The organism is Castellaniella sp. (genome assembly GCF_004321985.1).
Classification (GTDB): domain Bacteria; phylum Pseudomonadota; class Gammaproteobacteria; order Burkholderiales; family Burkholderiaceae_B; genus Castellaniella.
In genome coordinates, this window is the sequence record NZ_SCQN01000007.1 from 1 (window position 1) to 53654 (window position 53654).

General features: G+C 62.6%; 54 protein-coding genes and 1 pseudogene. 17 read left to right on the forward strand and 38 right to left on the reverse strand.

The genetic code is table 11. From position 1 onward, the window contains the following. Nucleotides 1–129: pseudogene (locus EPN31_RS00895) on the reverse strand (electron transfer flavoprotein subunit beta/FixA family protein); the annotation flags it as partial. Nucleotides 130–210: 81 nt separating this feature from the next. Further along, the gene (locus EPN31_RS00900) at nt 211–1134 is read right to left on the reverse strand and encodes a histone deacetylase family protein (RefSeq protein WP_291768161.1); all 924 of its coding nucleotides are present in this window, start codon (nt 1132–1134) and stop codon (nt 211–213) included. A gap of 145 nt (nt 1135–1279) precedes the next feature. Between EPN31_RS00900 and mltB the strand changes: the two genes are divergently transcribed. Then, entirely contained in the window at nt 1280–2326 is a 1047-nt protein-coding gene (mltB, locus tag EPN31_RS00905; protein ID WP_367188285.1) for a lytic murein transglycosylase B, read from the forward strand. Here mltB and cysM read toward each other — a convergent pair. The 15 genes from cysM to gyrA all read right to left on the reverse strand — a co-directional run bounded on the left by cysM (nt 2299) and on the right by gyrA (nt 18568). Further along, nucleotides 2299–3210, reverse strand: a complete 912-nt coding sequence (gene cysM / locus EPN31_RS00910) for a cysteine synthase CysM (protein WP_291768270.1) — start codon at nt 3208–3210, stop codon at nt 2299–2301. The two genes, mltB and cysM, sit on opposite strands and share 28 nt — an antisense overlap. A 39-nt stretch (nt 3211–3249) precedes the next feature. Next, a complete protein-coding gene (locus tag EPN31_RS00915; protein WP_291768165.1) occupies nt 3250–3672 on the reverse strand; it encodes a DUF655 domain-containing protein in 423 nt (140 codons plus the stop codon). 110 nt (nt 3673–3782) lie between these two features. After that, a complete protein-coding gene (rfaD, locus tag EPN31_RS00920; protein ID WP_291768167.1) occupies nt 3783–4781 on the reverse strand; it encodes an ADP-glyceromanno-heptose 6-epimerase in 999 nt (332 codons plus the stop codon). Next, nucleotides 4778–5713, reverse strand: coding sequence for a D-glycero-beta-D-manno-heptose-7-phosphate kinase (gene rfaE1 / locus EPN31_RS00925; RefSeq protein WP_291768169.1), 936 nt, complete (start codon nt 5711–5713; stop codon nt 4778–4780). The genes rfaD and rfaE1 overlap by 4 nt, the downstream gene beginning before the upstream one ends. Continuing rightward, nucleotides 5710–6924 (reverse strand): lipopolysaccharide assembly protein LapB, encoded by a 1215-nt coding sequence (lapB, locus tag EPN31_RS00930; RefSeq protein WP_291768171.1) that lies wholly within the window; start codon nt 6922–6924, stop codon nt 5710–5712. The genes rfaE1 and lapB overlap by 4 nt, the downstream gene beginning before the upstream one ends. 13 nt (nt 6925–6937) lie before the next feature. Beyond that, a complete protein-coding gene (locus tag EPN31_RS00935) occupies nt 6938–7261 on the reverse strand; it encodes a lipopolysaccharide assembly LapA domain-containing protein (RefSeq protein ID WP_291768173.1) in 324 nt (107 codons plus the stop codon). A gap of 139 nt (nt 7262–7400) precedes the next feature. After that, a complete protein-coding gene (locus tag EPN31_RS00940) occupies nt 7401–7754 on the reverse strand; it encodes an integration host factor subunit beta (protein ID WP_291768271.1) in 354 nt (117 codons plus the stop codon). 8 nt (nt 7755–7762) lie between these two features. Continuing rightward, nucleotides 7763–9475 carry a 30S ribosomal protein S1 gene (rpsA, locus tag EPN31_RS00945; RefSeq protein WP_291768175.1) on the reverse strand — a complete coding sequence of 571 codons (1713 nt, stop codon included), beginning with the start codon at nt 9473–9475 and terminating at the stop codon, nt 7763–7765. 84 nt (nt 9476–9559) lie between these two features. After that, nucleotides 9560–10270: a (d)CMP kinase gene (cmk, locus tag EPN31_RS00950; protein ID WP_291768177.1), complete on the reverse strand. Its 711-nt coding sequence runs from the start codon at nt 10268–10270 to the stop codon at nt 9560–9562. Between the two features lie 32 nt (nt 10271–10302). Further along, a complete protein-coding gene (aroA, locus tag EPN31_RS00955) occupies nt 10303–11631 on the reverse strand; it encodes a 3-phosphoshikimate 1-carboxyvinyltransferase (protein WP_291768180.1) in 1329 nt (442 codons plus the stop codon). After that, nucleotides 11628–12521, reverse strand: coding sequence for a prephenate dehydrogenase/arogenate dehydrogenase family protein (locus EPN31_RS00960; RefSeq protein WP_291768182.1), 894 nt, complete (start codon nt 12519–12521; stop codon nt 11628–11630). The genes aroA and EPN31_RS00960 overlap by 4 nt, the downstream gene beginning before the upstream one ends. Beyond that, nucleotides 12518–13630 carry a histidinol-phosphate transaminase gene (gene hisC / locus EPN31_RS00965; RefSeq protein ID WP_291768183.1) on the reverse strand — a complete coding sequence of 371 codons (1113 nt, stop codon included), beginning with the start codon at nt 13628–13630 and terminating at the stop codon, nt 12518–12520. The genes EPN31_RS00960 and hisC overlap by 4 nt, the downstream gene beginning before the upstream one ends. A 10-nt stretch (nt 13631–13640) precedes the next feature. Then, nucleotides 13641–14729, reverse strand: coding sequence for a prephenate dehydratase (gene pheA / locus EPN31_RS00970; protein WP_291768185.1), 1089 nt, complete (start codon nt 14727–14729; stop codon nt 13641–13643). Continuing rightward, nucleotides 14722–15852, reverse strand: a complete 1131-nt coding sequence (serC, locus tag EPN31_RS00975; RefSeq protein WP_291768187.1) for a 3-phosphoserine/phosphohydroxythreonine transaminase — start codon at nt 15850–15852, stop codon at nt 14722–14724. Before serC ends, pheA begins: the two co-directional genes overlap by 8 nt. A 34-nt stretch (nt 15853–15886) precedes the next feature. Further along, the gene (gene gyrA / locus EPN31_RS00980; RefSeq protein WP_291768189.1) at nt 15887–18568 is read right to left on the reverse strand and encodes a DNA gyrase subunit A; all 2682 of its coding nucleotides are present in this window, start codon (nt 18566–18568) and stop codon (nt 15887–15889) included. Between the two features lie 392 nt (nt 18569–18960). Between gyrA and ompA the strand changes: the two genes are divergently transcribed. From ompA to EPN31_RS01015, 7 genes are all read left to right on the forward strand, one after another. Then, a complete protein-coding gene (gene ompA / locus EPN31_RS00985; protein ID WP_291768191.1) occupies nt 18961–19527 on the forward strand; it encodes an outer membrane protein OmpA in 567 nt (188 codons plus the stop codon). Nucleotides 19528–19620: 93 nt separating this feature from the next. Then, nucleotides 19621–20328, forward strand: coding sequence for a bifunctional 2-polyprenyl-6-hydroxyphenol methylase/3-demethylubiquinol 3-O-methyltransferase UbiG (gene ubiG, locus EPN31_RS00990; RefSeq protein WP_291768193.1), 708 nt, complete (start codon nt 19621–19623; stop codon nt 20326–20328). A gap of 3 nt (nt 20329–20331) precedes the next feature. Beyond that, nucleotides 20332–21039, forward strand: coding sequence for an HAD family hydrolase (locus tag EPN31_RS00995; RefSeq protein WP_291768196.1), 708 nt, complete (start codon nt 20332–20334; stop codon nt 21037–21039). A 14-nt stretch (nt 21040–21053) separates the two neighbouring features. Beyond that, nucleotides 21054–22043 carry a diaminopimelate dehydrogenase gene (locus EPN31_RS01000; protein ID WP_291768199.1) on the forward strand — a complete coding sequence of 330 codons (990 nt, stop codon included), beginning with the start codon at nt 21054–21056 and terminating at the stop codon, nt 22041–22043. A 71-nt stretch (nt 22044–22114) separates the two neighbouring features. After that, complete coding sequence (locus tag EPN31_RS01005) at nt 22115–23143, forward strand: ABC transporter ATP-binding protein (RefSeq protein WP_291768202.1); 1029 nt, start codon at nt 22115–22117, stop codon at nt 23141–23143. Nucleotides 23144–23223: 80 nt separating this feature from the next. Further along, nucleotides 23224–23787 carry a DUF924 family protein gene (locus EPN31_RS01010; RefSeq protein ID WP_291768205.1) on the forward strand — a complete coding sequence of 188 codons (564 nt, stop codon included), beginning with the start codon at nt 23224–23226 and terminating at the stop codon, nt 23785–23787. Between the two features lie 111 nt (nt 23788–23898). Beyond that, nucleotides 23899–24240 (forward strand): carboxymuconolactone decarboxylase family protein, encoded by a 342-nt coding sequence (locus tag EPN31_RS01015; protein WP_291768208.1) that lies wholly within the window; start codon nt 23899–23901, stop codon nt 24238–24240. Nucleotides 24241–24301: 61 nt separating this feature from the next. On the opposite strand, the gene ypfH is transcribed toward EPN31_RS01015, so the two are convergent. After that, nucleotides 24302–25030 carry an esterase gene (gene ypfH, locus EPN31_RS01020; RefSeq protein ID WP_291768211.1) on the reverse strand — a complete coding sequence of 243 codons (729 nt, stop codon included), beginning with the start codon at nt 25028–25030 and terminating at the stop codon, nt 24302–24304. Between the two features lie 56 nt (nt 25031–25086). Beyond that, nucleotides 25087–26031 carry a 2-dehydropantoate 2-reductase gene (locus EPN31_RS01025; protein WP_291768214.1) on the reverse strand — a complete coding sequence of 315 codons (945 nt, stop codon included), beginning with the start codon at nt 26029–26031 and terminating at the stop codon, nt 25087–25089. Between the two features lie 176 nt (nt 26032–26207). On the opposite strand from EPN31_RS01025, the gene EPN31_RS01030 reads away from it, so the two are divergent. Both EPN31_RS01030 and EPN31_RS01035 read left to right on the forward strand, forming a co-directional pair. Further along, nucleotides 26208–27041 (forward strand): TrmB family transcriptional regulator, encoded by an 834-nt coding sequence (locus EPN31_RS01030; RefSeq protein WP_291768217.1) that lies wholly within the window; start codon nt 26208–26210, stop codon nt 27039–27041. Nucleotides 27042–27083: 42 nt separating this feature from the next. Further along, nucleotides 27084–27734, forward strand: coding sequence for a hypothetical protein (locus EPN31_RS01035; RefSeq protein WP_291768219.1), 651 nt, complete (start codon nt 27084–27086; stop codon nt 27732–27734). Nucleotides 27735–27838: 104 nt separating this feature from the next. On the opposite strand, the gene EPN31_RS01040 is transcribed toward EPN31_RS01035, so the two are convergent. The 4 genes from EPN31_RS01040 to EPN31_RS01055 all read right to left on the reverse strand — a co-directional run bounded on the left by EPN31_RS01040 (nt 27839) and on the right by EPN31_RS01055 (nt 31873). Then, entirely contained in the window at nt 27839–28549 is a 711-nt protein-coding gene (locus EPN31_RS01040) for a TerC family protein (RefSeq protein WP_291768222.1), read from the reverse strand. A gap of 315 nt (nt 28550–28864) precedes the next feature. Further along, complete coding sequence (locus tag EPN31_RS01045) at nt 28865–30232, reverse strand: hypothetical protein (protein ID WP_291768223.1); 1368 nt, start codon at nt 30230–30232, stop codon at nt 28865–28867. A 213-nt stretch (nt 30233–30445) separates the two neighbouring features. After that, nucleotides 30446–31378, reverse strand: coding sequence for an SPFH domain-containing protein (locus EPN31_RS01050; protein WP_291768226.1), 933 nt, complete (start codon nt 31376–31378; stop codon nt 30446–30448). A 51-nt stretch (nt 31379–31429) separates the two neighbouring features. Continuing rightward, complete coding sequence (locus EPN31_RS01055; protein ID WP_291768228.1) at nt 31430–31873, reverse strand: NfeD family protein; 444 nt, start codon at nt 31871–31873, stop codon at nt 31430–31432. A 170-nt stretch (nt 31874–32043) separates the two neighbouring features. Between EPN31_RS01055 and EPN31_RS01060 the strand changes: the two genes are divergently transcribed. From EPN31_RS01060 to EPN31_RS01075, 4 genes are all read left to right on the forward strand, one after another. Beyond that, complete coding sequence (locus EPN31_RS01060; RefSeq protein ID WP_291768231.1) at nt 32044–32421, forward strand: YkvA family protein; 378 nt, start codon at nt 32044–32046, stop codon at nt 32419–32421. 196 nt (nt 32422–32617) lie between these two features. Continuing rightward, nucleotides 32618–34393: a monovalent cation:proton antiporter-2 (CPA2) family protein gene (locus EPN31_RS01065; protein WP_291768234.1), complete on the forward strand. Its 1776-nt coding sequence runs from the start codon at nt 32618–32620 to the stop codon at nt 34391–34393. A 114-nt stretch (nt 34394–34507) separates the two neighbouring features. Continuing rightward, on the forward strand, nt 34508–35779 hold the full coding sequence (locus tag EPN31_RS01070; RefSeq protein ID WP_291768236.1) for an MFS transporter: 1272 nt from the start codon (nt 34508–34510) through the stop codon (nt 35777–35779). Nucleotides 35780–35840: 61 nt separating this feature from the next. After that, the gene (locus tag EPN31_RS01075; protein ID WP_291768238.1) at nt 35841–36749 is read left to right on the forward strand and encodes a LysR family transcriptional regulator; all 909 of its coding nucleotides are present in this window, start codon (nt 35841–35843) and stop codon (nt 36747–36749) included. A gap of 85 nt (nt 36750–36834) precedes the next feature. Here the strand turns inward: EPN31_RS01075 and EPN31_RS01080 are convergent, their stop codons facing one another. The 13 genes from EPN31_RS01080 to copC all read right to left on the reverse strand — a co-directional run bounded on the left by EPN31_RS01080 (nt 36835) and on the right by copC (nt 49947). Further along, a complete protein-coding gene (locus tag EPN31_RS01080) occupies nt 36835–37767 on the reverse strand; it encodes a polysaccharide deacetylase family protein (protein ID WP_291768240.1) in 933 nt (310 codons plus the stop codon). A 36-nt stretch (nt 37768–37803) separates the two neighbouring features. After that, nucleotides 37804–38766 (reverse strand): asparaginase, encoded by a 963-nt coding sequence (locus EPN31_RS01085; protein ID WP_291768242.1) that lies wholly within the window; start codon nt 38764–38766, stop codon nt 37804–37806. Continuing rightward, nucleotides 38756–40093, reverse strand: coding sequence for an MmgE/PrpD family protein (locus EPN31_RS01090; RefSeq protein ID WP_291768244.1), 1338 nt, complete (start codon nt 40091–40093; stop codon nt 38756–38758). Before EPN31_RS01090 ends, EPN31_RS01085 begins: the two co-directional genes overlap by 11 nt. Nucleotides 40094–40141: 48 nt before the next feature. Then, a complete protein-coding gene (locus EPN31_RS01095; protein WP_291768245.1) occupies nt 40142–40849 on the reverse strand; it encodes an ABC transporter ATP-binding protein in 708 nt (235 codons plus the stop codon). Next, nucleotides 40850–41572 carry an ABC transporter ATP-binding protein gene (locus tag EPN31_RS01100; RefSeq protein WP_291768247.1) on the reverse strand — a complete coding sequence of 241 codons (723 nt, stop codon included), beginning with the start codon at nt 41570–41572 and terminating at the stop codon, nt 40850–40852. Next, on the reverse strand, nt 41569–42561 hold the full coding sequence (locus EPN31_RS01105; protein WP_291768249.1) for a branched-chain amino acid ABC transporter permease: 993 nt from the start codon (nt 42559–42561) through the stop codon (nt 41569–41571). Before EPN31_RS01105 ends, EPN31_RS01100 begins: the two co-directional genes overlap by 4 nt. Nucleotides 42562–42572: 11 nt before the next feature. Continuing rightward, a complete protein-coding gene (locus EPN31_RS01110; protein WP_291768251.1) occupies nt 42573–43454 on the reverse strand; it encodes a branched-chain amino acid ABC transporter permease in 882 nt (293 codons plus the stop codon). A gap of 137 nt (nt 43455–43591) precedes the next feature. Further along, nucleotides 43592–44851 (reverse strand): ABC transporter substrate-binding protein, encoded by a 1260-nt coding sequence (locus EPN31_RS01115; protein WP_291768253.1) that lies wholly within the window; start codon nt 44849–44851, stop codon nt 43592–43594. A 108-nt stretch (nt 44852–44959) separates the two neighbouring features. Continuing rightward, nucleotides 44960–45916 (reverse strand): ornithine cyclodeaminase family protein, encoded by a 957-nt coding sequence (locus EPN31_RS01120; RefSeq protein WP_291768254.1) that lies wholly within the window; start codon nt 45914–45916, stop codon nt 44960–44962. 68 nt (nt 45917–45984) lie between these two features. After that, nucleotides 45985–47466 carry a dihydropyrimidinase gene (gene hydA / locus EPN31_RS01125; RefSeq protein WP_291768255.1) on the reverse strand — a complete coding sequence of 494 codons (1482 nt, stop codon included), beginning with the start codon at nt 47464–47466 and terminating at the stop codon, nt 45985–45987. Nucleotides 47467–47487: 21 nt separating this feature from the next. Then, nucleotides 47488–48423 (reverse strand): N-carbamoyl-D-amino-acid hydrolase, encoded by a 936-nt coding sequence (locus EPN31_RS01130; RefSeq protein WP_291768257.1) that lies wholly within the window; start codon nt 48421–48423, stop codon nt 47488–47490. A 240-nt stretch (nt 48424–48663) separates the two neighbouring features. Continuing rightward, the gene (locus tag EPN31_RS01135) at nt 48664–49563 is read right to left on the reverse strand and encodes a CopD family protein (RefSeq protein WP_291768259.1); all 900 of its coding nucleotides are present in this window, start codon (nt 49561–49563) and stop codon (nt 48664–48666) included. A 9-nt stretch (nt 49564–49572) separates the two neighbouring features. Beyond that, nucleotides 49573–49947, reverse strand: coding sequence for a copper homeostasis periplasmic binding protein CopC (copC, locus tag EPN31_RS01140; protein WP_291768261.1), 375 nt, complete (start codon nt 49945–49947; stop codon nt 49573–49575). A gap of 118 nt (nt 49948–50065) precedes the next feature. Between copC and EPN31_RS01145 the strand changes: the two genes are divergently transcribed. Continuing rightward, nucleotides 50066–51685, forward strand: coding sequence for a phosphatidylserine/phosphatidylglycerophosphate/cardiolipin synthase family protein (locus tag EPN31_RS01145; RefSeq protein WP_291768262.1), 1620 nt, complete (start codon nt 50066–50068; stop codon nt 51683–51685). Nucleotides 51686–51760: 75 nt separating this feature from the next. Here the strand turns inward: EPN31_RS01145 and EPN31_RS01150 are convergent, their stop codons facing one another. Next, complete coding sequence (locus EPN31_RS01150; protein ID WP_291768263.1) at nt 51761–52243, reverse strand: YaiI/YqxD family protein; 483 nt, start codon at nt 52241–52243, stop codon at nt 51761–51763. A 3-nt stretch (nt 52244–52246) separates the two neighbouring features. Then, nucleotides 52247–52513 carry a hypothetical protein gene (locus tag EPN31_RS01155; protein WP_291768265.1) on the reverse strand — a complete coding sequence of 89 codons (267 nt, stop codon included), beginning with the start codon at nt 52511–52513 and terminating at the stop codon, nt 52247–52249. Between the two features lie 203 nt (nt 52514–52716). Between EPN31_RS01155 and EPN31_RS01160 the strand changes: the two genes are divergently transcribed. Both EPN31_RS01160 and EPN31_RS01165 read left to right on the forward strand, forming a co-directional pair. Continuing rightward, nucleotides 52717–52905, forward strand: coding sequence for a YqaE/Pmp3 family membrane protein (locus EPN31_RS01160; protein WP_291768267.1), 189 nt, complete (start codon nt 52717–52719; stop codon nt 52903–52905). A gap of 294 nt (nt 52906–53199) precedes the next feature. After that, a partial coding sequence (locus EPN31_RS01165) for a hypothetical protein (protein ID WP_291768268.1) occupies nt 53200–53654 on the forward strand: 455 nt, incomplete at its 3' end.

Sequence of the window (53654 nt, forward strand, 5' to 3'; positions counted from 1 at the left end):
GACAGCGATCTCGTCAAACGGATTCATGGACATCTTGACGTTGGCGGTGTCCACACCAGTGTGATCGGACTTGACGCGAACCTTGACGTTGAAGTCAACGACGCGCTTGACCGGTACCAGGACCTTCATCGGGTTTACTCCAGATTGGGAAGAAAAAAATTGACGCCTGAAAAGTTGAGGCATGGCGTGCCGATCGGTTCATGGGCACCCCTAGTAGCATCCTAACGCACGCACATGCGCCACCACGCTGCGCCCCAGTGCCGACATCGCATAGCCACCCTCGAGGAAGCTGACGATGCGCCCCTGGGCGTAGTCCTCGGCCAGTTCGACCAGACGGTCCGTGATCCAGGCATAGTCAGCCTCCACGAGCCTCAGATTGCCCATGTCGTCCTCCCGGTGTGCATCGAACCCGGCCGAAACCAGGATGAGCTCGGGGCGGAAGCGTCGCAGAGCGGGCAGCCACTGCTGACTGACGATCCCGCGAATCACGTCTCCCCCCGAATACGCCTCCACGGGTACGTTGATCATGTTGGGCCCCAGATCGGCGACGTGCAGATCGGGGAAAAACGGATGCTGATAAAAGCTGCACATCATGACACGGTCTTCGTGCAGGAAGGCTTCTTCGGTGCCATTCCCATGGTGTACATCGAAATCCACGATGGCCACCCGCGACACCCCATGATGATCCAGGGCATAGCGGGCAGCCACCGCAACGTTGTTGAAAAAACAGAAGCCTATCGCCTGAGCCGCCCGGGCATGATGCCCCGGCGGGCGGATGGCGCAAAACGCCGTGCGCGCCCGCCCTGACAGGATCTGGTCCAGCGCAGTCAGGCCCGCGCCAGCCGCAGCATATGCGGCTTGCAGCGTATCCGGATTCATGATGGTATCCGAATCGATCGGGAAATAGTCCTGGGTGGGGGCGTGCCGACACAAGTAATCCAGGTATTCCGGCGCATGCACGCGCAACAGGTCTTCGGAAGACGCCAACCGCGCCTCGCAAGGCACCAGATAATTCATCAGACCGCTGGCGACGAGCTGATCACTGATGGCATCCAGTCGCCGCGGCGATTCGGGGTGCCAGGTGCCCATCTCGTGCAGGCGGCATGACGGATGGGTAATATAGAGCGTCTCCATAAGGGCGATTATGTTCAGACCCACCCGTATTTTGCAAGTTGCCGTAACGTCGCTTTTTCTGTCCGGCTGCGCCGCCACGGGCGGGGGCCAGAGCGCCACATCTCAGAATCCGCTTCCGCCTTCAAGCAGCCCAATCTCGACGGGTATGAATACCGGGGCGAGTGAATCGGCACGGGGGGATTTCCTGCAGCCCGACGGCCAGCTCCTGCCCGAGCTGCAGCACTTCGCCCAGGAAACGGCACAGGCCCAGTCCATCCCCTTGGACGAAATCGTTGCCCTGCTGAGCTCCGCCCGCTACAACGCACAGGCCGTCCGGCTGATGACACCTCCGGCCACTCCGCAACGCCGGCTGCGCCGCGCCTGGACCAGCTATCGCAAGCGCCACGTGGATCCCGTGCGCATCCGTCGCGGCGTTACCTTCTGGCAGGACAACCGGATCAGCCTGGACGCGGCCAGCGCACGCACCGGAGTCCCTCCGTCCATCCTCGTGGCCATCGTGGGAATAGAGACGGTCTATGGCAGCTTCACCGGCAACCATCGGGTGCTGGACACGCTGACCACGCTGGGGTTCCGCTTTCCAGACCCGACCCGGCCCCAGCGCCAGCAGATGTTCCGCGATCAGCTCGTGGACCTGCTGGTGCTGAACCACGAGGGCAAGCTCAACGCCCGCACAGTCGAGGGTTCTTTTGCGGGCGCCATCGGGCTACCCCAGTTCATGCCGGGAAGCATCATGCGCTATGCGGTGAATGCGCAAGGCAACAGCGATGGCCAAATCGACCTGGAACACAGTCCCGCCGACGCGATTGCCTCGGTCGCGGCCTTCCTGCAGGCCCACGGCTGGGTGCGCGGCGTGCCTGTCTTCGCGCCAATCCGCTTGCCGGCGAACCCGGCGAGACTCGTGCAGGATGGCCTGCAGCCGCTGAGCAACTGGCCGACATTGCAGGCCGCCGGCGGACAGGCCCTGCCTGGTGCGGAAACCGTCTGGCAAAGCCAGCCGCTCGGAGTCATCGATCTTCAGGACGAAATCCTGGGGACCCACGATTACCGCACTGCGACGCCGAACTTCTTCGCCATCACACACTACAACCACAGCTACTTCTATGCGGCTTCCGTGGCCGACCTGGCACATGAAATCGCTGTCCGGGTCGGCTACGGAGACCCGAATCAGCCGAATACGCCGGTGGACAAGTAGCGGTCGCCGCGATCGCAGATGATGAAGACGATGGTCGCGTCGCGCACCGTGGCAGCAACCCGCAATGCGGCCACTGCGGCGCCCGCCGACGAGATCCCGGCGAAGATGCCTTCCTCGGCGGCCAATCTGCGGGCCATGGTTTCCGCCTGTTCCTGCGTGATGGGTTCGAACGCGTCCACCGCCGACGGATCATAGATGCTTGGCTGGTAGGCTTCCGGCCATTTGCGGATCCCCGGAATGTGGGCGCCGTCGGCCGGCTGCGCCCCGATCACGCGGATCGCGGGATTGCGCTCTCGCAGGAAGGCGCCGACCCCCATGATGGTACCAGTCGTTCCCATGGCGCTCACGAAATGAGTGACCCGTCCATCGGTCTGGGTCCAGATCTCCGGACCCGTGCCGTCATGGTGGGCACGCGGATTGTCCGGATTGGAGAACTGATCCAGCACCGTGCCGCGACCTTCGGCCTGCATGCGCAGCGCCAGATCCCGAGCGTATTCCATCCCGCCCTGATCCGCCGGTGTCAGGATCAGCTCTGCACCATAGGCTTTCATGGCCGCGCAGCGTTCCTGGGAGGAATTGTCTGGCATGAGCAGGATCATCCGGTAGCCGCGCACGGCCGCGAACATCGCCAGCGCGATACCGGTATTGCCGCTGGTGGCCTCGATGAGCGTATCGCCGGGCTTGATCGCACCCCGCAGCTCGGCCTGACGGACCATGCTCGCGGCCGTACGGTCTTTCACCGATCCGGCAGGATTGTTGCCTTCCAGCTTGGCCAGGATCGTATTGCCGCGAGCAGCACCGGAATCCCCCGGCAGGCGCTGCAGGCGCACCAGGGGAGTTGAACCAATGACGTCTTCGATGGTGGGGTATGTTTTCATGAGCAAAATCATACACCCGGATTCCGACCCGGCTGCGGCACCACCCTATCGGGTGCGCGGGCTCGCAGTGGCCGCAGGCCGGCCCGGCGGGGAAGCCGCGGCAGCCGTTGGCGAAGCAGCCCGCCGCGCCGATTCGCCTTGGCCCGAAACCCGCAACCCGCCACCATCGATGGTCAGCCCGGCGGACTGCAAGGTCTGGGCCCGCTTGGGACCAATGCCGCGTACCCGGTCCGACAGATCAGCAAACGACACATAACGCCCCCCGCGTTCCCGTTCCTGCAGAATGATCTGGGCCGTCTTGGGTCCGATACCGCGCACACCGCGCAGCTGATCCAGCGTGGCCGTGTTCAGGTCGACGGCGCCCGCCGCACCGGCCCAGGTCAGCGCCGCCAGGCCTGCGACCCGCAGGACGCGGGGCCAGCCCGAACGCCCGGGCAACGCAATCGTCGAAGAAAGGAAGGGGTTCATGAGCACACTCCTGTCAAGGGGAAAGGTGTGCCCATGATGCGGGTGAGTCGGCCCCGGCGGCCGATGCCGTGCCGGGATTTATCCCAGCGGGACAACCCGCACGGACGAATTCAGGACAGCCGGCCAGCCTCCAGCAGGCTGGTGGCATAGGCGGCCACGCCGGTCTGCACATCGCAAAACGGCGCGGTATAGCCGGCCGCACGCAACTGCGTCAGATCCGCCTGGGTGTGGCTCTGGTACCGACCCTTCAGGTCATCCGGAAACGGGACGTAACGCAAATGCTGCCCCGCCACCAGATGATCCAGCGACAACGCTGGCAGCCCCTCGCTCAGGCGCAAGGTGTTGACGACGGTCTGTGCTACGTCGTTGAAAGGCTGGGCCCGCCCGGTCCCGCAGTTGAAGATGCCTGAAATCCCGGGGTGATCCAGGAAGAACAGATTGACCTTCACCACGTCGTCGACGAATACGAAGTCACGCTGCTGACCGCCATCCGGGTACCCATCCCAGCCGCCAAACAGGCGAACGTTTTGCTCGCGGCGGTACTGATTCATGTTGTGGAAGGCCACCGACGCCATGCGGCCCTTGTGCTGCTCGCGCGGGCCGTAGACGTTGAAGTAGCGCAACCCCACGACCTGGGATTTCAAGCTGCTCATGCGACGGCGCAAGACCTGGTCGAACAACAGCTTGGAATAGCCATAGACGTTCAGCGGGGCCTCGAACCTGGGGTCTTCGACGTAATACGGACCCGCACCGTAGACGGCAGCGGACGAGGCGTACAGCAGGGGGACTTCCCGCGCCTGGCAATACTCCAGCAGTTCCAGTGTGACGCGGAAGTTGTTGTCCATCATGAACTGACCATTACGTTCCGTGGTGTCCGAGCAGGCGCCCTGGTGCAGGACAGCATCGGGCCGAGGCAATTCGCCCGACAGCACCCGGCGGCGGAATTCGTCCTTGTGCTGGTAGTCCGCAATACTCAGGTCCGCCAGATTGCGAAACTTGTCGCCGTCCGTCAGATCATCAACCGCCAGGATGTCGGTCACACCACGCGCGTTGAGCCCGCGGACCAGATTGCTGCCAATGAACCCTGCGGCACCCGTGACGACGATCATGATGACAATTCCTCTGCGGTAACGATGGATGTGCCCAGCTTGCCCACGACGATGCCGCCAGCCCGGTTGGCCCACTGCATGCACTCGAACCAGCCCAGGCCCGTCGCGCGCGTGACCGCCAATGTAGCAAGGACCGTATCCCCGGCGCCCGACACGTCGAAGACCTCGTGCGCCTGGGCATCGACATGCTGGCGGCCAGTCTCCAGATAAAGCGTCATGCCCTGCTCGGAGCGGGTGATCAGCAAGGCCTCCAGGCCGAGCTCCCGGCGCAGATTCTGGGCCCGGCGGGTCAGGTCGTCTTCGTCGGCCCAACGGCCCACGGCGTCCTGCATTTCACTGCGATTGGGCGTCACCAGCGCAGCGCCCTGATAGCGCTGGTAACGATGCCCCTTGGGGTCCACCAGCACCGGCACGCCCAGCGCCCGGGCCGCAGCGATCAGGCGCTCTACCCGGCCCAGCGCGCCCTTGGCGTAATCGGATAGCACCAGCAGGTCATGTTCCGCAAGGATGGCCTGCAGGGAAGCATCCAGCGCGTCCAGAGCCGCGTCACCCGGGCCCTGCTCGAAATCCACGCGCAGCAGCTGCTGCTGGCGGCCCAGCACACGCATCTTCAGCGTGGTGTCCATGCCGCCCGCGTCTTCGACCAGGCAATCGCGGATGCCGGCCTCACGCGCCAACAAACGGACTTTCGCGCCGGCCTCGTCTGCCCCCACGACCCCGAGCAGGCTTGCGTGGGCACCCAGCGCCACGATATTGCGTGCCACATTGGCAGCGCCCCCCAGGCGGTCTTCGCGACGGGCCACCCGTACAACCGGCACGGGCGCTTCCGGAGAAATACGATCGACTTCGCCAAACCAGTAGCGATCCAGCATGATGTCGCCCACGACCAGTATCCTGGCAGCCTGCACCGCCTGCAACGGATACGGTTTCATCGAATTTCCTCCAGCCGGCGGGGGCGATAGGTTTCCCAGGCATTGCAGCCCGGACACTGCCAGTAATAGCGGCGGGCCTCGAAGCCGCACTGGCTGCAGGCATAACGATCCAGCCGCTGGGAATGCTTGTGGATCATGCTGCGCAGCAGCCCCAGGTCGGCATCCGGAACCAGGGCGTCGCCGGTCGGCGCACCGTCCGCAGCGTGAGAGAGTTCGACTTCGAGCAGGCGGTCCAGCCCAAGCAGCGACGGATGCGCCCGCAGCGCATCACGCGCGAATGCCCAGGCCGGCTTGGAGCCGCTACTCGTTCGCAACGCCCGGAAGATCGCGTTGAACAGATCCAGCGTCGGAGTCTGCGCATAATGAGCCCGCAACAGCGCCAGACCCTCTTCGCCGCGTCCCAGCGCCTGATGACACTGCAGCAGGGCGTCGGCCACCAGACCCGCGTATTCCGGCGCAGTGGTCAGCACGTCTCGCAGATGCGCGCACTGCCCCTCGACATCACCCCGCAGCCCGCACCACTGGGCGCGCAACATCCTGACCCGCGTTTCGGACGCAGGCGAACCGCCATTTTGCCGAATCGCGTTCTCGGCGGCCTCGAGCGCCTGAGCGGCGCCGTCCGGATCTGCGGGCTGCGCGGCCAGGCAGACCAGTGCCCGCTCGCAGTGATAGTGCGCCAGCTGCGGGACGGGCTCATCGATGCGGCCCCGCAACTGCTGCACGGCTTCGATCGCACGGGGCCAGTCATGCTCCGACTCGTAGATCCGGATCAGTGCGCGCAAGGCATCCAGCGCATGCCGCGTATGCAAGACAGCCTGAAAGCCGTGTTCCGCGCGGTCCAGCAGGCCAGCCTTGAAAAAGTCCTGGGCGAGTTCGAGCTGCGCGTTTTCACGATCCGCCAGCGGCAGGTCTTCACGCTGCAGCAGGCTTTGATGGACGCGGATGGCCCGCTCGACCTCACCACGGCGCCGGAACAGGCTACCCAACGCAAAATGCAGCTCCGTCGTTTCAGGATCCAGCTTCGCCACCTCGATGAACGCGTCGATGGCGCGGTCAGGTTCCTCGTTGAGCAGGAAATTCAGGCCCTTGAAGTACGAATCGGGCAGATTGCGGCTCTCGGACAGCATCTGCCGGAAATCAAAACGCGCAGCCACCCACCCCAGGCCGAACAGCACGGGAACGATGATGAGCCACCAGGGTTCGAAATTCACACGGACCCGCGCATCACAGAGGAGCCAGCGGAGTCGCTGTCTCCGGAATCACGGGCTGAGGCACCACCCGCGCCTTCGGCAAGGCTTCCTGTGCCCGCGCCAGCTCGCGCCGCAGGCGGTTGATCTCACGCCGACGCTTGAGCATCGCGGTTGCCGCAACCAGCAGGCCGAAAGCCAGCCCGAGCACGAAAGCCACCAGCATCACGACGATGAGCGGCACTTGTTGGACAATGTGGCCGCCAAAGAAGCCCACGTCCACCGGTGCCGTGTTCTTCAGGGCAAAAAGCAGCACGATGATGAAAATCACCAGCCGCAATATCCAGACCAGGTAGCGCATTCTTCCAGCTCCGAGGGGGAACCCCGTCATTGTACGGTGAAAAATCTGCCCGTCCGCCCGCAAAAAGCGAACCGGCCCTTGCGGGCCGGCCGGTGTGACATCAGATTGCCTGGGTGGGCGGCTCACGCCCCGAGCCACGTTACTGATTTATCAGGCGACCCTGATAGAGATCGGCCACGGTGGCCGGCTCGTCATCGACGTCGCCGCCATCAGGGCCCTGATCCACGCGCTCGCGGAGTTCCTTGCCGGGCTTGAAGTGCGGCACCAGCTTGGCCGGTACGTGCACTCTTTCGCCCGATTTTGGATTGCGCCCTACCCTGGGCTGACGCCGCGAAAGGGAAAAGCTGCCAAAACCGCGAATCTCGATACGCTGCCCCTGGGCCAGGGCCTCGGACATCGCATCAAGCACGGTCTTGACCGCAAGATCCATGTCGCGAGCCGCCAACTGCGGATAGCGGTTCGCCAGGGCAGCGATCAGCTCGGACTTGGTCAGACCGGGCATCACTCGTCGCGCTGTTGGTCGAGCTTGGCCTTCAGCAGGGCGCCGAGATTGGTAGTCCCCGAAGAAGCGCTGGCTTCCGTCATGCGCTGGATGGTCTCGGCAGTCTCGGCGTTGTCACGCGCCTTGATCGAGAGCTGGATGGACCGCGCCTTCCGGTCGATGTTGACGATCATGGCTTCCACCGAATCGCCCGCATGCAGCACGGTACCAGCGTCTTCCACACGGCCTGCAGAGATTTCCGAAGCACGCAAGTAGCCGTCCACATCCACCGACAGGGTCACCACGGCGCCCTTGGGTTCGACGGACTTTACGGTACCAGACACAACGGCGCCCTTGTCGTAGGTCGCAACGAAGTTGTTGAACGGATCGCCTTCCATCTGTTTGATACCCAGCGAGATGCGTTCCTTTTCGGTATCGATGCCCAGCACCACGGCGTCGATCTCGTCGCCCTTCTTGAAGTTGCGCACGGCCTCTTCGCCGGATTCCGTCCAGGAAATGTCGGACAGGTGCACCAGACCGTCGATGCCGCCGGGCAGGCCGACGAACACGCCGAAGTCGGTGATGGATTTGATCGCGCCGTTGACCTTGTCGCCGCGCTTGAAGTTGGCAGCGAAGTCTTCCCAGGGGTTCGGACGGCACTGCTTCATGCCCAGCGAAATGCGGCGGCGGTCCTCGTCGATTTCCAGGACCATGACCTCGACTTCCTCGCCCAGGGTCACGACCTTGCGCGGATCGACGTTCTTGTTGGTCCAGTCCATTTCGGACACGTGCACCAGACCTTCGATGCCGGCTTCGACTTCGACGAACGCACCGTAGTCGGTCAGGTTCGTGACCTTGCCGAACAGGCGGGTGCCTTGCGGGTAACGACGACCCAGGCCGATCCAGGGATCTTCGCCCAGTTGCTTGACACCCAGCGACACGCGGCACTTTTCCTGGTCGAACTTGAGGACCTTGGCTTCGATGTCCTGGCCCACCTGGAGCACCTCGGACGGGTGGCGGACACGGCGCCAGGCCATGTCGGTGATGTGCAGCAGGCCGTCGATGCCGCCCAGGTCGATGAACGCACCGTAATCGGTGATGTTCTTGACCACGCCCTTGACGATGGCGCCTTCGTGCAGCGTCTCGAGCAGCTTTTCGCGTTCCTCACCCATGCTGGCCTCGAGCACGGCGCGACGCGACAACACAACGTTGTTGCGCTTGCGGTCGAGCTTGATGACCTTGAATTCCATGGTCTTGCCCTCGAAGGGCGTGGTGTCCTTGACCGGACGCAGGTCAACCAGCGAACCCGGCAGGAAGGCGCGGATGCCATTGGTCATGACCGTCAGGCCGCCCTTCACCTTGCCGGTGATGGTGCCGGTCACCAACTCGCCGGACTCGAGGGCCTGTTCGAGCTGCAGCCAAGCGGACAGGCGCTTGGCGCGGTCGCGCGACAGAATGGTGTCGCCATAGCCGTTTTCCAGAGAGTCGATGGCAACGGAAACGAAGTCGCCGGACTGGACTTCGAGGTCACCCTGGTCATTCAGGAATTCTTCCAGGGGAATGTAGGCTTCGGACTTGAGACCGGCATTGACGACGACGAAATTATGATCGACACGTACGACTTCGGCGGAGATGACCTCGCCGGAGCGCATGTTCTGATCCTTGATGCTTGCGGCAAACAGGTCGGCGAAGTTTTCGCCGCCGATTGCGGCTTCAGTGGAAAGGGTGGACATGAACGATTGATCCGTAACGCCCCAAGGGGCGATCATGACACGCCGGGACCATACCCGGCGGAGTGAACAAATCCCGCAAAAGAACTATCGGCCTGACCGATACCCCAACGCGGGCCCGCGTGCCGACCAGAGGTCGAGCACCCTGGCGACGGTCTCATCAATCCCGATCCGGGAAGAATCCACCGTCACGGCGTCATGCGCCGCTACAAGCGGTGCATGCACCCGATCCCGATCCCGTGCATCACGGGCGCGAAGATCGTCCAAAAGGTCGGATAGCTTAGCAGGAAAGCCTTTTCCGATCAACTGCTTATGACGCCGATGGGCACGGACTTCAACGTCCGCATCCAGAAAGATCTTGAGCGGCGCATCGGGGAACACCACCGTTCCCATGTCGCGGCCATCAGCCACCAGCCCGGGCGCCCGACGAAAGTCCCGCTGGCGCGCGAGCAGAGCGGCCCGCACGGCCGGCCAGGCTGCGACCCTGGAGGCAAGATTGCCGACCGCCTCGAGACGGATCCGATCCGTGACATCCTCGTTCCCCAGCCGGATCAGACCCGGCTCGAATCGCACATCCAGGGCTCGCGCCAGATCGGCTGCCTGGGCCTCATCCGAGCCATCGCCGCCCGCCCGGAGCACCGCTAGCGCAGTGAGCCGATACAGAGCGCCACTGTCGAGTGCGTGCCACCCCAGCGACTGGGCCACCCGCTGGGCAATCGTTCCCTTGCCGGAGGCCGTCGGTCCGTCGACCGTGATGACTGGAACCACCCCGCCTCCGCTCGCGAAATCCGCCGTCATGTTTTCCGTCCCCGATACCGCATGTCGTACGCTCAAGACCGTAGCAAGCGTTGGAAATCTGCAAAATAGTCCGGATAGGTCTTGCTCACGCACCCCGGGTCCAGAATCGTGACCGCCACGGGGCCGAACGCGGCCAGCGAAAAACACATGGCCATCCGGTGATCATCGTAGGTCTGGATCTCCGCCGCCCGCCACTGACCGTTCTGCACCGGATGCACCGTCAGGCTGTCGTCCGTGGCATCGACGCACGCACCCAGACGGCCCAGTTCCGCCTGCATGGCGGCAATGCGATCGGTTTCCTTCACGCGCCAGCTCGCAATGTTGCGCAAGCGGCAGGGTCCGTCTGCATACAGGGCCAGTACGGCTGCCGTCATGGCTGCATCCGGGATCAGGTTGAAATCCTGGTCGAACGCCCGCAACCGTCCGCCCTGCGCCACGCAGGGGCCCTCGACGACCAGGGCCTGGGACTCGCGCACGACCCGCGCACCCATGGCCTGCACGACGTCGGCAAAGGCAATGTCGCCCTGGATGCTGTCGCCGCCCACTCCCTGGATGCGCACCGGACCGCCCGCGATCGCGCCCAACCCCAGAAAATACGAGGCAGACGAGGCATCGCCCTCGACCGGAAACAGGCCGGGGCTGCGGTAGCGTGAATCCGCCGCCACGGTGAAGCGATCCCAGCCATCGTGTTGCACGACCACGCCGAAACGCGCCATCAGGGCCAGCGTGATCCCAATATAGGGCTTGGAGATCAGTGGCCCATCCAGCTCAATGACGATATCCCCGCCCGTACGCGCCGACGCCAGTGGAGCGGCCATCAGCAGCGCCGTGAGGAACTGGCTGGACACCGAACCGCGCACCCGCACCACCCGGCCACCAGCCAGATCGCCCGTGGTCAGATGCAGCGGCGGATAGCCCGCGCGCCCCTCGTAGGCGACGCCGCAACCCAGAGACCGTAGCGCATCCACCAGGTCACCAATAGGACGCTCGTGCATGCGCGGCACGCCCGACAGGCGATAGTCGCCGCCCATCACCGCCAGCGCCGCCGTCAGCGGGCGGAAGGCCGTTCCCGCATTGCCCAGAAACAGCTCCGCACGCGTTTGTGGCCAGCGCGACGACCCCGACATCAGGACCCGATGCGGCTCGGGCTGCTCGAGCGGCACCCCTAGCGTTCGCAGCGCCGCAATCATGACCCGCGTATCGTCGGAATCGAGCAGCCCCGTCAGCTCGGTGCGGCCGTCGGCCAGCGCCGCCAGCAGCAGCGCACGATTGGAAATACTCTTGGACCCCGGCAAAGTGACGGTACCCGACGCATGGGTGGCAGGCGCCAGCGTCAGGGGGGCGGACGATTCGGCAGTCATGACATGGTGTCCCGGCCGCCCCAAAACCTGCGCGCCAGGGCAGCCTGCTCCAGCAGGGCTTCCAGCCCGGCCGGGTCGGTATCGGCCTCCAGCGTCGCACGCAGCGTCTGCAGCACGCGATCGAAGTCGTCCAGTTCGCGGAGCACGGCCTCGCGGTTGGACAGGAAGATATCCCGCCAGACTTCGGCCGATCCCGCCGCGATCCGCGTGAAATCCCGGAAACCCGTGCCCGCCAGGCTAAGGCGCACATCGGCATCCGCCGCCTGGACGACCTGGGCCATATAGGCCGCCGCCAGGAAATGCGGAACATGACTGACCGAGGCCAGCGCCCGATCGTGTGCCGCCGGGTCCATGATCTGGACCCGTCCGCCACATGCCTCCCAGATGCGAATCAGCCGATGCAGGGCTGTACCGGGCGTTTCCTCAAAAGGGGTCAGCACGACCTTGCGCCCGTGATACAGCATGGGATCCGCCGCCTCGGGCCCGGTCATCTCGGACCCGGCAATCGGGTGTCCGGGGATGAACTGGCTGCATTGATCACCCAGCAGGTCACGTGCCATGCGCGCCACATCCGACTTGGTGCTGCCGGCATCCGTGATCAGGGTCTGCGGGCGCAGCAGCGGCGCGAGCGCCTGCAATGCCGCCGGCATCGCGCCCACCGGCGTCGCGAGCAGGATCAGGTCGGCCTGTTCAGCCGCCTGGTAAAAGTCGGCGATCTCATCGATCAGACCCAGATCCCGAGCGCGCTGCAGCGATGCGGGGCGGCGTCCGACCCCCAGCACCCGGCCGACCTGGCCCACCCGACGCAACGCTGCCGCGAAGGAACCTCCGATGAGCCCGATGCCGACCACAGCCAGCACCGGAACCAGGGGAGTCGGATGATCGTTCATTCCGCCAGGATGCCGGCCAGGGCCTGCAGGAGCCGTTCGTTCTCGGCCGGCAGACCGATCGTGACCCGCAAGTGATGCGGCAACCCGTCGCCAGCAACCGGGCGCACGATGATCCCGCGCCGCAGCAGCTGTTCATTCACGGCCGCCGCATCGCCCACCCGAACCAGCACGAAGTTGGTATGACTGGGCACATAATCCAGGCTCAGACGGGCGAAGCCGTCCTGAAGCTGCGCTCTGCCCCGCCGGTTCAACGCATGCGTCTGAGCCAGAAAATCGGTGTCCTTCAGTGCTACGCGGGCGGCAAGCTGAGCCAGCACCCCGACGTTGAAGGGCTGGCGGACCCGGTTGAGCAGGTCCGTGAGCGCCGGCTGGGCCAGCGCATAGCCCACGCGCAGCCCCGCCAGGCCATAGGCCTTGGAGAAAGTACGCGTCACGATCAAGTTCGGAAATTCGCGCACCCATCCGGCATAATCGGCACGTTCCGCCGGATCCAGATATTCGTCATAGGCCACATCCAGCAGCACCGTGACGCGGTCGTCGTACCGATCCCGGACCTGGCCCAGAAACGCATGAACGTCAGCCGCCGGCAGATGAGTGCCCGTCGGATTATTGGGATTGGCGATGAACACCAGGCGGGTATCGTCGGCAATCGCATCCAGCATGGCCGACAGGTCATGGCCGTAATCCCGGGCGGGAACCATGATGTGCCGTGCCCCGCGCGCCTGCGTGCTGAGCTGGTAGACCACGAAGGCGTGCTCCGCGTACACCGCCGACAAGCCAGCATCCAGCAGGGCCAGCGAAGCCAGCTCCAGCAGATCGTTCGAGCCATTGCCCAGGGTGATCCAGTTCATCGGGACATCCTGAAACGCCGCCAGATCAGCCTTCAGATCGAAGCCATTGGCATCCGGATACCGCCCCGGCAGATCGGCAGCCGCCTGCGCCAGGGCTTCGCGCACTCGCCTCGAACACCCCAGCGGGTTCTCATTGGAAGCCAGCTTGATGATGCTGGCCGGGTCCAGCCCATATTCACGGGCAAGCTCCTCGATGGGCTTGCCAGCCTGATAGGGTGCGATGGCCCGGATGTGGGCAGGGGCGGATGATTGCGGCATGAATGGTCTCTTACTGCCTGGGGTAGGATCCCAGCACCTTGAAGAAGGCAACCTGCTGGCGCAATTCGGCCAGCGCCTGGCTGACTGACGCATCTTCGCGATGGCCCAGCAGATCCACATAGAAATAGTATTCCCACTGCCCGGTGCGGGCCGGCCGGGACTCAAAGCGTGTCATGGACACACCATGCGCCGAGAGCGGCGCGAGCATCTCGTAAACCGCCCCGGCGCGATTGGGCACGGCCAGAATCAGGCTGGTCTTGTCGTAGCCGGTGGGTCCCGCATCCTGAGGCCCCACAGCTAGGAACCGGGTCTGATTCTGCGGGTCGTCCTGAATGCCGCTGGCCACGGCGCTCAGGCCCCAGGCGGCCGCAGCCGCATCGCCCGCGATCGCTGCACAAGCGGGATCTTCGGAGGCCAGGCGCGCTGCCTCCGCATTGCTGGCGACCGGAACCCGCTCCAGGCGCGGATGATTGCGACTCAACCATGCCTGGCATTGCGCCAACGCCTGCGGATGCCCCAGGACCCTTGAAACGTCCTCGAGCCCACCGGTACGCGTCAGCAGATTATGGTGAATGCGGATCGTGCGCTCGCCCAGTACCTTGAGGGACGAATTCAACAGCAGATCCAGACTCCGGTTGACAGCGCCCTCGGTGGAGTTCTCCACCGGCACCATGCCCACACCGGCCTGGCCGGCCTCGACAGCACGAAAGACCTCGTCAAAGGACTCACAGCGCAGGCCGTTGATCGCATGACCAAAGTGCTCGAACGCGGCCTGCTCCGAAAACGAACCCTGCGGACCCAGGAAGGCGACCGTCAGAACGCTTTCCAGGCCCCGGCAGGTGGAGATGATCTGGCCCCAGATCGCCGCCACCGCAGATTCCGGGATCGGCCCATAATTGGCCCGCTGCAGGCGGCGAACAATCGCCGCCTCGCGATCGGGTTTGAGGATCGGTCCCTCGGTATCGAGCCGCTTCTTGATGTCGCCGACCTGCAGAGCCGCCTGTGCCCGCTGGTTGAGCAGCGTCAGAATCTGCTCGTCGAGCGTATCGATGCGTTCGCGCAGTGGCGCAAGCTGCGATTGCAGCGCTTCTTCAGCCATGGCGCGCCTCGAAGTCACGCATGAAATCGACCAGGGCCAGCACGCCTTCCAGAGGCATGGCGTTGTAGAGCGACGCCCGCATGCCGCCCACCGACTTATGGCCTTTGAGCGCCAGCAGACCGGCGGCCTCGGACTCAGCCAGGAAGCTTGCATTCAGGGACTCGTCGCGCAGCAGGAACGGCACGTTCATGCGCGAACGCCGCGCCGGATCGACCCGGTTCTCGTAAATATCAGAGCTGTCGATGTACCCGTACAGCGTCTGCGATTTGCGCTGGCTGGCGGCTGCCATCGCCGCGACCCCGCCATGTGCCAGCAGCCACTTGAACACCAGCCCGGCCATATAAATGGCATACGTCGGCGGCGTGTTGAACATGGACTGGGCCTTGGCCACGCTGGCGTAATCGAACACTGACGGGCAATGCGGCATCGCGTGGCCCAGCAGATCCTTGCGCACGAAGGCCAGGGTCACGCCGGCCGGGCCGGCATTTTTCTGGGCGCCGCCATAGACCACACCCAGCTGCGAAAAGTCGACGGGGCGCGTGAGGATATTGGACGACATGTCGGCCACGACCGGCACGTCGGGAGCGCCCAGCGCCGCCATGTCCGGCATGACAGTCTGTTCGATCCCGCCAATGGTTTCATTGGCGCACAAATGCAGATAAGCCGCGTCCGGCCGGACATGCCAGCGGGACGTTTCCGGCAACCAGCACCAGGGACCATATGACCGCCCGTCGATCTCGGCCGGCGCCTCAGCGGTGGCGGCGACCGCAATGTCGCCATAGCGCTGGGCCTCGGTCCATGACTTCCTGGCCCAGTGGCCGCTGAGCACATAATCGGCACGCCCGGATCCCGTACGATCGATCAGGTTCAGCGGCACGATGGCGTTCTGCGCCGATCCCCCGCCCTGCATGAACAGGACCTCGAAATCATCCGGGACGGCAAGCAGCGACCGCAGATCGGCTTCGGCCTCGTCGCGAATGCGGCCGAACTGCTTGCTGCGATGGCTCATTTCCATCACGGAGGTGCCGCTGCCATGCCAGTCGCACATCTCGGCGGCAGCCTGTTGCAGGACTTCCAGCGGCAAGGTCGACGGACCGGCCGCAAAATTCCAGGGGCGATTCATGAAGGATCCCTGTCCTCGGTTAAGCGTTGCTCGGTTAAGCGTTGGTATCCGGTGAGCCCGGGTCATCGTTCGGAAGCGGCGTGCCCCCCGCCCCTGAATCGTCCGCATCCGACGGCGAACCGGCCGGTGCGTCCTCGACATCGTCGGCATCACTCTCGACCACGCGGCGTACGCCCGAGAGCAGGCTGTCCTCGTCCACGTTGATGAGCGTGACACCCTGGGTGGCGCGGCCCATCTCGCGGATCTCGGAGACCCGAGTCCGCACCAGCACGCCCGATGTGGTAATCAGCATGATCTCGTCCTGGGGCTGAACCAGCACGGCCCCCACGACTTTGCCATTGCGCGCCGTGGTCTGGATCGCAATCATGCCCTTGGTGCCGCGCCCGTGGCGTGTGTACTCCACGATCGACGTGCGCTTGCCGAAGCCGTTCTCGGTCGCCGTCAGCACGCTCTGGGACTCGTCTTCGGCAACCAGCAGCGCAATCACGGACTGGCCGTCTTCCAGCGACATCCCACGCACGCCGCGCGCCGCGCGGCCCATCGGGCGCACGTCATTTTCGTCGAAACGCACTGCCTTGCCAGCATCGGAAAACAGCATCACGTCGTGCTGCCCGTCGGTGAGTTCAGCGCCGATCAGGAAGTCGCCGTCGTCCAGCCCGACTGCGATGATGCCGGCCTTGCGGGGATTAGAGAAGTCCGACAGCGGCGTCTTCTTCACCGTGCCGCGCGAGGTTGCCATGAATATATAGTGATCATCGGTAAAGGCCTTCACCGACAGCACCACGGTAATCGTTTCGCCATCGACCAGCGGGAACATGTTGACGATGGGTCGGCCGCGCGAGTTGCGCGACCCCTGGGGCACTTCCCAGACCTTGAGCCAGTACACCCGACCACGGTCCGAGAAGCACAACAGGTAGTCATGCGTATTGGCAATGAACAGCTGGTCAATCCAGTCGTCTTCCTTGGTGGCGGTTGCCTGCTTGCCGCGCCCACCGCGCTTCTGCGCCCGGTATTCCGACAGCGGCTGACTCTTGATGTAGCCAGTGCGCGAGAGCGTCACCACCATGTCCATGGGAGTGATCAGATCTTCAGTTTCGAGCTCGGTCGCGTTGAATTCGATTTCCGAGCGGCGAGGGTCACGCGCAGGATCGGAAAATTCGGCCCGCACCGCCTGCAATTCCTCGCCAATGATCATCGTGATACGATCCGGCCGCGCCAGAATGTCCAGCAGGTCAGCGATCGTATCCATCACATCCCGGTATTCGCTGACGATCTTGTCCTGCTCCAGCCCGGTCAGGCGTTGCAGGCGCATGTTGAGGATTTCCTGGGCCTGGACTTCAGACAACCGGTAGTGCCCTTCCGCCTGTAGGCCGAAGCGCGGATCCAGCCCGTCAGGCCGGTAGGCCTCGCGTCCACCAGACGCTACATTGGCATCGGCGCGCGCCAGCATCTCGCGCACCAGGGAAGAATCCCAGTCCCGCGCCATCAGTTCGTCGCGCGCCACGGGCGGTGTGGGAGCTGCCTTGATGATGGCGATGAAGTCATCGATGTTGGCGAGCGCGACCGCCAGACCTTCGAGCACGTGGCCGCGTTCGCGTGCCTTGCGCAACTGGAAGATGGTGCGGCGGGTGACGACCTCGCGGCGATGCTGCAGGAAGTATTCCACCATCTGCTTCAGATTGAGCAGGCGCGGTTGGCCGTTGACCAGCGCCACCATGTTCATGCCGAAGGTTTCCTGCAACTGGGTGTTCTTGTACAGATTGTTCAGGACGACTTCCGGGACCTCGCCACGCTTGAGTTCGATGACCAGACGCATGCCGTCCTTGTCGGACTCGTCGCGGATGTCGGAGATGCCGTCGATCTTCTTTTCGTTGACCAGTTCGGCGATGCGTTCCTGCAGGGATTTCTTGTTCACCTGATAGGGAATGGCGTCGACCACGATGGACTCGCGGTTGCCGTGCGGCAGATCCTCGAAGTGGACCTTCGCACGCATCACCACGCGCCCGCGCCCGGTGCGATAACCTTCGCGCACGCCCGTCATGCCATAAATGATCCCGCCCGTCGGAAAATCAGGGGCCGGAATGCGCTCGATCAGATCGTCCACCGTGCAATCGGGGTGGCGCAAACAATACAGGCAGCCCTCCACGACCTCGGACAGGTTGTGCGGCGGGATGTTCGTCGCCATGCCCACCGCGATCCCCGCGCTACCGTTGACCAGCAGGTTGGGCAGCCGCGAGGGCAGCAACAAGGGTTCCTGTTCGCTGCCATCGTAATTAGGCCCGAAGTCGACGGTTTCCTGGTCGATGTCGGCCAGCAGCTCGTGAGCGATCTTCGCCAAGCGCACTTCGGTATAGCGCATCGCCGCCGCATTGTCGCCGTCCACCGAGCCGAAATTGCCCTGTCCGTCGACCAGCATGTAGCGCAGCGAGAAATCCTGTGCCATGCGCACGATGGTGTCGTACACCGCCGTATCCCCGTGCGGGTGATACTTACCAATCACGTCCCCGACGATACGCGCGGACTTCTTATAAGCGCGGTTCCAGTCGTTGTTCAGTTCATGCATCGCAAACAGCACTCGCCGGTGAACCGGTTTCAGCCCGTCACGCACATCCGGCAAGGCACGCCCCACGATCACGCTCATGGCGTAATCCAGGTAACTGCGCCGCATCTCATCTTCCAGAGAAATGGGCAGGGTTTCTTTCGCAAAGGAATCCATATGGCGTATCCGCAAACCTTCAGGCATGTGTCGAAGCAGCCGTCTGCTCTCTTATAAAAGAGACGCACGACCAGCCGATGATTCTATCATTCTGCCGCAGCGACCAGCCGCGCATCGGCCTCAGCGGCGGAAACCGGCATGGTTGGCCGGCCGTTGCAAAAATCCCACAGCCGGCCGCCTCATCCGCAGGAAATCGCGACAACTGCGTATGCCAATGGATTTGTACTTAACCGCCCGGGGGAAAATGCCTTAAGATTTCGCCTAACACGCATGAAACCCAGCACAACTCTGAGTTTTCGATCTGGACATTGCTATACTGCAGTTGTTCTATCGGGATGCGGCGGGGGTTCGCTGCGGTCACTTTCAAGCATTACGCTCAAACGAGGAGAAACATGAACAAACCCTCCAAACTCGCCATCGGGCTCGCCATCGCTGCCATGGCAGCCGCCGGCACCGCTTCTGCTTCTGACAATTGGACCAACGTCGACGGCCACGTCTGGAAAAACAGCTACGGCGACTGCTGGCGCGATGCTAACTGGACCCCTGCCACGGCTGCCACCGAATGCGGCAAGCCCGTCGCCCAGGCCCCTGTCGTCGCCCCGACCGCCAGCAAGGTTGTCCTGAACGCCGATACGTTCTTCGACTTCGACAAATCCAACATCAAACCCGAAGGCAAGCAGGTCCTCGACCAGGTCGCCCAACAAGCCACCTCGATCAATCTGGAAACGGTCATCGCTACCGGCTACACCGATTCCATCGGCTCTGTTGCCTACAACCAAAAACTGTCCGAGCGTCGTGCCAACTCGGTCAAGAACTACCTGATCAGCAAGGGCGTCCCGGCTGACCACATCTACGCCGAAGGCAAGGGCAAGACCAACTTCGTCGCAACCAACAAGACCCGCGAAGGCCGCGCGAAGAATCGCCGCGTGGAAATCGAAATCGTCGGTACGCGCAAGTAATTACTCGCTGACCGCACCGCCATGCCCCGCGCATGGCGGATACAATAGGGTTCCGCATTTGCGGAGCCCTATTTTTTTGGAGTCTTCCTCCCCATGCCTGCGACTAACGCCAACCCGGCCGAACTCGACAAATTCAGCGCCCTGGCATCGGGCTGGTGGGACCCGCAGGGCGAACTGAAGACCCTGCACGACATCAACCCGCTGCGCCTGGACTGGATCCGTACCCAGGCAGGTCCGCTGGGAAACCAAAGGGTGCTGGACGTCGGCTGCGGGGGCGGGTTGCTCTCCGAGGCGATGGCATTGGAAGGCGCACAGGTCACCGGCATCGACCTGGCCGACGATTCCCTGCAGATCGCCCGCCTGCACGGCCACGAATCGGGCGTGCAAGTGCACTATGAATGCATCAGCGCGGAAGACTTCGCGGAGCAGAATCCGGGCCAGTTCGACCTGGTCACCTGCATGGAACTGCTGGAGCACGTCCCCGATCCCGCGTCGGTGGTCCGCGCCTGCGGCCAGCTCGTCCGGCCGGGCGGGCTGGTGTGCTTCTCGACGCTGAACCGCAACCCCAAATCCTTCCTGCTGGCAATCGTCGCTGCCGAATACGTGCTGCGCCTGCTGCCGCGCGGAACCCATCAATACGAACACTTCATCACCCCCAGCGAGCTCGCAGCGGCCGCCCGGGCCGCGGGGCTGGAAGTCGCCGCCCTGTCCGGGCTGGGGTACCAGCCGCTGACGCGTCACTACCATCTCACGGCCGACACAGGGGTGAACTACTTCCTCTCGGCACGCCGCCCGGACTGAACCATGCAGGCCCTCGTCCTTTTCGACTTCGATGGCACGCTGGCCGACACCGCCTTCGACCTGGCGGCGGCCGCCAACCAGCAACGCAACTACCGCGGCCTGCCGCCCCTGCCCTACGACACACTCCGTCCCCATGCCTCGCACGGCGCCAGGGGGCTGCTGAAGGCCGCGCTGAATCTCGACGCGGAAAGCGAGGCCTACGAAGCCGTCCGTCAGCAATTCCTGCACGATTACGCGCAGATCATGAACGAACACACGCGGCTGTTCCCCGGCATCCGTGACCTGCTCAGCCGGCTGCAGACCCAGGGCTTCACCTGGGGGATCGTGACCAACAAGACCGAGGTCCTGACCTGGCCCATGGTCCGGTACCTGGGTCTGCAGACACACTGCCGCGTCGTGGTCTGCGGCGACACCACCCCGCACATCAAGCCCCACCCCGCGCCACTGCTACATGCGGCCAGCCAGGCGGGCCTCCCGCCCGGACACAGCCTCTACATCGGCGACGACCTGCGCGACATCCAGGCGGGCAAAGCGGCCGGCATGGCCACGGTCGCTGCCGGCTACGGTTATTGTTCGATGGACGACCCCGCTAACTGGGGCGCCAATGCAGTCGCACACACCCCCGACGAGCTCTGGCCGCTCATCCGGCACTGGTCCGAAACGATCCAGGATCGTTCGGGCCAGCCGTCAGGCGGGACACCTGAAACCTGATACGAAGGAATCCCATGACTTCCCATGTCATCCGCATCGGCATCGCCGGTTACGGCAATCTGGGGCGAGGCGTGCTGGCTGCCATCGCACAACAGCCGGACATGCAGCTGGTCAGCGTTTTCACGCGCCGCGACCCCGCCACGGTCAAGCTGCCCAACCCCGCCGTGCCCGTCAAACGCCTGCAGGACGCACAGGCACATCGCCTGGACATCGACGTGATGATTCTGTGCGGTGGCTCCAAAGACGACCTGCCTGTCCAGGGCCCCGAGCTGGCGCAATGGTTCAATACTGTCGACAGCTTCGACACCCACCCGAAAATCCCCCAGTACTTTCAGAAGATCGATGACGCGGCCCGCGCTGGCGGCAATCTGAGCCTGATTTCGGTGGGCTGGGATCCGGGACTGTTCTCGGTGAACCGCGTCATGGCCGAAGCCATCTTGCCACAGGGCACGCCCTATACCTTCTGGGGCAAAGGCGTCAGCCAGGGCCATTCGGATGCCATCCGGCACGTAGCCGGCGTGCGCAACGGCGTGCAGTACACGGTCCCGATCCAGGCAGCGCTGGACCGGGTCCGCGTAGGCGAAAACCCCCAACTGAGCACGCGCGAAAAACACACCCGCGAATGTTTCGTCGTACTGGAATCCGGCGCCGATCCGAAGAGAGTCGAACACGACATCGCCACCATGCCGGATTACTTCGCGGACTACGACACCACCGTGCACTTCATTTCCGAGGCCGAACTCAAACGCGACCACACCGGCATGCCGCATGGCGGGTTCGCCATGCGCAGCGGCCAATCGGGCACGGGCGATCCACAAGTCGTGGAGTTCTCGCTGAAGCTCGCCAGCAACCCTGGTTTCACCGCCAACGTACTGGTGGCCTACGCGCGCGCAGCCTGGCGCATGAAGGCCATGGGACAGACGGGGGCCTGCACGGTGCTCGACGTGGCACCAGGCTGGCTGTCGCCCAAACCAGCCGAGACGCTGCGCAAGGAACTGCTCTGAGCGAACCGGCGCGCGCAGACGTCCACCTCGAGGACCTACGCAAAACCAGCAGCCCCCGGGCTGGGGCAACCGTGGTCCTGGATCGCTTCAACCTGACGATCCCGGCCGGGCAGATCGTCACGCTGCTGGGGCCGGCTGGTTGCGGCAAGACCACGCTGCTGCGCTGCATTGCCGGCCTGGACACGCCAGACTCCGGGACCATCCGGATCGGTGACCGAGTCCTCTGGTCAGACGGCCCGACAATCTCCGTACCTGCGGAAAAGCGCGAGCTGGGGCTGGTGATGTATCCCCCAATGCTCTGGCCACGCAAGTCCGTCCTGGAGAACATCGCCTTCGCCCTGCGTGTGCGCCACCTTCCAAAACCGGAGATCAACGCGCGCACCAGCCGGGTACTGGCGCTTGCCGGCCTGGAAAAATCAGCCGACAGCCTGGTCGGCAGCCTGGATACAGAATCACAGTGGTTCGTCGCACTCGCCCGGGCGCTCGTGAGCGAACCCCAGCTCGTGATTCTGGACGAACCCCTGGCGGACCTCTTTCACGAATCCCGCGAGGGACCGCGCCGGCGCCTGCGGCACTGCCTGAAGGAAGTTGGAGCAACCGCCCTCGTGGCAACCCGCAGCCGCACGGATGCGCTGGCGCAATCGGACATTCTGGCCGTCATGCGCGGCGGACGCGTCATCGAAATGGGCACACCCCAAGCCCTCTACTTCAACGCCACCAAGCCACTGGTCGCCGGCTATCTGGGCCACGCCAACCTGTTCGAGGCCACCGTGCGCGGCGTCGAGCAGGATTTCCTGTTGGCGCGCACCCCACTCGGCACCCTGCACTGTCAACGGCGCGACCTGAGCGAGGGCGCGCCCGGGGCGGTGAGCATCCAGCCTGAATTCATTCGGGTCAGCCGGCCCGGCTCGGGGCCCAGCTTCAACGTGATCGAAGGCCAGGTCCAGGCGCTGGAATTCGCGGGCGAATTCTATGACGCGGACATTGTCGTGAACAACCGGGTGATCCGCACGCGGGCTGAGCCGGATCTGCAACTCACCGTCGGGGACGCCGTCGAAGTCTGGCTGGATCCCGCACGCTGCCGATTCCTGGACGCCTGAACACACCACTTCCACACGGGTGTGGCGGTCCATGCGAAACGGTGTACCGTGACAATCACGTTCTCGACCGGACCACCGCCATGACACAACCAGCCCCCCCTTCCCACCAGCCCACCTTCCATGCACCGTCGGTCGTCGCCTTCTGGCGCGATGCCGGACCCGGACGCTGGTTCACCAAGGACCCCGACTTCGACATCGAATTTCGGACCCGCTTCCGGGACGCGCACTTTGCCGCAGCCCGCCAGGAACTCGAGGGCTGGCTCGACCAGCCGGTGTCGGCGCTGGCGCTGATCCTGCTGCTGGACCAGTACCCAAGAAACTCGTTTCGCAACACAGGACACATGTTTGCGACCGACGGTCTGGCCCTGCACTACGCCCGGCTGAGCCTGCATCACCTGGCCGCCATCGAACCGGAACTGCGCAACTTCATCTGTCTGCCCTTCATGCACACGGAAAGCCTGCCGGTGCAGGAAGAATCGGTCATGCTTTACCAGGCGCACGTTCCCGACTCACTGTACTGGGCCGTCGTGCACCGCGACATCATTGCGCAATTTGGCCGCTTCCCCCACCGCAACCACCTGCTGGGCCGCCAGACCACCCCCCAGGAACAGGCGTTTCTGGACAGCGGGGGATTCGCCGGCTAGTTTCGATACCCACCCCGACACACCCCTGGCAGCGGCAGGGTTCTGCGGCCGCGCAAGCGCCGCAGGGCTATGATGGAACCATCTCACCCCACTACTCTCAGGAGGTTTTCCATGGATTCACCGATGTACCCCCGTGCCTCTGGGGACCTTGCCAAACGCCGCGCGGAACTGGCACCCGAACCGCTGGCTGCCTTCAAGGCATTCAGCAAGGCGGTGTTCGCGCCCGGCGCGCTGGATGCCAAGACCAAGCAGCTGATTGCCGTCGCCGTGGCTCACGTCACCCAATGTCCCTATTGCATCAAGGGGCACACGGCAGGTGCGGCGCACGCGGGCGCCACGGACGCCGAAATCATGGAAGCCATCTGGGTGGCGGCAGAGATGAGAGCGGGCGGCGCCTATGCCCATTCGAATCTCGCCCTGCAGGTCCTGAACGACCTGCACGACGCGAAATAGCCTTTGCCGTCAACGCTCAACGGCATACGGGGCCGCGTACGGCCGGCGAGGGACCGCACCCTCAGTGCAGGGTGCGGGAGCCCGGCGGGTTCTTGCTGTCGGGATCGACGGCGCTGTACTCATCCACACGCGCATCGGGGGCGCCCATTGCCGCCTCCCAGCTCCGCAGCGGGACACAAGTCTGCAGCCTGACGATGGCCTGCTGGATCAACGCCGCGTGCAGATGGTGCCCGACGCCGGAGGCGATGTCCAGGGTGACGTCCGCATTCAGATCGGCAAATCGCGCATGCACCTGGCGCGCCTGATCCGCCGGAGCGACCGGGTCCTGCGCCCCATGCAGCAAGTGCAGGGTGGTCGCCGGAGGCGCCGATTCCGGCAGGGTCGCAAAGCGCGTGGAAAACAGTAGCGCCCGGCCGGCCAGCCCTGGTATCGAGCAGGCTTCCAGCGCCACGGCAGCACCCTCGGAAAACCCCACGATGGCCGTCTGCTCGCCGCGCAACCCATACTGGCGCTGCCAGGCACGGATTTCGCCCGCCAGCGACGCCGCTGCGTCTGCGACGAGCTGGACATAGCTTTCGGCATCCGGGGCAGCCTGTGCGATCCAGCGTCGTTCCTCCTGGTCCCCGAAGGGCGCATAGGGCTGGATGATCACGGCGGAACTGAAGGCCTGCCGGATGGCCGCCACCACGTTCAGCAGTTGCGCCGGGTCCGCGGATTCGCCATGCAGGAGCACGAACAACTGCGCCGCCGGTGGGACGGCGGGCAGGATCAGCAAAGGTTCCGGTCTCATGGTCACCATCCGTGAGTCATTTTCGTGCAGTTTAACTGCGGATCGAACCGGCCGCCTCAGGGCGTGGCAACCGCCGGCCCAGTGCTACCCCCGGCATGCAGCGCCAGGATATCGCGTACTGCGCGGTTGGCGGGCGTTGCCACGCCAGCCTGCGCGCCCAGCGCCACCACTGCGCCACTGAGCCACATGACTTCCAGCGGCTTGCCCTGTTCCAGGTCGTGGTACATCGAAGCTGTCATGGTCGGGGGAAATTTCTTCGTGAATTCCAGCCGGCTCTGGGCATAATCGTCAGGCAGCGCAACCCCGAGCGCTCGGCCGACCGCCGCGGTTTCCTGCATCAGATCCAACAGGAACTGGCGAGTCAGCGGATTGTCGCGAATGGGTCCGACGGGCTTGCGCATCGCCGTCGTCGCTGCAGACAACCCCACCAGAAGCACGAACTTTTCCCATATCCGCCGGCGGATGTCCTCTGCCAGCTCCGCATCGAACCCCGCTCTCTGGCAAGCTTCCAGAAAAACCAGCGCACGCGGCGAACGGCTGCCATCGAATTCACCAAAAACCAGCCTGCCCATGCCGCCCACATGGCGAACGACGCCGGGTCGATCGATGAACGCGGAGATGTAGGCGACCCCGCCCATCACAGCCTTCTCGCCGAACACCTGACGCAGAAGATCGTCCTTCTGGACGCCATTCTGGAGCGAGATGATGGCCGTCTCCGGTCCGAAGAGCGGACGCAGCATACGGGCGGCCGCCTCGGAATCTGGCAGCTTCACCGCGAAGAGCACCAGGTCCACCGGGCCTGCCTCGGCCGGATCGCTCGTCGCACGTACCGTCGCCAGATGGACGTTTTCCCCCTGGGTGTTTTCGATCAGCAGGCCGTGCTGTCGCAGGGCCGCCAGATGCGCCCCGCGCGCAATGAACACAACATCCGTACCCGACTGGGCCAACAGGGCTCCAAAGTAGCCGCCAACCCCGCCGGCTCCTACGACTGCGATTTTCATGGACGAGCTCCAAAAAGAATTACGGCCATCATAGGACAACCCGGGTTGGACGCGTACGGCAAAAGCAACGATCCCCTGCGGCTGACCGCGCACGGGACAAACTTTCACATGGTCGTGATCTTGACATCACTGATTCCTGAGCTATAGTAGTCGCAACAACAACTACTACCAGCCACATGGATACCATCACGGCACTGCAGCAGCTGGGCTTCTCCGAATACGAGGCACGCGCCTATGGGGCGCTGGTCGGCGCCGGCGAACTCAACGGCTATGGCTTGGCCAAGAAATCCGGGATCCCGCGCGCCAATGTCTACGCGGTGGCAGAAAAGCTGCTGGCGCGCGGTGCGCTGCTGCGGGTAGAGCACGAAAGCGGCCAACGATATGTAGCCGTGGCGCCTGAGCAACTCCTGCGCAAGCTCGCCACCGAACACAAACAGGCACTGGATGCAGCCCAACACACGCTGACGCAGGGCCTGACCAGACACGAGCCCGCCCCGGTCTTCAACCTGCGCGGTAATGAGCTTCTGGCGAAGGCAGCGGACATCATCGACGACTGTCATGATTCTCTGCTGGTCGCGATCCAGCCAGCCGACGCCTCCGCGTTGGCACAGGCCATGCACCGCGCCAGCGACCGCAACGTACGCATCACGACACTGTGCCTGCAGGCCTGCGAAGGCGTATGCGGCGGCTGCCAGGGCTCCGTCCACCGCTATGCCTTGGCACGAGGCGGCAGCTTGCGCTGGCTGGTGCTGGTCGCCGACCAGCAGATTGCACTCGTGGGCCAGGTGGGCGACAACAGCGCCGAGGGCATGACGACCCGCCAGCAACTGGTCGTGGAACTGGCGGCAGACTTCATCCGCCAGAACCTCGGGCTGGCCGCGATCTGCCAGAGCCTGGGCCAACGCCTCAAAGAATTGCTGCCGCCACAGGTGCTGGCGCAATTGAACGATTTATACCCAGACGGGGGGTTCCCCGCCTATTTACAAGCCTTGGGGCGCCGGGCGGCCTGAAGCCGCCGACACACAAGGTCCCCCTCCTCAAAGGAACGCAAGATGAAGATCTCCCACAAATTCACGACCGCGCCAGTCGTACTCGCTGCGGCACTGGGTCTGGCCCTGGGCGGCGCCACGCTGACCGCCGACGCAGCACCGACTCAGACCCAGACCGCATCCCACGCCATGAACTGGTTCGGCGGCCCAGCCTATGACGGCGCACCCGCACTGGAAGCAACCGCAGCACTGGTGAAGGCTGGCGGCGGCGCCCAACACTTCACCTTCGACAAGGCACTGGTGTCCATGCTGGGCGAAAAGACGGTCAATGCTGAAGTCGCCAAGCTAAACAAGCAATATGGCGAGAAGAACGTCAAGAACTTCATCGGCGGCATGACCTTCGCCATCAACGATGGGCTGAAGCGCGCCACCGAAGCCGGCGTCAAACTGCCGGCGGCCCCCGCCGACCTCACGGGCACGAAGCTCGCCAAGACGCTGGTCACGGCCGGCACGGCGCCTGACGGCGCCTTCTGGGCCGGGTACCTGTTCGACAAGGCCATCTCGCACAAGCTGCACAACCAGGTGATGGCCGACATCGACGTCAAGTTCGGCCATGGGGCCGATGAAAACACGCACAAGATCCTGAACCAGGCCATGCACGACGTCGCGCAGGCTCTGGGCGACAAGAACGTGAAGCTGGCGTCCTTGCACTGATTGATGCCACGGCGGCAACAGCGAGCCAGGCTCGCCCCGCGCCGCCAATGACCGACATCACACTGGCTGACCGCACCACGCGGCCAGCCAGTTTCGCATCTGGATCAGGCGGCCTCGCGCGGCGCCGCCGCCGCACGGCGGCGCGCCAACAGACGACCTGCCGCGATAACCAGGACGGCCCCCACAATCTCGGCACCGATCTTCAGGCCGGGCGGCGTACCCACAGTGTCGATGAACACCTGGTCCGTCACGAGCATGCCGCCCGCAATCCACCCCAACAGCCCGGCACCTGCCGTGACCACCATCGGGAACCGATCGATCAGCCGCAGTACCAGTGTGCTGCCCCAGACGATGATGGGCACGCTCAGGACCAGGCCAAACGCCACCAGACCCATCTGGTGCGCGTCATGGGCATTCTGGGCCGCCCCGGCAATGGCCACTACATTGTCCAGACTCATGACGAGATCGGCGACGATGATGGTGCGAATGGCCGACAGCACCGTCGCGCTGGCATGCACATTGCCCTGAGTGTGATCATCCGGCAGCAGCAGCCGGACGCCGATCCAGAGCAGCAACAGGGCCCCCACGACCTTCAGGAAGGGGATCGCCAGCAGAGTCAGTGCGAAAGCGATCAAGACAATGCGCAAGGCAATGGCGCCCACCGTACCCCACAGGATTCCCTGCAGCCGCTGCCGGTGCTCCAGCTTGCGGCAGGCCAGTGCAATCACGACCGCGTTGTCCCCTCCGAGCAGGACGTCGATCAACACGATCTGAAAAACGGCGCCCCAGTGCAGGGTGTATAGAAATTCAAGCATCAGTGCTCCTGTTGTCGAAATTGAGTGCTTCGACCCGAGCCAGTCCGCCCTACTGGGCAGTGTGGCGACAGCAGACGCCATCGCCAGACACAAAAATGACCTGGGCCCCTTCGGGGTTCAGGTCATTTCCGGAGAGGAGACGCACCTTGCCACGAAGGCAAGGTCTTGCTCGCAACCTGAGTTGCCCGCGCACCGAGTGCCTGTGAAGGCACTGTCTTGACGATGCAACGGAAAGTGAGCTACTCCCCTTGATTCAGCTAATTATAAGCGAAGAACGGTCCAAAGGGGCCGTACCGGTTCAAACCGGTACGTTCCCTATTCGCCGCGGCGCCTGTCGTTGCCACGCTCCTGGCCACCGCCCCGGCGATCGGTCGGCTCCTGCACACGTGGTGCCGGGCGCGACTCAACTCGGGGAGCAGCCTCCGGACGAGGGGCCGGACGCTGCTCGAACCGGGGTGGTTGTGGCGCTTCAGGACGCGACGGGCGTTGCTCGAACCGCTGCGGTTGTGGCGCTTCAGGACGCGACGGACGCTGCTCGAACCGCTGTGGCTGCGGCGCTTCAGGACGCGACGGACGCTGTTCGAACCGCTGTGGCTGCGGCGCTTCAGGACGTGATGGACGCTGCTCGAACTGTGGCGACGAAGGCTGCTGAACACCATGGCGGTTCATGGGTTGCTCCACACGCGGCGCCGACTGAGGCGTCACCGGGCGTTCCGCCGGGCCGCGCGGCGGCATGGCTGCATCCTGTGCACCACCCCGCTCGAAACGAGGGGCCCCCGGGGCCGAAGGCTGCATGCCCGGCCGCTGCGTCTCTGGCCGCTGTATCTCCGGCCGATTCCGGCCCTGCGGCCTTTCGGTGGCCTGCGGGTCTGCCCCTGGCTGCCGGCCGCGGGACTCCGCGCCGGATCCCTGGGTCTGCGTCACACCAGGTTGCGGCCCATGGTTACTTGGCGATGCGGGCTGCAGTGGGCGGTCCCCAGAGAACCGGCTGCGGTTGGTGTCATAGCGCTGCGCCGGGTTGCGCATGGCCGCGTCCCGATGGTTGACCTGCTCCTGCGTGGCCTCGAACCGGCGCTGATTGGCAAACGCCCGCTGTTGCGCGCTGGGTTGGGCCTCAATCCCGCCCCGCCCACCGTTGTAGCTCACACGGTTGACGGTCACGTTGCGAATGACGGTCCTGTCGATGTAGGTATTGTGGATGTTGGTCACATCCACATGGCTCACGGCGGTGTTGTAGTAGAAGCGGTTGTTCATCCAATAGCCGCCGCCGTAGCCCACGCCGAAATAGCCGTAACCGTAGTTGATCCCGCCATAGAAGCCAACCTCGGGGCCCCAATAGCCAGGATGCCAGCGGTAGAAACCATCGAACCACCCCCACCAGCCGGGCGTCCAAAGCAGCCCGACCGTCGGCGGCAACACCCAAGCGCCGTCGACCCAGTAGAAGTAGCCAGCTGGAGACCAGGCCCAATAGCCGGGCGTCCAGATATACCCCTGGCCGGGAGCCAACGGCTGATCATAGACAGGCAACATCGGTGGCTCGGTGCTGATCGCAACTCCAGCGCTGAAATCGTTGCCGCTCACACCCACGCCCACGCTGACAGCTGCAGTTGCCACCGGTGAAACTGCCAGAGCCGGCAGCCCCATCAAGCCGGCCAGAAACACAGTCGACGCAATCCGCTTCATGATCCTATCTCCAGCCCGCCGATTGGCTGAGCTCGAGGACATTGTAACGACGCCACCACCACACAACTCGGCCCAATCTGTACCGAATTCGTCACTTCTACTACCAAACCTGGCACAAACTGCTTTTGGAATCCACAATCTCCACAGTGCTGCCAGAAGTCTCCATCACCCCGCAAATGCGGACAAAATGTGGAGCGTCCCCAGCCGACAGCATCATCCGGAAATCTTGGTCTGGGTCCCCTCGACGATCTTGAAGGCAGTACTCACCATCTTTGACAAATCACCCATGTCGGCCGGCACGATCATGACGTTCGACGCCTTGGCAATGCCGCCCCAGCGCGCGACGAAGTCCTGCGCGACCTGCATCCTCATGGCATCCAGGCCGCCCTTTTGCTGCAACGACTCGCCAACGGTCATGAGCGCCTTGGCGGTGGCCTCGGCGACCGTGAGGATAGCCTGTGCCTCACCTTCAGCACGCAATACCTGAGCCTGACGTTCACCCTCTGCCAGGTTGATGTGTTTCTGCCGGTCCCCCTCTGACACATTGATCGCCTGCTGCTTGTCGCCCTCTGATTTCGCGATGACGGCCCGCTTTTCCCGCTCGGCCGTGATCTGCAATTCCATTGCGCGCACCACCTCTTGGGGCGGTTCGATATTGCGGATCTCATAGCGCAGGACCTTGACCCCCCAATTGACCGCCGCGTGATCCAGCTCGCTCACGATGGAAGCATTCAGCTCGCTTCGAGACGACAGGACCTCGTCCAGCTGCTTCTTGCCTACATCGGAGCGCATCACCGTCTGGGCGAGCTGCTCGACCGCCACCAGCGGATTGGAGGTCCCATAGGCTGCGGCCTTTGGATCCGTGATCTGCACATACAGCACGCCGTCGATCGAGATCTGCGTGTTGTCCTTGGTGATGCAGACCTGCTCGGCCACATCGATCGGCGTCTCGCGCAGGTCAAAACGGTAAGCGACCGTATCGATGACGGGGATGATCAGGTTGAGCCCCGGCTCAAGCGTCTTCTGGTAGCGTCCTAGACGTTCGACGATCCACGCGTGCTGCTGCGGCACGACACGCAGCCCCCGGCTCAACAGTACAAAGGCGAGGACGACGAGAACAACCACGATAACGAAGCTGATGTCCATGTTCGGAAAACTCCTTTCGTTTTTCTGACTTGAGCACTGATGAATCGAGCACTACCGAACGGCTGGCGGCCCGATGAGCAACAGGTTGCCCTCGCGCCGCACGATCACATAGTGTTCACCAACTTCCGGAATTCCCTGCTCCGCCGATTCCAGCCTGGCGTTCCAGGTCGTTCCGCGATAACTGACCCGCAGCACGCCGCTCGCCGAGTCCACCACCGTCACCGGGCGCCCGATATCGTCATTCATGAGGTCGTCGGCGGCACGATTCCTCAGCTTGCCCCGCCACCAGTGTGCGACGGGCAAGCCCAGAGCGATCACAACGGCCAACGCCGCCAGGTCCGTCGTGAAGCTCGCGCCCGCCAGCGCGAGGCCCCCGGCCGCAAACAGCCCGGCGGCCACTGCAAGAAAATAGACAGTGAGAGAGTGGATCTCGGCCAGCACAGCCAAGCCGCCGGCGACCAGGAAGATCGCCCCGACGGCCTCATTTGAATCCATGAATGACATCCCCCGCTCCTTTCGCAAACGGCAGCCAGCCCCCACAACGATCCCGGAACATTACGTTGCGCCTGTGAGGCGCGCCGCGTGCGATTAAAGTATATGAGAAACGACCCTACACCTGATGCACAGGAATGAGGACCTATCGCAGATTGAGGATGGAGCATCAAATGGATCGCCTGAAAGCATGGGCGCAAGCCCTGAAACGCGACGTGATGACGCTGTGGTTCGTGCTGAAGCACCCCGACACTCCATGGTACGCACGCGCCCTGGCGGCCATCATCACGGCCTACGCGCTCAGCCCCATCGATTTGATTCCAGACTTCATTCCGGTGATCGGCTACCTGGACGACCTGATCATCGTTCCCGCAGGCGTCTGGCTGTTGCTGCGGATCGTTCCCGCGCAAGTACTCGCCGACAGCAGGGCCCAGTCGGAGCAATGGTTTCGCGACCAGAAGGAAAAGCCGCGAAGCTCGATCGGCCTGGCCATCATCCTTGCGCTATGGGGCGTCGCCGCCTGGGCAGCATACAGGGCGATTGCCGACTGACGCTGGCTTTTACAAGGCCGACAACGTCGAAGATAGCCGAGTAGTGAAAGCACGGATCGAAGTATCCTTCGGCGACCGTGGCCAAGACGCCGGTCTACCCGTATTGTTTATGATGTAGAGCCGTATTTTCAGTTGTAGCCTTTGTGACGGCTTCGTTGCCACCTTTCCGGATAAGAAGACAAGCAAAGAGCCGCTCATGTCCTTCCTGCCCGAGATTCTCGTTTTCCTCATTGCCGCCTGCGTGGCGGTACCGCTATCGCGCAAATCGGGGTTCGGTTCCGTCCTGGGCTATCTGATCGCCGGCGTTCTGATCGGGCCATGGGGATTGCAGCTCATCACTGGCGTGCACGCACTGCTGAGCCTCTCGCAAATCGGCGTCGTGCTCATGATGTTCATCATCGGGCTGGAGCTGCAGCCGTCCCGGTTGTGGGCGCTGCGGCGCACCGTCTTTGGCATCGGGGCGCTGCAGGTGGCGGCCACGACCGCCCTGTTGCTGCTGGCCGCGCGTGCGCTGGGCGTGGCCTGGGTGCCCGCGCTGATTGTCGGGTTCGGGCTCTCGCTCTCTTCCACAGCCTTCGTCCTGCAGATGCTGGCCGAAAAAAAGCAGCTCACCACCCATCATGGCCGCGCGGCATTCGGCACGCTGCTGTTTCAGGATATCGCGGCCATACCGGTGCTCGCAGTGCTCAAAGTCTTCACGGGCATAGCGGGTGGCGAGTCAGGTGCCGGCCTCGCGCCGACGCTGGTGGTCGTCGCGATCGTCGTGGCCTTGCTGTTTCTGGGGGGCCGATACGCACTGCGCTGGATGTTCGGTTTCATCATGCGCTTTGGCACGCCGGAGATCTTCACCGCCCTGGCGCTGCTGATCGTCATCGGCGCGAGCCTGGCCGCCGAACGCATGGGTCTTTCCATGGGGCTAGGGGCATTCGTTGCCGGCATGCTGCTGGCCGATTCAAAGTACCGGCACGAGTTCGAAGCAGACATCGAGCCATTCAAGGGGCTGCTTCTGGGTCTGTTCTTCGTGGCTGTGGGCATGTCGGTGAATCTGGGTCTGCTCGCCGCCATTCCACTGCAGGTGCTGGGCGTCACGGCAGGTTTCCTGGCGGTGAAGGCGCTGGTGCTCTATGGCGTGGCGCGTGCCTTCGGGCTGCCGGCTCCGGCGCCACGCCACTTCGCCGTCGTGCTGGCGTTGGGCGGTGAATTCGCCTTCGTGATTTTCGCCACTGCGGCGGCATACCACGTGTTTCCGCAGCGAACGGCAGACCTGCTCAATCTGGCCGTGACGCTCTCCATGGTAGCGACGCCATTCATCGTGATGTTCAACGACCGGGTCCTGACCGTCCGCGCTCAGCGTCGGGCGGCGCCGGAATTCGACACCATCACTGACAAGGGGACAGAGGTCGTCATCGCAGGGTTCGGCCGATTCGGTCAGATCGTCGGGCGTGTGCTGCGAATGCAGGATATTCCGTTCACGGCGCTGGACGCGGATCTGGACGAAGTCAACGCGATTCGCCGTTTCGGGAACAAGGTCTACTTCGGCGATGCATCACGGCTCGATCTGCTGCGCGCCGCACACCTGGCCAACGCGAAGATCTTCGTACTGGCGATCGATGACGTGCAGGACTCGGTTCACGTGGCGACGCTCGTGCATAATCACTTTCCGGGCGTGCAGATCTACGCGCGCGCCCGCAACCGGCATCATGACCACCTGCTGCGCGAACTGGGCGTGAAGTTCAGCGTGCGGGAAACGCTGTATTCAAGCCTGGAACTCACCAAGAGCGTGATGGAAGGACTGGGCCTGGCCGCGCACGAGACACGCGACGCACTCGAACGATTTCGACGCTACGACCAGGAGCTGCTGGATCGCCAGTACGCGGTTTTCCACGACGAGAAGCAACTGCAGCAGACCACGCGCGAAGTCGCCCAGGAGCTCGAGCATCTACTGTCCGAGGACACGCGAAAGGGGCGTTGAGCCCAAAGGCCTTCGGATGATTTCCGGGATCGGCACCGGGGGCGCCTTCTTGAGCGGGTTTATGCTGGGAAAAGACAGATTCCTGCGCATCCAAAAATGAGTCTCACTCCTCATATGAGTTCCAACACATCGAGTTCCACCACCCACTATGCGGTGATCGCGGGCGTCAGCGTCGGCCACATGCTGAACGACATCATGCAATCGCTGATCGTCACCGTCTACCCGCTGCTCAGCGCGCAGTTTCACCTGAGCTACGTGCAGATCGGACTCATCACGCTGACATTCCAGCTGACGGCATCACTGCTGCAGCCCCTCGTGGGCGCGGTGACGGACCGATATCCGTTGCCATACGCGACCCTGGTGGGCATGTGCTTCACGCTGACAGGCGTCATCCTTCTGTCGGTGGCCCCTTCCTATCCCATACTGCTGGCCGCCGTGGCGCTGATCGGCTGCGGCTCTTCCATCTTCCACCCACAGTCGGCGCAGGTCGCCCGCACGGCCGCCGGTGGGCGCTACGGCCTGGCCCAGTCGCTCTTTCAGATCGGCGGCAATACGGGGCAAGCGCTGGGCCCGATCGTGGCGGGTGCCCTGGTGCTGCAATACGGTCTGCAGGGGCGCGCGCGCATTGCCTGGTTCACGCTCGCGGCCCTGATCGGGATTGTGATTCTGCTGCAGGTCAGCCGCTGGTACGCACACCACCTTGACCTACGCAAATCCAAGCGGCAAGCCGGTGCACGCCGCTACCCCAAGCCGGTCGTGCGGCGGACGATCGGTGTGCTGTTCATCCTGATGGTGTCCAAATTCTTCTACCTCGCCAGCATCAACAGCTACTACGAGTTCTTTCTCATCCACCGCTTCGGGCTGTCCGACCACAATGCCGCGTATCTGCTGGGGGTGTTTCTTCTGGCGGTCGCCGGCGGTACGCTGATCGGCGGTCCGCTGGGCGACCGTGTCGGCCGCAAGTGGGTCATCTGGTTCTCGATCCTCGGCTGCGCACCCTTCACGCTGATGCTGCCCTATGTGGGGCTGGGCTGGACCGTCGCGCTCAGCATCATTATCGGCCTGGTGCTGGCGTCGGCGTACCCGGCCATCATCGTCTACGCACAGGACATGCTCACACACCGCATTGGCATGATCTCGGGGCTCTTCTACGGATTCAGCTTCGGTCTCGGTGGGCTGGGCGCCGCCTTGTTCGGCGCGGTGGCCGATCGTTACGGCATTGATTTCGTCTATCAAATCAGCTCGTTTCTGCCACTGATCGGACTGCTGGCGATGTTCCTGCCAGACGTGCGCCCGCCCACCAGTGAGGACGCCGATGCGGGCGCGGAAAGGGGTGCGGGCGCAGCCAGCACCGTGCCGCTGGTGAACCCATCGGCGCACGCCTAGCAACATTTCTGTACCAAGGGTACGATCTCGATGACCCCGCGCGCGGATTACGGTACCGAAAATGAACTTACGGCAGATCGAGGTGTTCAGGGCCATCATGATAACGGGCTCGGTCAGTGATGCCGCCCGCCTGCTGCACGTATCGGTTCCGGCGGTGAGCCGGGTCCTATCCCACGCTGAAAGCCAGCTGGACTTCCCTCTCTTTGAAAGAATCAAGGGGCGGTTGCATCCCACCGAAGAAGCCCGGCATCTTTACCAGGAAATCGAACAGGTCTACCGAGGCGTGCAACGCATCGACCGCCTGACGCACGAGCTGGCAGAACGACGCCACGGAATGCTGAGCATCGTCACCAGCCCCAGCATCGGGCATATTCTGATTCCGCTCGCACTTGCCAGGTTCCACCAGAAACACCCCGAAGTCCGCATACACTTCCGGTACCTGAGCTACCAGCTACTCAAAGAATACCTGCTCAGCCGCCAATCGGAGATAGGCGTATCGATCCTGCCGGTGGATCACCCCAATCTGACCGCGGCGCCCATCGCCAAGGGCCGGCTTCTATGCATCTGTCCGCCGCATCATCCGCTGTCGTCACGAGAATCCATCACTCCCCGGGACCTGGGGCCATACCCGCTCATCACGTACCCGCCCGACACTCCTTTTGGGGCGCGCATCGAACAGCTGTTCATTAAGTCGCAAGAAACCTTGCAGGTGGCCATGGAAGTCGGGTCGCCGCAAAACGCCTGCTCACTGGTCGACGCAGGCGCGGGCATCGCGCTGGTGGATGAGTTTTCGCTGCAGGCCTGGCCGAAGGCTAGCTTCGTCGTCGCACCAGTGTCCAACGCACCAGCCATCATCGCCGATCTCGTCTACCTGAGGACGGAACCGTTGTCTTCTATGGCGACGTCCTTTGTCAAGGAACTCAACAACGTGCTGGCCGAGCGAGGCCTTGCTCCTCCTGCCGACACTTGAGAGGCCTCGACTGTGGAAGACTGCCAGCGGCAGACCACCAAGCACGCTCAGATGAGGCCTACCACTGTGTTGCTGGGGAACGCGCTCATGCCTGGCTCGGCTCCGACCCATCCCCGGGGACTATGCCAGGTGGCAGGGACTTCACGTGATCGGCAATCTGGCCGGGCGTCGCCATCCAGATCTCGCCTCGATGCTGGGCAATGTGGTCCATGACCTTGCGGAATTGCCGCAAGCGATAAGGCTGTCCCAGGACGAAACTGTGGAGGACGATGCTCATGACGAGCGGCCGAGTTCGCGATTCTTCGAGCATCTCGTCAAACTGGTCGATCAGGTTGTCGCAGAACATCTGGGACGGCGTGCGCCGCGACACGCACTCGATGGAATCGTTCAGATCATGCGAGTATGGGATGGATAAGATACGACCATGCTTGGTAGTGAACCATATCGGCTGATCATCGATCGGCCAGTCCATCATGTATTCGTATCCATTCTCCTTGAGCAGTTCCAGCGACCGGCTCGTCTGGCATATGTACGGCGCCAGCCACCCCTTGGGGGACACCCCTTCGTGACTGCGCAGGGTCTCGGTCACCTCCGCGATGCATGCGATCTCTTCCTCTTCAGACATGTCGATCTGCCGTTCGGAGTCGGTGCGGCCATGCCCCACGATTTCGTGTCCTTTTTCGGAGAAACGCTCGATCAGCCCGGGGCAGTAGGCATACACATCGGAATTCACGAGCAGCCCGTATTTGAAGCCATAGGCATCGGCCAGGTCAAGCAGCCTCATCGCACCCACCCGGTTCCCATAGTCGCGCCAGCCGAAGCTCCGGATGTTGGGGTGAGGCTGAGAGACTGCGTAGTCATTGCCCAAACCCGCTCCAAAACGGAAATGCTCGATATTCAAGCTGAGATGTAGGGCGAGACGCTTGCCCTGCGGCCACTCATAAACCGGCCGATCACTGATGGCGGAATATTGATAGCGCCTGTGAGTATCCACCCGGGTCTTCTGATTCGCAGTCATGATCCTCATCATCCATGAAAAATTGTTTTCGGGAATTCACTCCCCCGACACAAACAACTCGGCGGGCGAAAGCCCGGCTGATAACCCGAATATCAGCCGCAGCCGGGCCTTGACCGCCGACAGGCTGCCGGCGGACACCAGGCCCGACGCCAACAAATGTATTTCTCCGCCTACTCCCCCGTAGGTTGCCCGAAGGACCTGCGCGCTGGCGCAACGACTGGCCAATACCACGGCCACCCCCCCTGTCGCCGCCTCTACGAGCGCCTCCGCCAGGGGCGGCGAAACGTGCCCTCCGCCAGCTCCCGCAATGACGAGGCCGTCGACCCGATCCTTGATCGCATTGACCACGAAGCCATCGGACCCGGCCGCGAACCAGAGCAGCTCGACCCGCTTGCAGGGGGCTACGGGACTGGGCAAACGATCCGAAAGCAGCGGACCGAAGAAGGGCACCGCCCTGCCCTCTATAACCATCCCGACGGGGCCGGCCGGAGGCGAGCCGAACGCAGCCACTCGGGTGCTGTGAACCTTAGCCACCCAGCGGGCAAGGTGAATTTCATCCTGATGGACGACGACCGGCCCGTAAGCCGAGAACCGGGGCGTCGCGGCAACTGCGACGGCAGCCGCCAGGTTGGCGGGGCCATCCTCACCTGGAGAACCAGGCACCCGCATCGCACCGGTCAGGACGACCGGCACCGGGGTTCGTACCAGAAGGGACAGCGCATAGGCAGTTTCTTCAAGGGTGTCGGTGCCATGTGTGATCACGACTCCGTCGGAGCCGCCTCGGATCTCCTCCTCGACCGCACATGCCAGATCCCACATGCTTGCCGGCGTCATGCTGCGGCTGGACAACCGCGACACATTCCGTGCGGAGATCAGGACCTCCCCGCCCGACTGCCGCGCGACAGCCGCCAGGACCTCCGCATCCAGCGCGGGGACCGCGCCGGTCCCGCTCTGCTTCGTGGAGATCGTCCCCCCCGTGGCGAGAAGGCTAATCCGCATGGCTGCCCGCCTCCTGAAACAGGCGGGAACAATCCGGAACCCGGGACAAGTCGGCCAGCCGGTCCCACCAGGCCTTCGCCAGTGAATTGTCGTCGACGAGTTCGAAGAACTTTTGCCTGACCTCGGCCTCGGTCAGAGGATCGAGATAATGCCCATGGGGATTGTCGACCTGCGCCGTATAGGTTCTACCGCCCGAAGCGAGCACGGTAATGCGCGCCGGCGAGGCATCCGGCCACTTTGCTTCCAGATCGTCGGTGACCTGCACGTCGATGCGTTCGGCAAGCTGCGCCGTCTCTGGCTCGAAGTGGAAGCTGTCCGCCCCCATCCCGCGACGCAGCACGGCGGCAGCCACCACGTACGGCAATGAGAACCGCGCAGACAAGTCATTGGGTTCCGCCTGTCGGTTGAGCTTCATGTTGTTGCTCACGGTTTCCACCTGGATGCGCTCTATGTGCGCCAGATCGATCAGCGGTAATTTTCTGACGGCGTCGACGGCAGCATGGCTAAGGGCGCAGGCGCTATGCATCTTGAAGTAATTCCGGGTCACGCCCAACACCGAATAATCCAGCGGAGCCACCAGCGCATCGCGATCGACCAAGGTGCCCGCCAGCTTCCCGAACGACAGTTCCAGGCTGGTAGGCGAGCCGGTAAAGCCCGCCTCGGCGAGCGTCGACGATCTCACCGCCAACTCGGCGGCGGCACCCATCCAGGTATTCCTGGCCGTTGCACCTTCGAAGCAGGCGTCCCAGATCGACAGGATCGGGCTCGTCGCCGCAATCCGGGCCGCCTCAATGGGATCCCTGTCCAGCACCATGGCGACGGCGACGGCGCCGCCGACCGCCCCGAAGTGCCCGTGCGGATGCGTGGGATACGTGAGGCGGTACGCTGTGAACAATCGCGCGGTCACCTCATACCCCGCGATCACCGCGCGCAGCAGCGTCTGTCCATGGGCTTTTTCCGCTTCCGCCACCGCCACCGCCGGAATCACGACCTGCATCCCGGGGTGCCCGGTGGGGCGCATTCCCTCATCGAGCTCGACGAAGCTTCCCGCCGTGGCATTCAGGAATGCCGCCCATTCCGGGTCCGCCCGGACCATGGAGGGGCTGAACACGGTGGCGCCATAGCGCGGCCCTTCCGCCGTCCTCCCCCGATTGCGTTCGAGGCCACTCAGGCGAACCATCGGTTCCTGGCGCGCACCGGCGCGGCTGACCCCGATCGTATCCGCAATGATGTGTCCGGCACGCTTGAGCGACGCGTCCGGAACGCGAGCCAGATTGACGCCCGCCGCAATACTGACCGCCTGATCCAAAAGTGAAATGACCGACACGCCAACCTCCCTCATCATCAAGAAACCCAGCCACCCCGGAAGTGCGCTTCAAATCCCCAGATAGGCGCGCCTGATCTCCTCCTTGTTGCGAAGTTCCTCAGACAGCCCGCTCAGGATGATCCTGCCCCGCTCCATCACATAGGCCCGTGTGGAATACTTCAGTGCCGAGGTCGTGTTCTGTTCGACCAGAAGCACGCTGGTCCCCAGCTTGTGGACCTGCTTGAGCTGTTCATACATCTCGTTGACCAGCTTCGGCGCCAGGCCCTGTGACGGTTCGTCGAGCATGATCAGTTTCGGTCCCAGCATCAGCGCCCGTCCTACGGCAACCATTTGCTGCTCACCCCCCGACAGCGTGCCCGCCAACTGCGAGGAGCGCTCCTTGAGCCGCGGGAACAAGTCGTAGATCAGGCTCAACCTTTGCGACCGCTGATCATGATCCTTGACCAGCCAGGCCCCGATCATGAGATTGTCGAACACGCTCAGGCCGGGGAATATCTGCCGGCCCTCCGGGACGTGCGCGATTCTGCATTCGGGAATCTTGTGTGCAGGCATCTTCGTGAGCAGGTTGCCGTCAAATGAAATCGTTCCTCCGAAGACCTGCACCGTGCCGGAAATCGCCTTCAGGAGCGTCGACTTCCCGGCTCCGTTCGCGCCCACCACCGCCACGTAATCGCCGTCCTCGACCTTGAGGGAAATGCCATGCAGGGCTTCGATCTTTCCATAGCCAGCGTGCAACTCATTGATCTCCAGGCCCATTCACTCCACTCCCAGGTAAGCTTCAATCACCTGCTTATGGCGGCTCACCTCTTCAGGTTTGCCCACCGTCAGGACCGAACCGTAGTCAAGCGCAAGGATCCGCGATGAAATTTTCATCAACGCGCGCATATTGTGCTCGATGACCATCAGGCTCACGCCGCGTTCCCGGTTGATGCGCACCAGCCTGTCCAGAATGTCGTCCACCTCGATTTCGTTCAGGCCTGCCATGACTTCATCAACCAGGAGCACCTGGGGATGCAGCATCATGGCGCGCGCCAATTCCAGCAAGGACCGCTGGGCCAGGGGGAGATCCTGGGCCAAGGTGTCGGCATGCCCTTCCAACCCCCAGAACTCGAGCTCTTCCTGCGCCGCCGCACGAGCTGCGGACACGGATTTCGCGGTCAGCAATGCCGCTACCGCCACGTTATCCCGCGCCGTCATTTCACCGAATACCTGAACGCTTTGCGAGGTCTTGGCGATACCCAGCTCCGCAATCCGATGGGTGGGCAGCCCGACGATATTCCTGTCCCTGAACCAGATGGCGCCGGAGACCGGCGGCACCAGGCTGACGATCGCATTGAACAACGTCGACTTTCCAGCGCCATTCGGTCCGATGATGCCCAGAATCTCGCCCTCGATCAGTTCGAAGCTCACTCGTTTCAGGGCGTGCAGGCCGGAGAAGCGCTGGTCGACGTTCTCCACCTTGAGGATGGGCTGACTCATTTCTCCACCCTCCGTTCAAGACGCTGGAATCCCGCATGAAGCAAGCCTCCCAGGCCCCGCGGCTGAAAGATGACCAGCAAGAGAAGAATGACCCCATACGCCAGCGGCCCCAACGCTGCCAGATTGCCGCTCAACTGCAGCGAGGCATATTCGTTGATCGGAATCAGAATGGCCGCTCCAAGCAACGGCCCCCACCAGAACTGCAACCCACCCACGATGGCAAACAGCACCAGATTCAACGTGGTGTCCCAGGAAAACGCCGTACGCGGATCGACATACTGAAGAAAGGCGCCGTACAAAGAGCCTGCGACGGCAACAATGGCGGCACTGATGAGCAACGTCGTCATCTTCGACTGGAACTGGTTTACACCAGCCAGAGTAGAGGCCTCCGGATTCGACCGGATGGCGGCCAGGCGCATCCCCAGCGCCGAGAAGCGGACCATCCGCGCAATCACCAGCGCAACGACCAGAAAGACTGCCGCCACGTAGAAGAAAGGCTCCGGCGTATCGAACTGGAGCGTCGACAACCCGGATGGGAGGATTGGGACGGAGATCCCTCTAGCGCCACCCGTCAAGCTGTCCCAGCCACTGGCGATCAGTTCGGATACGGGTAGAAGCGCCAGCGTGGCAAGGGCGAAATAGTGGCCGGACAACTGAAAGCTCGGCCACCCGATCAGCGCGGCGACCACAATCGACAACACCACCGCCACCGGAATGGCGAGCCAGGGGCTGAAGTGCAATGAGGACTGGAAGATCGCAACGGTATACATCCCGATTCCGAAGAACGTGATGTGGCCGAGCGAGATCTGATTCGCATAGCCGCCGAGAAGATTCCAGCCGACGGATGCGCCACCCAGCAGGCAGACGAGCACGGCGAGTCTCAGGTCGTATTCGCTGGTCAGATACACCGGAACCGTGAACAGGACGGCAAGGAGGACGATCCATCCGATGACTGCCGGAATACGGGAATTCACGGTACGAGTAGTCATATGCGTAGCCATCAGCGTTGCCCCCCGCGACGAATGCGCTGCAGCACACCCCCCGGAATGAGCACCAGGGCAAAGAAGAACACGACAAACACCGGAAGATTCTGGATCTCGATCGGCAACACCAAGGTCGACATCGACTGGATCACCCCCACCACCAGGCCTGCAATGATGGCCCCTCGGACTGAACCCAACCCGCCCAGAACGACGACAGTGAACATGATGAGAATGAACTGCTGGCCTATGTACGGGTAAGTCAGCGTGTATGGCAATATCACGGCCCCCGCTATCATGGTCAATGCGGAACCTATTCCGAAGGCGAGCATGTACATCCAGCGAGGATTGATACCCATCAACTGAACCGCTGACCGGTTCTGGGATGTGGCGCGCATGGCCTTCCCGTAGCGGGTCTTGTTCAGGAACAGGCTCAAAACGATCGCCATGATCAACGCACAAACGGCCGCATACACGAAGCTGGCTGAGAACGACAGGCCCAACACATTGAAAGTCTGGCTCTGGTAGGACGTGGTCACGCTGAGAAAATTGTTCCCGGCGATGAGGGCGACCCCATTGGCCAGCACCAGGCCCAGGCCGACCGTCGCAATGATCTGGGCGGACTGCGGCGCCTTGATGATGGGCTCTATGACCAGGCGCTCACTGAGCATGCCGAACAGAAAGCCGACGACTCCGACGAGCGGAGCAACGGTGAGCGGGTCGAGTTGCAGAAACTTGCTCAAGAAATAGGCGGCCATCATGCCTATCATCAGATACTCGCCTTGGGCGAAATTGACGATATTCATGACACCGAACATGAGCGTCAATCCGACCGAGATCAGCCCATAGACGCTTCCTATGAGGACCCCGTTCGCAACGGACTGCAAGATGAGATGCAGCATATCTTCTGGTTATCCTATGGTCGAACCTTCGACAATCGGCGATGAATTTCGGCGATGAATCTCGTCTCTATTCATCGAGGCGGTCCCGCCGGGGCCCGATCGAGCAGCCCGGCGGATGACAGACCGATCGTGCGGACTCAGTTCTTCGCGGCCGCTGGCCACTCAGGCTTGCCCTTGACCAGATTTCCCGGCCAGACCCCGACAAGCTTTTCGTTCTGCCACTGCACCATCAACGGCGCTGCATGGATGTTGACGCCGGACGCATCGAATTCGACCACACCCCCGGGCATGGACCCCGCGGCGCTCCGGTTGAACTTGCCCTTGTGAAGGGTCTGGGCCAGTTCAACCGGATTGGTCGTCGGATGCTCTTCCAGGGCCTGGGCAATCACGAATACGGCGGCTGCGTTGTCATGCGCCTCCTGGGGCATGAACATGCCGTATTTCTTCTGATAGGCTTCACCAATGGCGCCGTAATCATCCGGATTGGAAGTCGTGACGCTGAATACCCCATTTACCGTCGAACCCAGCACCTTCAGGAAATCCGGAGTCACGTACCCTCCTGTTCCACCGAACATCGGCAGGGTGCTGCCCGATGACTTCAAGGCGCGCATCAGCAACACGCCGTCGGTGACATAAGCAATGGAGAAAACGCTGTCCGCCCCCGAAGCCTTGATTTTGGCGACGACAGGATTCGCGTCGGTAATCTCGGGGGAATAGCCTTCGTACAGTGCGACATCGACACCGCTTTCCTGAGCCTGTTTCTTCAGAGCTGCGGCCTGGCTCGCACCGTACGCGTTATTCGCATACACGATGGCGACCTTCTTGAGCGGATGGCCATTGGCCTTTGCTACCTCCGAGGCATAGCGGAACTGGGCCGTGCCCATCTTCGACGCTGCGGCCGGCAGCTGGAAGAAGAATTTATAGCCCTGGTGGGTCAGGGTATCCGCGAACGATGTACTGAGCAGCGGGATTCGCGCCCGTTCCGTCACGCGCGCAATCGTCTCCGTGAGCCCGCTGGCATAGGCCCCGACCATGGCCAAGGGCTTTTTATTCTTGGAGAGGAAGTTGATCGCCGCGGACGCCGCCTTGGCCGGATCGCTGGTCGCATCGGCAACCGTCAGTTCCAGCTTCGCGCCGCCCATCGACTTGATGCCGCCAGCCGCATTGATTTCTTCCACCGCCAGCTGGATCCCGCGAAGCGAGTTCTCGCCGTTCTGTGCGGTGGCCCCGGTAAGCGGCAAGATCGTCCCGAGGGTAATGCTTTTCGCTTGGGCCGAGCTACTCGCAGCCACGCTGGCAGCCGAATAGCCCATCAGCCCGGCCATGGCTACGATACTGGCCGCCGCAATTTTCAGCCTGTGCCCAAAATCGTCATACGTTCCGAATCTGGTTGTCATGATCCTGTCTCCTTTTTCATGCGAAAACCATCTTGATTGGATTGAATGCAATACTGCAATTTCCGCCGAGCCTCGATCGGCACATGTCGGCCGCTCGTGTACCGCAGGTCAGTGCGACAGCCGGATTCCCAGGCCCCGCTTCCGAGCCTGTTCTACGACGGCTGCGCCACACACGAGATCCTGCACGGCCAGCCCCTGGGATTCGAAAATGGTAATTTCGTCGCTGCGCAAACGACCCGGCATCCTGCCCAGGAGCAAGTCGCCCAGGGCCCCGATCCGAGACACATCCCACTGGTTCACAAGAAGATCACCGCACTCCTTCGCGGCCACCTCGAGGTCGTCGACGAGGACCAGGCCGGCTCGTTCGAGAACCTCCTTGCCGATTTCTCTTTTTTTCGGATCATTCGACCCGATAGCATTGATATGCGTGCCGGGCCGCAACCACTCCGCCTCGAACAAAGGCGTCGCGCTATTGGTCGCCGTCACGATGACGTCGGCGGAGGATGCCGCCGACTTCGAATCGGCCGGCGAAAACCGCACACCGCCATGAGTGTCTGCCAGCCGCTGGATGAATGCATCCCGCCGCTGAGGATCCCGCCCCACCACCCGGACATCGGCAATCGTCGTCACAGAGTCCAGCAAGGCCCTGACCTGGTATTCGGCCTGGAAGCCAGTCCCATAGACGGAAAGCACGACGGGATTCTCGTTGGCCATTGCACGGGTGGCAATCACCGTGGCCGCACCAGTACGTATCTGACCCAGGCGATTCGCCTCCAGGAGCGCCACCATCTCGCCCGTCCCCATCGAATACAACATCAGTGCGAGAGCCGCTCCTCGGGTCACGCCGCGCCCCGCGGTCACGTAACTTTTGACGCCCATCATCCCGATGGCGGGCGCGCATGCCCACATGATGTTCATGACGGAGGAATCAGCAGCCATCCGCACCCTGACCGCATTCGTCGCTTCGCCGCGCGCCAGGCTACGAAACGCCGCATCCACGCAGCGGACCGCTTCCGCAATGGACAACTGGCTCGCAACCACCTCGTCGTTCAGGTAAACCGCCATTCCACGACCCTCGTTCAGAGAGATACTGCACGAATGGGACAACACGAAAATTCGGAAAGCACGCCGCCTCAGGCGCTTTTGTCGCTGGCCAACGCCCTCGCCACCAGACCGGCCGGCCGCCGCGACGCGCCGGCACGGGGCTGGGGCCACTCAAAGCGCGGCGACCCTCGGCGCAAGTATTGGCCACTTCCTCGTTCGGCATGCAACACATTGTTCTCGACGACTACCCGCCCGCGAGAGACAACGACCTCTGGCCACCCCTTGATGACACGGCCCTCATAAGGCGTATAGCCGACTTCGTCATGAAGATCCGCATGCGCGATGCGGGTTTCCCGGTCAGGGTTCCAAATAGCAAGATCCGCGTCGGCGCCTATCGCGATCCGTCCTTTTCTGGGAGCGAGCCCATACAGATCCGCGTGATTCGAAGCGGTCAACCGGACAAACTGGTGAATGTCCATCCTGCCCTTGAGCACGCCCTCGCTGAACAGAAGCGGCATGCGCAGTTCCAGCCCGGGAACGCCATTGGCCATGTCCTTGAAGGTCGTCTGTTCACCTTTCGGAAGCTTGCCGGTTTTGTCGAACCGATACGGCGCATGATCAGATGAATACGTCTGCAAGGTGCCGTCCAGGAATCCCTGCCAGACTGATTCTTGAGATCCAGCATCGCGCGGCGGCGGCGAACAGCAGAACTTGGCGCCTTCCAGGCCGGCGCGGTCCAGATCCTCCGCCGTCAGGAACAGGTATTGGGGGCAGCTTTCCGCCAGCACGTGCGCCCCCAGATGGCGGGCGCCGCGAATCAGCTCGACGGTGTCGCCGCCGGCGACGTGCACGATGAGAATCGGCGCATCGAGAAGCCGCGAGAACGTGATGGCGCGATTCGCAGCCTCGGCTTCGGCCAGCGGGTCGTGCGCCACTGCGTGAAACTTTGGCGCGGTGTGTCCCCGTTCGAGCAGACGCTTCGCCAGCCACTTGATGATGTCGTTGTTCTCCGCGTGCACCATGACGAGCGCCCCCTGCTCGCGAGCCAATTCCAGCACATCCAGCAACTGGTAGTCGTCGAGCTTCAGGCTGTCATAAGTCATGTAGACCTTGAGTGACGAAATCCCGCCCCGGATGGCGTCGGGCAAATCGCGGGCCAGGGTCGGCTCGTCGGGATTGGCCAGAATGAGGTGGAACCCGTAATCGATGACAGCCTTGGTGCGCGCACGCTCGGCATAGTCACGGACGACCTCGGGGATGGACGTGCCGCGGTGCTGCGCCGCAAACGGGATGATAGTGGTGGTGCCGCCGAACGCCGCCGACACGGTCGCCGAGTAAAAATCGTCGGCGCTCATCACCCCCATTCCAGAGAGTTGCTCCACATGGCAATGGCTGTCGATTCCTCCGGGCAGCACCCACCGGCCGGCGGCATCGACGTCTCGCGTGCCAGGCGGCAGCTTCGCGGCGATGGCCGCAATACGGCCATCGCGTATTCCAACATCGCCCTCAATGATCGCGTCGTCGGTCACGATGCGCCCGCGGCGGACAGTCAGATCGAAGCCTTGTTCCATGAGTGCGTATCCCAAAAACCGCTACGGCAGAGGTTCGCCCGCCCCGACGCGATCCACGATGAGCCGATAAAATTCAGGCCGACGATGCTTGGCGAAATTGAATACGTGCTTGCGAAAATTCTCGCCAATCCGCAAATCGGCCTTGACCACGATCACCTCGTCGTCCTCAGTCAGGGCGCGGGCGACCAATTCACCGGTAGGCGCAACGATGACCGAACTGCCTATCATGTGGAACCCGTCTTCAGAGCCGCACTTGGCGGCCGCGGCAACCCACAACGCATTCTGGTAGGCATTGGCCTGCAGCGAGATGAGGTGCGTGGTCGTGCGAAGATGGACTGGCTCGTTCCAGTGAATATTGACCGAGGGCGTGTTGTAGCCCAGGACGACAATCTCGGCGCTTTGCAATGACAGGACCCTATAGGTTTCAGGCCAACGCCTGTCGTTGCACAGGCACATGCCGAAACGCGTATCGTGCAAGTCGAATACCCGAAAACCGAGATCTCCCACCTCGAAATACTTCTTTTCCAGATGCTGGAACGGCGCCTCCAGCTTGTGGTCGGAATGGCCCGGCAAATGTATTTTGCGGTACTTGCCGATGATGTTCCCAGTTTTATCGACCAGAATGGAGGTATTGAAACGCCGGCCTTCGGGCGTGAGCTCGGCGTAGCCCAGATAAAAACCCAACCCGAGTTTTTTCGCTTCGTCGAAAAGTGGCTGGACCCGCGGATTCGGCATGGTTTTCTCAAAAAACCTGTCCAGCTCACCCTCGTCTTCCATCCAGTAGCGTGGAAAAAAGGTGGTCAGGGCAAGTTCGGGAAATACAACGACTTCCGCGCCACGGCTTTTTGCCTCGCGCAACATTTCCAATAACCGGCGCACCACGGCCTCACGCGAATCCGCCAGATTTACTGGTCCCATCTGAGCGACGGCCAGTCCTATCGCGCGATTGCTATTCATATAAACGCTTAGCCTCGAAAATGAGAAACGGGCTGACCACCGAGAATGAGCAATCCGAGAGATTCCGATTCCGGGCGCCCGCGAATGACGTAGTAGTCAATCATCAGCCAGAACCCCCCGGCTGCCAACTCACTTTTCGTTGCTCTGCATTAAGCCTCGGTTAAGGGCTCTCTGAACACGGCACGGCGCACTGAGGTTCAAAGCAAGGCGACGCGTGGTCGCTGGGCCATACGAGACCCATCAGGTCGGCGTGGCCATCGTACCCAGCTTGGCGGCCAGCAGCAGCACGCCGCAGATCACGGCGGCCTCGACGGCAAGGACGTTGGCAAAGCCGCGCAGCGCACCCGGCCGGCCGGCATCCAGGCGCACCATCCAGGCCCAACGATTCCAACTGCCCAAGATCACGACCACGACGACCAGCACGAGTTTGGCCAGCAATACCCACAGGTACGGCGACTCCCAGACGTGATCTGCTCCGCCGAGCGCGCGAAAAGCATTCACGATGCCCGACGCCGCCGCCAGCGGAACGACAACGGTCGCGAGCGACGAGAGCCGATGAGCCAGCCGACTCTGCTCTGACGGCGCCCAGCTCTTCCAAAAGCACAAAAGGCGAACGGATACCAAGACCGCACCGACCCACAGGCACGCTGCGAAGACATGTACGGTATGCGCCAAGACCGCGAAGCTGAAGAACCCATGGTCAGCCGCATGCCCCGTGGCGGCACGCGCATAGGCAAGCAGGGCCCCGCCGGAACCCCAAAGCACCAGTGCCCATAGGGGGAGGCCGTCCACCGCCCGCAGCGCGGCGTACCCTGGAAACGCAGCGAACATCAGCATTATCCAGGCGCAGGCCGCCACCCAGGCCATTGCGCCAAAGTCCGTCCCGGTGAGAACGACCCACAGATATCCGGCAAACTCGGCGGGGCCGGTATCGGTCATGGCCACCGTCGCCACGCTCAGGTAAGCGGCGAGCCCTAGCCCCAGCACCACGGCGGCAACGCGCAGGATAGCGAGCAGCGGCCGCCTGGCCCGTTGCGGAACCGCGCCAGACACCACCCACACGCCTACCACGACGGAAAGCGTGGCATCGACCCAGAACGAAAAAAACGGCTGTAACCAGTTGGCGGCCAGACTCACCATGCCCATCCGCTATTTGACGGTGAAGGTATAACCGCCGTGGGTGCGATGACCATCGTCCGCCACCGCGACCCACTGAACCTTGTATTGACCCGGAGACAGTTTCGGCAAAGCGACCTGCATCGACTTGTGGTCACTATCCGTGAAATGGGCCTTTTCCGTGTTGACCTGCTTGCCCTGCGCATCCAGCACGTTCAGGCGGCTGAGGGCGGCTTCGATCGGCTCGGTATAGAGAATGGTGACCGCTGCTGGGGCACTGACGGTCGCATCTGGGGCAGGCGTCTGCTGCGCCGGTTGTGCATGCGCCCAGGCCTGGCCCACGCTTGCAAACAGAAGCAGTCCCGTGGCGGCCACGATGGAAATTGAAGTCCTGACAATGGGGTACATGGTGATGCCTTATTGGGAAACGTGCTGACGACATTGGCGATCATATCGCGAACGCGGCGAATCGACCTGAGACCCACAGACATCCACATGCCTCATTATGAGATGATGAGGATCTGTCATGTGTACGAAGACCATGCAGCTATCCCATCACTCCGTGCGCAACCACATCGCTAGGTCCATGACGAGATTTGCGTCCATCGGCAGCGCGGCAGTCGTCTTGCTGCTTGCAGGCTGCGCTGGCCTGCCCAAGAACGTACAGCGTCCGGTCTCGCATGCGCTCGCGCAACCCGAGAGCACACCGCTGGGACAACTCGTCGAACACAAGCGGCCAGACACGGTGCCACACGATCTGTCCGGCTTCACTTTGCTGCTCTCGCCCAACAAGGCCTACGCAGGCCGACTCGCAATCACCGAGCAGGCCAGCAAGACACTGGATATCCAGTATTACTCCGTTCACGTGGACCCCACCGTATCCAGTCTGCTGCGCGCTGTGCGTGCGGCGGCACAGCGCGGCGTACGGGTACGCATCCTGCTCGATGACTTCAATAGCGTTGGACACGATGCTCAAGTAATGCGCATGGCCAACGTGCACGGTGTGGAAATGCGCATGTTCAATCCGCTACCGGGCAACCGCCGATCCGGCACGTTGCGGGCGCTGGGATCCCTGGACGACTTCCGGCGCATCCAGCACCGTATGCACAACAAACTGTACATTGCCGACAATGCCTGGGGCATCGTGGGTGGGCGAAACCTGGGAGATGCATACTTCGGTACGGCCGACGGGCGCGACTTCGTCGACATGGACGTGCTGGCTGCCGGCCCCGTTGTCCGAAGCCTGTCCACGAGCTTTGACCGCTATTGGAATAATCCGCTCGCATACCCTGTGGCCTCGCTCATCACGCCCGCTGAACTGGCCCGCCTGCGTGAACCCACCAAGCCTGCCCCCGAGGAAACGCAGACCGCATCCCCAACTGCCCCCACCCCGACACCGGCATTGCCCTCTGCGCTGGATCTGGGGTCGCTACCGCTGGTCTGGGCCCCTGCGGGACTACTGGTGGATAGCCCTCTGAAGCTCGTACCCGAAAGCGATGACCCGCATGCCAATGGCGCCGTGATCGAGGGCCTCCTGTCATTGCTGCACACCGCACAGCGCGATGTGATCATCGTTTCGCCCTATTTCGTGCCGGGCCCGCAGATGATGGCGCTATTCGCAGATCTGAAAAAGCGTGGCGTTCGCGTTCAGGTACTCACCAATTCTCTGTCGTCAACCGATGCGCTGCTGGCGCAGGTCGGCTACGCGCGCCACCGCAAGCAGCTTCTGAAGCTGAATGTGGGACTCTTCGAGATGCGTTCACGCCAGCGCACGCGGCTACGCGATACGGTACTGGGCTCCGAGAACGTGGGTTCACGCGCTTCACTGCACGCAAAGCTGGTCATCGTGGATGGACACACCATCGCGATTGGTTCCATGAACCTGGATCAGCGCTCCAAGCTGCAGAACACGGAAATTGCGCTTGTGATTCGCAACACGGCACTGGCGCAACAAGCCGCCGCCCAGGTACAGGCGGTCATCTCAGCGGGCGCATGGAAGGTCGAACTGACACCGGATGGCGCCTTGCGCTGGTACGAGCCGCCCGCCGATCACCCGCGCGTCGCGGACCATGATCCCGACACCAGTGCATGGCTGCGGCTGCTGGAGAAGGTGCTCACTCCTTTCACGCCGGACGAAATGCTGTAGATGTAGAGGGAGAAGGGAGAATAGAGGGAGAAGGGAGAAGCGCCCTCCCGGGAGCTAGTGCACGTCGCTGAATGGTCATGGCTTGTCGACATCAACCCTTGCCGTGCCCATCCGAAGCGCCTTCTGCAACAGCTTGTCCAGCGCGTTGGCAAATGCACGCCTGTCCGCTTGGCTAAGAACTGATGGCCCGCCCGTATCGACGCCAGCGCTCCGCAACTCCTCCATCATGTCCCGCATCGTCAGCTGTTCGCTGATGCTGTCGGCGGTGTAGCACTCGCCGCGAGGGCTGAGTACCAGCGCCTCTTTGCGCAGGACCTCGCTTGCCAGGGGGATATCTGCGGTAATGACCAGATCGCCGGAAGATGCATGTTCGACGATATAGCTGTCCGCCACATCGAATCCTTGTGGCACCTGGACCGCCCGGATCAAAGGGGATGGCGGCGTGCGCAGCATTTGATTGGCTACCAGCGTCAGCGGTTGCTGCAATCGTTGCGCCGCCCGATACAGGATGTCCTTGATGACGACCGGACAGGCGTCGGCATCAACCCATATCTTCATGAGCTAGCCCTTCAGGGCTTCGGTCAGCAGCGTGTTCACCAATTCGTTGACGCTGATGTGTTCGGCCTGTGCCTTCGCGTTCAAGGCCGAAATCAGGGGCTGGTGCAGCTTGACGGGGAAGGACACCAGACCGGCGGCATGGTCCAGGCGCCGCTGTTCGCGACGATCCAGAGCAGGCGCGGCGCCCGCGTAGCGGCTCGGCGGGATCGCTGCATTGAGCTTGCCCATGAGTTTCAGGGCTTTTTGTTTTTCTAGATCGGTTTTTTTCATGAAGGGCTCGATGCTGAAGTCGGTCGGTGGCAAATTTGCCAAGCCGCATCTTAGAGGATATCGAGGACGAGGACAGGGATTGCCAGAATTTGTGCTTCTTGGGTCAGGCCACTTGTGGGCTGGACGGGCCGCGCCGTCTCGGACGTTGGCGTGGTGCAGTGTGAATTAAAATGACCCCTTTCAACCCACGCCGGAGACCATCCATGCGCCTGCTCATCGCCTTGCTCCTGCCATGGCTGGCTTTCTTCACCATCGGCCGCCCCCTGGCGGGGATCATCTGCTTGGTCCTACAGCTCACCTTGATCGGCTGGATCCCGGCGGCGATCTGGGCCGTGTATTCGCTTGGCCAGTACAACACTGATAAGAAGATCGAGAAGGCACTAGGGCGCTGAGTTACGGGGTAGCTGGAACAGACCTGTCTCGATAGCTGGGCCTTGGGTATGAAGAACAGTTCCTGATGGCTACACCCAAGACTGCGGAAAATAGTAGAAAGACACGTCTAGGACAATCGTGTTGCACTTCTGGATAGCATTTACCACGACCCGGGTGCGGAAAAATCCACTGGATAATCCCATCTGGGCATCGATATTCGTCACGACCAGCTGCTTTCGGCCAGAAGTGGCCCTTCTGTTTGTATCTATGCGGTGCTGATTCACAATTTACTTTGATTCAGATGTTACGCATCAATGATCGAATCTCGCTACTGGAAGGAAGACCTCATAGCGCACGCAAGGCGACTGCGCTCATCTAAGAGTCCGCCTAGATGGAGCGAGGGGGCTGTTGTCAATTTTGAAAAGGAGCTGATGATCTCCTTTTTCATGATTCGTGTATTGTTGGAGCACAAGAAGACGTCATCTAAATCTCAGAACTATCAGGTGCCGGTTCACTGTGCTCCATGGAATGGCAAGCTAGTCACACAACTCAATTTCTGGGATGTTGACGAACTCTATCACTTCGAAAAAGAAGTCGAGAAAAGGGTATCGCTGCCATTTTTAGCAAACCAATTTATTCATTCTAAGATCATCTATACCTTGCGCGACACGACTCGAAACTGGTCGGAAGTGTTGCTTTGTTCTGATCTTGAGATAAAGAAAGCAATCTATAGAATTTCAGTTGAGGAAATTCGCAAGGTATTTATCTT

Bases quoted from the DNA above. Each gene is read 5' to 3' on its own strand.
- EPN31_RS00995 (WP_291768196.1), top strand. From the start codon at position 20,332: ATGCAGGCCCTCGTCCTTTTCGACTTCGATGGCACGCTGGCCGACACC.
- EPN31_RS01015 (WP_291768208.1), top strand. From the start codon at position 23,899: ATGGATTCACCGATGTACCCCCGTGCCTCTGGGGACCTTGCCAAACGC.
- EPN31_RS01160 (WP_291768267.1), top strand. From the start codon at position 52,717: ATGCGCCTGCTCATCGCCTTGCTCCTGCCATGGCTGGCTTTCTTCACC.
- EPN31_RS01145 (WP_291768262.1), top strand. From the start codon at position 50,066: ATGTGTACGAAGACCATGCAGCTATCCCATCACTCCGTGCGCAACCAC.
- EPN31_RS01100 (WP_291768247.1), bottom strand. From the start codon at position 41,572: ATGAGTCAGCCCATCCTCAAGGTGGAGAACGTCGACCAGCGCTTCTCC.
- EPN31_RS01115 (WP_291768253.1), bottom strand. From the start codon at position 44,851: ATGACAACCAGATTCGGAACGTATGACGATTTTGGGCACAGGCTGAAA.
- EPN31_RS00915 (WP_291768165.1), bottom strand. From the start codon at position 3,672: ATGAACCCCTTCCTTTCTTCGACGATTGCGTTGCCCGGGCGTTCGGGC.
- EPN31_RS01055 (WP_291768228.1), bottom strand. From the start codon at position 31,873: ATGGATTCAAATGAGGCCGTCGGGGCGATCTTCCTGGTCGCCGGCGGC.
- EPN31_RS01120 (WP_291768254.1), bottom strand. From the start codon at position 45,916: ATGGCGGTTTACCTGAACGACGAGGTGGTTGCGAGCCAGTTGTCCATT.
- EPN31_RS01000 (WP_291768199.1), top strand. From the start codon at position 21,054: ATGACTTCCCATGTCATCCGCATCGGCATCGCCGGTTACGGCAATCTG.
- ypfH (WP_291768211.1), bottom strand. From the start codon at position 25,030: ATGAGACCGGAACCTTTGCTGATCCTGCCCGCCGTCCCACCGGCGGCG.
- EPN31_RS01095 (WP_291768245.1), bottom strand. From the start codon at position 40,849: ATGGGCCTGGAGATCAATGAGTTGCACGCTGGCTATGGAAAGATCGAA.
- EPN31_RS01050 (WP_291768226.1), bottom strand. From the start codon at position 31,378: ATGGACATCAGCTTCGTTATCGTGGTTGTTCTCGTCGTCCTCGCCTTT.
- gyrA (WP_291768189.1), bottom strand. From the start codon at position 18,568: ATGGATTCCTTTGCGAAAGAAACCCTGCCCATTTCTCTGGAAGATGAG.
- EPN31_RS01065 (WP_291768234.1), top strand. From the start codon at position 32,618: ATGTCCTTCCTGCCCGAGATTCTCGTTTTCCTCATTGCCGCCTGCGTG.
- EPN31_RS01035 (WP_291768219.1), top strand. From the start codon at position 27,084: ATGAAGATCTCCCACAAATTCACGACCGCGCCAGTCGTACTCGCTGCG.
- EPN31_RS01025 (WP_291768214.1), bottom strand. From the start codon at position 26,031: ATGAAAATCGCAGTCGTAGGAGCCGGCGGGGTTGGCGGCTACTTTGGA.
- EPN31_RS00935 (WP_291768173.1), bottom strand. From the start codon at position 7,261: ATGCGCTACCTGGTCTGGATATTGCGGCTGGTGATTTTCATCATCGTG.
- EPN31_RS00900 (WP_291768161.1), bottom strand. From the start codon at position 1,134: ATGGAGACGCTCTATATTACCCATCCGTCATGCCGCCTGCACGAGATG.
- ompA (WP_291768191.1), top strand. From the start codon at position 18,961: ATGAACAAACCCTCCAAACTCGCCATCGGGCTCGCCATCGCTGCCATG.
- EPN31_RS00960 (WP_291768182.1), bottom strand. From the start codon at position 12,521: ATGAACGATCATCCGACTCCCCTGGTTCCGGTGCTGGCTGTGGTCGGC.
- EPN31_RS01075 (WP_291768238.1), top strand. From the start codon at position 35,841: ATGAACTTACGGCAGATCGAGGTGTTCAGGGCCATCATGATAACGGGC.
- hydA (WP_291768255.1), bottom strand. From the start codon at position 47,466: ATGGAACAAGGCTTCGATCTGACTGTCCGCCGCGGGCGCATCGTGACC.
- ubiG (WP_291768193.1), top strand. From the start codon at position 19,621: ATGCCTGCGACTAACGCCAACCCGGCCGAACTCGACAAATTCAGCGCC.
- EPN31_RS01030 (WP_291768217.1), top strand. From the start codon at position 26,208: ATGGATACCATCACGGCACTGCAGCAGCTGGGCTTCTCCGAATACGAG.
- rfaE1 (WP_291768169.1), bottom strand. From the start codon at position 5,713: ATGAAACCGTATCCGTTGCAGGCGGTGCAGGCTGCCAGGATACTGGTC.
- EPN31_RS01060 (WP_291768231.1), top strand. From the start codon at position 32,044: ATGGATCGCCTGAAAGCATGGGCGCAAGCCCTGAAACGCGACGTGATG.
- EPN31_RS01150 (WP_291768263.1), bottom strand. From the start codon at position 52,243: ATGAAGATATGGGTTGATGCCGACGCCTGTCCGGTCGTCATCAAGGAC.
- hisC (WP_291768183.1), bottom strand. From the start codon at position 13,630: ATGCCGCAATCATCCGCCCCTGCCCACATCCGGGCCATCGCACCCTAT.
- aroA (WP_291768180.1), bottom strand. From the start codon at position 11,631: ATGACTGCCGAATCGTCCGCCCCCCTGACGCTGGCGCCTGCCACCCAT.
- EPN31_RS01135 (WP_291768259.1), bottom strand. From the start codon at position 49,563: ATGGTGAGTCTGGCCGCCAACTGGTTACAGCCGTTTTTTTCGTTCTGG.
- rpsA (WP_291768175.1), bottom strand. From the start codon at position 9,475: ATGTCCACCCTTTCCACTGAAGCCGCAATCGGCGGCGAAAACTTCGCC.
- mltB (WP_367188285.1), top strand. From the start codon at position 1,280: ATGAATACCGGGGCGAGTGAATCGGCACGGGGGGATTTCCTGCAGCCC.
- pheA (WP_291768185.1), bottom strand. From the start codon at position 14,729: ATGGCTGAAGAAGCGCTGCAATCGCAGCTTGCGCCACTGCGCGAACGC.
- EPN31_RS01070 (WP_291768236.1), top strand. From the start codon at position 34,508: ATGAGTTCCAACACATCGAGTTCCACCACCCACTATGCGGTGATCGCG.
- cmk (WP_291768177.1), bottom strand. From the start codon at position 10,270: ATGACGGCGGATTTCGCGAGCGGAGGCGGGGTGGTTCCAGTCATCACG.
- EPN31_RS01010 (WP_291768205.1), top strand. From the start codon at position 23,224: ATGACACAACCAGCCCCCCCTTCCCACCAGCCCACCTTCCATGCACCG.
- EPN31_RS01080 (WP_291768240.1), bottom strand. From the start codon at position 37,767: ATGACTGCGAATCAGAAGACCCGGGTGGATACTCACAGGCGCTATCAA.
- rfaD (WP_291768167.1), bottom strand. From the start codon at position 4,781: ATGATCGTCGTCACGGGTGCCGCAGGGTTCATTGGCAGCAATCTGGTC.
- EPN31_RS01130 (WP_291768257.1), bottom strand. From the start codon at position 48,423: ATGAATAGCAATCGCGCGATAGGACTGGCCGTCGCTCAGATGGGACCA.
- EPN31_RS01085 (WP_291768242.1), bottom strand. From the start codon at position 38,766: ATGCGGATTAGCCTTCTCGCCACGGGGGGGACGATCTCCACGAAGCAG.
- serC (WP_291768187.1), bottom strand. From the start codon at position 15,852: ATGAATCGCCCCTGGAATTTTGCGGCCGGTCCGTCGACCTTGCCGCTG.
- EPN31_RS01105 (WP_291768249.1), bottom strand. From the start codon at position 42,561: ATGACTACTCGTACCGTGAATTCCCGTATTCCGGCAGTCATCGGATGG.
- EPN31_RS01155 (WP_291768265.1), bottom strand. From the start codon at position 52,513: ATGAAAAAAACCGATCTAGAAAAACAAAAAGCCCTGAAACTCATGGGC.
- copC (WP_291768261.1), bottom strand. From the start codon at position 49,947: ATGTACCCCATTGTCAGGACTTCAATTTCCATCGTGGCCGCCACGGGA.
- EPN31_RS01045 (WP_291768223.1), bottom strand. From the start codon at position 30,232: ATGAAGCGGATTGCGTCGACTGTGTTTCTGGCCGGCTTGATGGGGCTG.
- EPN31_RS01110 (WP_291768251.1), bottom strand. From the start codon at position 43,454: ATGCTGCATCTCATCTTGCAGTCCGTTGCGAACGGGGTCCTCATAGGA.
- EPN31_RS01040 (WP_291768222.1), bottom strand. From the start codon at position 28,549: ATGCTTGAATTTCTATACACCCTGCACTGGGGCGCCGTTTTTCAGATC.